This window comes from Flavobacterium sp. 40-81 (assembly GCF_001898245.1).
Taxonomy (GTDB): Bacteria; Bacteroidota; Bacteroidia; order Flavobacteriales; family Flavobacteriaceae; genus Flavobacterium; species Flavobacterium inviolabile.
Map to the genome: position 1 here is coordinate 1 of NZ_MKTM01000010.1, position 57,671 is coordinate 57,671.

39 protein-coding genes (1 of these 39 running past the window's edge) are annotated in these 57,671 nt (G+C 39.6%); 18 read left to right on the plus strand and 21 right to left on the minus strand.

The genetic code is table 11. The annotated features are described in order from the left end of the window. The 5 genes from BGO42_RS02960 to BGO42_RS02980 all read right to left on the minus strand — a co-directional run. Positions 1–9,825: thrombospondin type 3 repeat-containing protein (locus BGO42_RS02960; RefSeq protein ID WP_286748674.1), on the minus strand; the 9,825-nt coding region annotated here is incomplete at its 3' end. A gap of 89 nt (positions 9,826–9,914) precedes the next feature. Continuing rightward, on the minus strand, positions 9,915–10,637 hold the full coding sequence (locus tag BGO42_RS02965) for a LolA3 family protein (RefSeq protein ID WP_273246048.1): 723 nt from the start codon (positions 10,635–10,637) through the stop codon (positions 9,915–9,917). 9 nt (positions 10,638–10,646) lie between these two features. Continuing rightward, on the minus strand, positions 10,647–14,096 hold the full coding sequence (locus tag BGO42_RS02970) for a VWA domain-containing protein (RefSeq protein WP_286748643.1): 3,450 nt from the start codon (positions 14,094–14,096) through the stop codon (positions 10,647–10,649). Between the two features lie 8 nt (positions 14,097–14,104). After that, positions 14,105–19,684, minus strand: a complete 5,580-nt coding sequence (locus BGO42_RS02975) for a hypothetical protein (RefSeq protein WP_273246045.1) — start codon at positions 19,682–19,684, stop codon at positions 14,105–14,107. After that, entirely contained in the window at positions 19,681–20,286 is a 606-nt protein-coding gene (locus tag BGO42_RS02980; protein WP_273246044.1) for a hypothetical protein, read from the minus strand. The genes BGO42_RS02975 and BGO42_RS02980 overlap by 4 nt, the downstream gene beginning before the upstream one ends. A 424-nt stretch (positions 20,287–20,710) precedes the next feature. Between BGO42_RS02980 and bioB the strand changes: the two genes are divergently transcribed. From bioB to BGO42_RS02995, 3 genes are all read left to right on the plus strand, one after another. Further along, entirely contained in the window at positions 20,711–21,793 is a 1,083-nt protein-coding gene (gene bioB / locus BGO42_RS02985) for a biotin synthase BioB (protein ID WP_273246043.1), read from the plus strand. 136 nt (positions 21,794–21,929) lie between these two features. Beyond that, positions 21,930–22,802, plus strand: a complete 873-nt coding sequence (locus tag BGO42_RS02990) for a cupin-like domain-containing protein (RefSeq protein ID WP_177731275.1) — start codon at positions 21,930–21,932, stop codon at positions 22,800–22,802. A 26-nt stretch (positions 22,803–22,828) separates the two neighbouring features. Continuing rightward, complete coding sequence (locus BGO42_RS02995; protein ID WP_273246042.1) at positions 22,829–23,311, plus strand: regulatory protein RecX; 483 nt, start codon at positions 22,829–22,831, stop codon at positions 23,309–23,311. Positions 23,312–23,320: 9 nt separating this feature from the next. Here the strand turns inward: BGO42_RS02995 and BGO42_RS03000 are convergent, their stop codons facing one another. Both BGO42_RS03000 and bioA read right to left on the minus strand, forming a co-directional pair. Then, positions 23,321–24,475 carry a beta-ketoacyl synthase N-terminal-like domain-containing protein gene (locus tag BGO42_RS03000; RefSeq protein WP_273246041.1) on the minus strand — a complete coding sequence of 385 codons (1,155 nt, stop codon included), beginning with the start codon at positions 24,473–24,475 and terminating at the stop codon, positions 23,321–23,323. 23 nt (positions 24,476–24,498) lie between these two features. Beyond that, positions 24,499–25,779 (minus strand): adenosylmethionine--8-amino-7-oxononanoate transaminase, encoded by a 1,281-nt coding sequence (gene bioA / locus BGO42_RS03005; RefSeq protein ID WP_273246040.1) that lies wholly within the window; start codon positions 25,777–25,779, stop codon positions 24,499–24,501. A 140-nt stretch (positions 25,780–25,919) separates the two neighbouring features. On the opposite strand from bioA, the gene BGO42_RS03010 reads away from it, so the two are divergent. Continuing rightward, positions 25,920–26,741 (plus strand): hypothetical protein, encoded by an 822-nt coding sequence (locus tag BGO42_RS03010; RefSeq protein ID WP_177731268.1) that lies wholly within the window; start codon positions 25,920–25,922, stop codon positions 26,739–26,741. A 34-nt stretch (positions 26,742–26,775) separates the two neighbouring features. Here the strand turns inward: BGO42_RS03010 and bioD are convergent, their stop codons facing one another. From bioD to BGO42_RS03025, 3 genes are read right to left on the minus strand one after another with little or no spacing between them, the layout of a single operon-like run. Continuing rightward, the gene (gene bioD, locus BGO42_RS03015; RefSeq protein WP_273246053.1) at positions 26,776–27,396 is read right to left on the minus strand and encodes a dethiobiotin synthase; all 621 of its coding nucleotides are present in this window, start codon (positions 27,394–27,396) and stop codon (positions 26,776–26,778) included. Further along, complete coding sequence (locus BGO42_RS03020) at positions 27,396–27,797, minus strand: putative signal transducing protein (RefSeq protein WP_286748649.1); 402 nt, start codon at positions 27,795–27,797, stop codon at positions 27,396–27,398. The genes bioD and BGO42_RS03020 overlap by 1 nt, the downstream gene beginning before the upstream one ends. A gap of 14 nt (positions 27,798–27,811) precedes the next feature. Next, a complete protein-coding gene (locus tag BGO42_RS03025) occupies positions 27,812–28,954 on the minus strand; it encodes an aminotransferase class I/II-fold pyridoxal phosphate-dependent enzyme (RefSeq protein WP_273246038.1) in 1,143 nt (380 codons plus the stop codon). Positions 28,955–29,131: 177 nt separating this feature from the next. Here BGO42_RS03025 and BGO42_RS03030 point away from each other — a divergent pair, with 177 nt between their 5' ends. Then, positions 29,132–32,437, plus strand: coding sequence for a zinc-dependent metalloprotease (locus BGO42_RS03030; protein ID WP_273246037.1), 3,306 nt, complete (start codon positions 29,132–29,134; stop codon positions 32,435–32,437). Between the two features lie 107 nt (positions 32,438–32,544). On the opposite strand, the gene BGO42_RS03035 is transcribed toward BGO42_RS03030, so the two are convergent. The 5 genes from BGO42_RS03035 to BGO42_RS03055 all read right to left on the minus strand — a co-directional run bounded on the left by BGO42_RS03035 (position 32,545) and on the right by BGO42_RS03055 (position 38,833). Further along, positions 32,545–32,826 (minus strand): F0F1 ATP synthase subunit delta/epsilon, encoded by a 282-nt coding sequence (locus BGO42_RS03035; protein ID WP_177731260.1) that lies wholly within the window; start codon positions 32,824–32,826, stop codon positions 32,545–32,547. 54 nt (positions 32,827–32,880) lie between these two features. Further along, a complete protein-coding gene (atpD, locus tag BGO42_RS03040) occupies positions 32,881–34,392 on the minus strand; it encodes a F0F1 ATP synthase subunit beta (protein WP_177731258.1) in 1,512 nt (503 codons plus the stop codon). 152 nt (positions 34,393–34,544) lie between these two features. Continuing rightward, positions 34,545–36,392 (minus strand): glutamine--fructose-6-phosphate transaminase (isomerizing), encoded by a 1,848-nt coding sequence (gene glmS / locus BGO42_RS03045; protein ID WP_177731256.1) that lies wholly within the window; start codon positions 36,390–36,392, stop codon positions 34,545–34,547. A 3-nt stretch (positions 36,393–36,395) separates the two neighbouring features. Further along, the gene (bamH, locus tag BGO42_RS03050; protein WP_273246036.1) at positions 36,396–38,009 is read right to left on the minus strand and encodes a BamH family beta-barrel-assembly machinery protein; all 1,614 of its coding nucleotides are present in this window, start codon (positions 38,007–38,009) and stop codon (positions 36,396–36,398) included. Positions 38,010–38,026: 17 nt separating this feature from the next. Then, complete coding sequence (locus BGO42_RS03055; RefSeq protein ID WP_177731248.1) at positions 38,027–38,833, minus strand: glycogen/starch synthase; 807 nt, start codon at positions 38,831–38,833, stop codon at positions 38,027–38,029. 106 nt (positions 38,834–38,939) lie between these two features. Here BGO42_RS03055 and panC point away from each other — a divergent pair, with 106 nt between their 5' ends. The 9 genes from panC to BGO42_RS03100 all read left to right on the plus strand — a co-directional run bounded on the left by panC (position 38,940) and on the right by BGO42_RS03100 (position 47,771). Beyond that, a complete protein-coding gene (gene panC, locus BGO42_RS03060; protein WP_273246034.1) occupies positions 38,940–39,788 on the plus strand; it encodes a pantoate--beta-alanine ligase in 849 nt (282 codons plus the stop codon). A 13-nt stretch (positions 39,789–39,801) separates the two neighbouring features. Then, positions 39,802–40,152 (plus strand): aspartate 1-decarboxylase, encoded by a 351-nt coding sequence (panD, locus tag BGO42_RS03065; protein WP_177731244.1) that lies wholly within the window; start codon positions 39,802–39,804, stop codon positions 40,150–40,152. A gap of 5 nt (positions 40,153–40,157) precedes the next feature. Beyond that, entirely contained in the window at positions 40,158–41,120 is a 963-nt protein-coding gene (locus BGO42_RS03070) for a lysylphosphatidylglycerol synthase transmembrane domain-containing protein (RefSeq protein WP_273246033.1), read from the plus strand. Positions 41,121–41,171: 51 nt separating this feature from the next. Beyond that, on the plus strand, positions 41,172–42,314 hold the full coding sequence (locus tag BGO42_RS03075) for an alpha/beta hydrolase (protein WP_177731240.1): 1,143 nt from the start codon (positions 41,172–41,174) through the stop codon (positions 42,312–42,314). A gap of 25 nt (positions 42,315–42,339) precedes the next feature. Continuing rightward, on the plus strand, positions 42,340–43,704 hold the full coding sequence (gene radA, locus BGO42_RS03080) for a DNA repair protein RadA (RefSeq protein WP_273246032.1): 1,365 nt from the start codon (positions 42,340–42,342) through the stop codon (positions 43,702–43,704). A gap of 10 nt (positions 43,705–43,714) precedes the next feature. Then, positions 43,715–44,227 carry a hypothetical protein gene (locus BGO42_RS03085; RefSeq protein WP_273246031.1) on the plus strand — a complete coding sequence of 171 codons (513 nt, stop codon included), beginning with the start codon at positions 43,715–43,717 and terminating at the stop codon, positions 44,225–44,227. A 5-nt stretch (positions 44,228–44,232) separates the two neighbouring features. Next, positions 44,233–45,078, plus strand: coding sequence for a helix-turn-helix domain-containing protein (locus BGO42_RS03090; RefSeq protein WP_273246029.1), 846 nt, complete (start codon positions 44,233–44,235; stop codon positions 45,076–45,078). A 72-nt stretch (positions 45,079–45,150) separates the two neighbouring features. After that, entirely contained in the window at positions 45,151–45,693 is a 543-nt protein-coding gene (locus BGO42_RS03095; RefSeq protein ID WP_177731232.1) for a YbhB/YbcL family Raf kinase inhibitor-like protein, read from the plus strand. Positions 45,694–45,812: 119 nt separating this feature from the next. Beyond that, complete coding sequence (locus tag BGO42_RS03100; RefSeq protein ID WP_273246026.1) at positions 45,813–47,771, plus strand: transglycosylase domain-containing protein; 1,959 nt, start codon at positions 45,813–45,815, stop codon at positions 47,769–47,771. A 2-nt stretch (positions 47,772–47,773) separates the two neighbouring features. Here the strand turns inward: BGO42_RS03100 and BGO42_RS03105 are convergent, their stop codons facing one another. Then, on the minus strand, positions 47,774–48,526 hold the full coding sequence (locus BGO42_RS03105) for a LytR/AlgR family response regulator transcription factor (protein WP_218618746.1): 753 nt from the start codon (positions 48,524–48,526) through the stop codon (positions 47,774–47,776). After that, complete coding sequence (locus BGO42_RS03110) at positions 48,526–50,346, minus strand: tetratricopeptide repeat-containing sensor histidine kinase (protein WP_273246024.1); 1,821 nt, start codon at positions 50,344–50,346, stop codon at positions 48,526–48,528. Before BGO42_RS03110 ends, BGO42_RS03105 begins: the two co-directional genes overlap by 1 nt. A gap of 150 nt (positions 50,347–50,496) precedes the next feature. Between BGO42_RS03110 and BGO42_RS03115 the strand changes: the two genes are divergently transcribed. From BGO42_RS03115 to BGO42_RS03130, 4 genes are all read left to right on the plus strand, one after another. Continuing rightward, positions 50,497–51,462, plus strand: coding sequence for an SIMPL domain-containing protein (locus BGO42_RS03115; protein WP_273246022.1), 966 nt, complete (start codon positions 50,497–50,499; stop codon positions 51,460–51,462). A 105-nt stretch (positions 51,463–51,567) separates the two neighbouring features. Beyond that, positions 51,568–52,872: a prenyltransferase/squalene oxidase repeat-containing protein gene (locus BGO42_RS03120; protein WP_273246020.1), complete on the plus strand. Its 1,305-nt coding sequence runs from the start codon at positions 51,568–51,570 to the stop codon at positions 52,870–52,872. 4 nt (positions 52,873–52,876) lie between these two features. Continuing rightward, the gene (locus BGO42_RS03125; protein ID WP_273246019.1) at positions 52,877–54,022 is read left to right on the plus strand and encodes a VWA domain-containing protein; all 1,146 of its coding nucleotides are present in this window, start codon (positions 52,877–52,879) and stop codon (positions 54,020–54,022) included. A gap of 39 nt (positions 54,023–54,061) precedes the next feature. Next, positions 54,062–55,678, plus strand: a complete 1,617-nt coding sequence (locus BGO42_RS03130) for a DUF4139 domain-containing protein (RefSeq protein ID WP_273246017.1) — start codon at positions 54,062–54,064, stop codon at positions 55,676–55,678. 38 nt (positions 55,679–55,716) lie between these two features. On the opposite strand, the gene BGO42_RS03135 is transcribed toward BGO42_RS03130, so the two are convergent. The 4 genes from BGO42_RS03135 to BGO42_RS03150 form a co-directional block, all read right to left on the minus strand. Then, positions 55,717–56,325, minus strand: coding sequence for a hypothetical protein (locus BGO42_RS03135; protein ID WP_273246015.1), 609 nt, complete (start codon positions 56,323–56,325; stop codon positions 55,717–55,719). A 170-nt stretch (positions 56,326–56,495) separates the two neighbouring features. Further along, positions 56,496–56,903: a hypothetical protein gene (locus BGO42_RS03140; RefSeq protein ID WP_273246013.1), complete on the minus strand. Its 408-nt coding sequence runs from the start codon at positions 56,901–56,903 to the stop codon at positions 56,496–56,498. A gap of 180 nt (positions 56,904–57,083) precedes the next feature. Beyond that, positions 57,084–57,389: a hypothetical protein gene (locus tag BGO42_RS03145; protein WP_273246012.1), complete on the minus strand. Its 306-nt coding sequence runs from the start codon at positions 57,387–57,389 to the stop codon at positions 57,084–57,086. Positions 57,390–57,412: 23 nt separating this feature from the next. Then, positions 57,413–57,671: the 3' portion of a hypothetical protein gene (locus tag BGO42_RS03150; protein WP_273246011.1), read on the minus strand. 185 nt of this gene lie beyond the right edge of the window; only the last 259 of its 444 coding nucleotides appear in the window; its start codon lies off the right edge, out of view — the gene reads right to left on this strand; it ends in the stop codon at positions 57,413–57,415.

The window sequence follows — 57,671 nt, forward strand, 5'->3', positions numbered from 1 at the left end:
TAACTCATCATCTTTTTCCATTCCGTTAAACCCGTAACGATATGATTCTGAGGCTTCATGGCGGTTAGGTACCAGCATCCCAAACGGATAGTAATTATTATATGAAATTACATCTGGTAAAAACAGATAACTCGTATTATAACGTCCTATTAGTTTACGGTCTGTAATTACGGAAAGAACGTTCCCTAAATGGTTCGATAATTCGTAGTTTTTATCTCCTACAAAACGATAGGCTGTAACCGGTGTTCCAATTGCTGCAGATGTACCCTGCCCTTGATCCAATCCTTCACAAACATCTCCAATACCATCTCCATCAGCATCTTCCTGACCTGGATTGTAAATCGTTCTACAGTTGTCACAAGCATCTCCTCTACCATCACCATCCGTGTCAATCTGATTGTAGTTCGGATTGTTAATACAGTTGTCACAAACATCTCCTCTACCATCACCATCGGTATCGGCCTGGTTTGGATTGTACGTATTCACACAGTTATCACAAACATCTCCAACACCATCACCGTCAGAATCTTTCTGATCCGGGTTAAATTTATTCGGACAGTTATCCATCGAATCCGGAATTCCGTCACCATCAGAATCTAATGCTGTAGGCCCACAATACGATTGCGTATACGGAACACCATTTCTTGTCATGGTCAACAAATTATTGGTTGCCGTAGGCTGTCCAACCGGTCCTTCATCAAACGGGAAGACATATACCGGAGTATTATCTGAGCCCTGACCATTATTCACTGTGTACGTAAAATCACACATTTCAACAGGTACTCCCTGGAACGAATTTCCAAAATAGTTCCCGTCAACATTTCCGTATGTTTTTGCGGTTTTACCTAAAGTATTCGAAACAGGATCTGGCTCCGGGAATTCTCTTGTATCTCCAGATTCCGGCCCGTTTAACTCTTGATTTACATTCGTTATAAAATCTCGCGACGTGTAAACATTTCCGTTAATCGTAAACTGAGGGCTAAAACTATCGCCACTTACCGATACCTTCGCATGGAAATTCCATTCTGTTTCCGGTATCGCATTTCTCAACTCATAGGTCCAAACGGTTTTATAGTTTCTATAATTCCAACGTCTGTGGAAAACAAAAAACGGTTTATAACGGTGGAACCTTTTGGTATACTTTTCAACTTCTAATGCCGGCACATAGGCACCATTGGCATTTCTCTTAATCACAATACGCGCAATACTATTATCCCATTGTTTATATTCCGGTCTTCTGGCACCGTCTAAAGTTACTAACGCATGATTTTGATTGACTGTCATCGCTGAGCCTCCAACAATTTTGAAATTCGTTCTGATTTCAAATTCTTGTGTTTTTCCGCCCTGATCGAAGAAATTGATGCTCTTGTCGCCATCGCCCCAAGTAACATTGTTATTTCCGCTAAACGATAATCCCCAAATAGAAGACGGTGTTGTTAATAACGCCTGCGAAACATTGTCTGCAATTTGTGCCGTAGCAACAAGCGCATCCATTCGTAAAGCGATTCCTCTTCCGGTATCCGCATTAAGCTCTTTTCTTCCTTTTTCAACTCCAAGACGACTACTTCCGTAAATCTCCTGCTCAATCAGGTAGTATTTAATCGGTTGTCCCCATCTCTTGATCATCTCATAGGTACTCAATGTATTTCCTTGTGCATCGCGTTGGTAGAACGTAGTGGTCACATCGTTTCCATTGGTAACAATTTTAGCAATTCTTTTTCCTAAACCATCGTATTCAAAATCAATTACAGTTCCGTTTGCTTTGGTTACCGATTTCACTTTTCCATCCACTCTCCAGCTAATACTTAAGCCTTCTTTTTCATCACGGGTCAACTGACCGATCTCATCATACTGATAGTTGTTTTTATCCTGGTTATCAATATCCAAGGAGGTATCATTCGGATTCGAGATGTCGTTGGTAAATGCATCATTTGGAACAGTATCGTTGATCTGTGTCAGCTTGTTTGTTCCATCCTGATAATGATATGTTAACTCATCCATTAAATCGACTGCGCCCAAGCCAACTGATCTTGGTGCCCAACGGTTTAATGTCATTATATTTCCATTTCTATCATACGAATAATTCGAACGATAGGAACTTTCATTATAGAAATCACTAACACTAAAGGAATTCATTTCCTTAAGTCTGTTTAGCTGATCATATCTGTAATAATTATACTGTGATAATAAATTTGCCTGCGTTGGATTCATTAAAGAGGTAACCATCGCTTTAATGTTTCCATTATATAAATTGTTATCACCTCCTAAATTTAAGGTATTGGTATAATACAGAAGTGAATTATCAACGCCATTTACAACATGATGTCTGGAAGCATAATCGCCTCTAAAATAATGAAGTGCAAATGCAAATGCATCTTTACCGGTACCATTCTGAGTACTTCCGTCATGGCCAATATCACTGGTTGAATAATAACTTTTTATTACCGTTCCTAATTTTTCCGAGTTTACCCCTTTAAGCCATCCCTGAAGCGTATAGAAATAATCCAATCCCTGAACTTGCTTATCTCCAATTACAAGTCGCGCTAAAGGACCATGTTCGTAATAGTCGTACTTCGCTTCTTTTTCCCATACAACTTTATCTTTACTGGTATAAACCTGTGTAATACGGTTATCGGCATCATATTCATAACGGTGAATAAACTGATCCGCTTTTTTAGGCTGATACGTAACACTATTCACGTTTCCACTCACCAGGTCATAATCATAAATAACTTTTTTGACATCCTGGTTTAAACTTTTTAAGATCTCTTTATTCGTATGATAAATAAGTTCTTTTACATTTCCATGGATATCATAATCGTACAAAACAGCATTATCATATCGGTCATTCGCGATGATTTCCTGTTCATCAAAGTTTACACCATCTTCCATGATGTTATACGTTAGTATAGCAGTAACTCTTTTGTGGTTATTATTATCGGAATACGATTCAAACCAACTGGTACTATTTACAACCGGAGTATCATAAAGTGTTCGGTTTACCTCATAGCGTTTATAATTATATGTTTCCAGATCGCTTACCGGAGAACCTCCAATTATAACGTTTCCTTCCTCATTAATATAGGCTTGCTGAGGCTCGTATTCTCCAGCTTCCACAATACGTCCCAGACCATCATAACGTGTGTAACTAAATCTTGGTTTTGGCATCGCCGCCTGTTTTGCATTTTGTGAGGCAATAATACGTCCTAACTGATCGTAAGCAAATCGCGTTTCACCACCATCCGGTGTTTTTTGCCATACCAGCTGATTCAGGGAGTTATAACGGTATGCCGTTTTCATCGTGTGATTAGGATCTACCACGATACCGTTTACAACCTGTTGCTCTTCTTCAGGCGTCGCGTTTCGAACAGTATTAATAGTACTGTCGGCTCCGGGTGCTAATCGGGATACCCCTTGCGGTGGAACTGTTTGCACTAAGTTTCCTGCCTGATCATAATAGTATAATGTATACTGGTATTCTTTATCATAAGATACTTTTGTCATCGACTCCTGTAATCCGCTGATAGCAGCCTGAATATATTTTTGTTTAAATTCTTCTCGTTTCGTAGCAAAATATTGCTCCATTAATTCCTGTAAATAAGTCTGTTGTACCGAGTGTACAAAAATCTCACAAGGGGTAGGAATATTATCTACTTCCAAATTAATGGTTGGTACCATAGGTGCCGGAGGACAAATTTTATTTTCCGTCACATATTGATTTACGAATTCACTCCACTCGATAAACGGATGCGACATCAAATACGTTCCATAGGCATTAATAACCATTTGGGTACCATTATAACCATAATTCAAATTGGTTGCTCCGAATTCACTTATCGTTATAAAGCTCGGCATACTAACATCGTAAGCTCCCGTTATATTCAAATAATGGATATAATCTGTAACCAGATATCCTAAGTTGGCTTCACAGAAATATTTCGCATCTTGAGCCAAATGATCCGGCATTTGATACCCTTGTACGATATCCATTATATCGCGGAACTGGAACCATTTATCCACACAAGCCATCGGAGGAACGGTAGACGGTATACAAGATGTACAAGGCACCTGAATTACTGAATTACATTTTCGTGCAGTAATGCATTTACTGGTACCGTTGGCAACAATTTGTGCTCCGGTATTCGTTGTAACCGTAGCTGTAAAATTACCCGATTGTGTATTGGTAAATGACAATCCCGAAATATTCGTAACATTTGCAAATGAAGCACCCGGTACCGTAAACACTACCTCACATTCTGATTCTTTAGCAAACGTAAATCCAATTTGAGAAGTGGCACTATTTTCTACTTTGTAGAAGTTATTGATACTGGCTGACGGAGCCGCTCCAGATAACTGAACATACGTATTTAAAGCCGGTAATCCGTTAGCTGTAGACCCATCGGCTACAGTTTGCTTTTGTATAAGATCCTTTAATACGGATGTCAATGCATTCGTTACCCCAAATTCTTCTTCGCAGAACGCTTGCTGAAGGCAGCTTATCGTACCATAAGCTTCCTGAATTCCAGCCGGAAAAGTCGACCCGAATCGGTCACCATCCGAAAACGGACCATGATGTACAAAAACACTAAAAGCATACGTATTATTGCCTAAATCCTGAAGTATCTTAAAGTTGGAAAAATGCGTAATACTCTGGACGTAAGTGTTAAAAGTCCCCCCTCTCTTTGGATAAGTATAAAGAGGAAGCTCAAATTGACATGCCGATGAACCGGCAAAGAAATTAAACTTAATTCCACTTTGGGTTGATAATCCGTTAGACCAGCTGGTTGTATACTGGTTCACCGTTGGATTGTTACCAATAATGTAAGGTGCTACAGCCTGCATTTCAACCGGATTATATCCATCTGCTATAATACTTGGTAAAAATGGTCCGGAATTGCCTCCTACACTCCAAAGATGATTCGTCAGGTTTAAGAAATTAGCACCAGCAACTTGCATCTGAGAAACTTCTTCCGTACAGATACAACTATAGTTTAATGGTGTGATACGTCCATTTAAGGTAAACACCTGATCTTTTAGATCCAGATAGCTGATTGCAATTTTGTCATCACCACTTGCAACACCATTCACCATATTTTTTTCAATCTTTATTCCCGTTACTCTATAAAAAGAGCCCGGAAGGAAAGATGGGTTTCCGGATTCGTTCACCAGATTATAAATCGTAAATGGAGTTGGACCGTTAACGGTAAAACTGGTATTCACACTACACGACCAGGTCGAATTTAATGCCAAGTCGCTTAATACCTCCGGCATAACACTGCTACCATAGGTATACTTATCATTTGGAGCGCCATTTAAGGCTACACCAGACGTAAACAACTGTCCCGGAATATTTGGATTTGTTCCTTTTAAAGCATTCATAACACGTACCAATGCTTTTTCAAAACGCACGCGTTTGTCGCAATTTTCACCTGTTTCTCCAGCCGAATCACCAAAACTACATTGTCCGATAGCCGCTTTAATAGTTCCTTCAAGTACTATCTCTTCTAGAGCCGGACAACTTGTTCCCGTAAGTCTTTTTAAAACCGCAACAATCTGGAATTTATAGGTATTATTGGCTGGATTAAATGATCCCGGTACATAATAAATGTTCTTGAAATCAACAATCTTAAAGTTTGTATTATAAGCCGTCCATGTAGGAGCTGGTAACGTTTCGTTACAGCCATTCATATAGTAACCTATAGCTAAAGATTGTGTTAGAATTCTAAGTTCGATTGGTTGTGCAATACTACCGCTCGCTGTATTAAAAGTAAGATTCAAACTCGCTCCCCCATTTACAATATTTCCATTAATGGTAACATTTTGCGGGTTTGCCGCATAAGCAGCCGGGTCTAACAATACCGAATTAAATAAATCCGGTGTTAACATCGGCATACTGTACGCATTAAAACCGTAAAGTAACAATCCCTGACTCTGGAAAGAAGGATTGATCAATCCTTTTAATAAACTTTCCGTGTCCACTAATAATGGACATTTTCCGGTTTGCTGATACGTATGTGCATCCGCATCGGCAGTAGCATCAGCAATTGCCTGTGCTCCCGGAACACCGGAGTTAAAGCCGTAATCTGCCGATATAAATCGTTTTTCTTTGTTTTTATAGTAACCCACTGTAGTTGTAGAACAAGCCAGTATCGTACCGGCAGGTGTTGTTGGAACCGGAGTTGCAAAAGCCTGGTTGATTCGCTGTAAAAGGTTAGTATAATTACTTGTCGTATTATATTTTTCAAATAGTGTTACAAAGGTATCAACGTTCTGTACGTCGCCAATACAACCGTTATAACCACTATTTCGTAAAGCAAACATATGGGAATATACCGTTCTCGTTTTTTGTTTAAACGCGATATAGTTATTCATAAAGCTCTTCCAAACACGCTCTTTTTCACTTGGATTCAGCGCATTAAGAATTGGAAGCAACTGGTTAACCGGAGTCGTAACCAAACTCTGATATACAGAAGCCGGCGCAATTCCATTACCAAAGACAGTCGTATAATACGCCATCTGAAGCATATTCAATCGTGCGTTATTAGCCAATTTAATACCCTCATAATTCGTATTCATCGCTTCCTGCAATAAATTCCTTCTCAGGTTAAAATCAGCAGCCGTTTCTACCTCGTACGAAATACCCTGTGCAGGCATTGTTGTAATCTGACTGTTATAGAAAGGGTCATTAGCCGTAATATTGACTAAATTTTGTACTATTCCATTTGTTGTAAAGACATTGGTATAATCCATGCCTTTAAGTTTCTCATCAAAGCTATCTGAATTATCTCCGGCTGAATTTGTTTTAGCACAAATTGCTTTATTGTATTTCAGATACTGGTATTCCGGGTGGTATGGCAATAACGCTTCTGCCCAGCTTGCTTGCCAGTTATTGACAAAATCCGTTACATTTCTTAAATATTGCGGACGTACATATTTATTATTTGAAGTAGGATCCAGTGGATCATCTTCGACACTAGCCGAAGGCATTACTTCCGGTATATAAGTATTATAATTGATTCTTTCGACTTTAACCTTTGCAAAGTCACCATTATCATCCATATATGGTGTTGCCGGTCTTCTCCAGTTGTAGTTCGATACATTTTGTGTAACGGTTAATCCGGTATCCAAATCGACATACGTCTGTGTCGAAGAACCACCATATAACAATTGGTTGTCTTCATTAAACAAACTCAAGGTATCATCTACACTAGTCGCAGGTGTTGTTGTTCCACCCGGTTGTGCCGTTGGAAAATCGATTCCCGAAATTGATCCGTATTGCCCGTGCGGACTAACATCCGACAACAATATGCTGGTATTGATATTACAGGTATCTCCCGGTTGTATACACAATTCTCTACAACCATCTAACATTGCTCTAAGTTCCTTTTTGAAACGAGTCACATATATATTGATTGTATACTGTGAAACAAGTCCATTCTGATCCACAAATAGTGATCCATTATAAGCAAATGAACTTCCTCCGAAATTGGTATTCAGATTGTCGATTACATATTTTCGTTCGGCAAGTAAGACATAATATTCTCTTACATTGATGTCACCCAATACACTTTCGTCTGTACCAGCAGGAAACGTTGTTCTATATGCTGCACATTCCTGTGGTGTCAAATAGGTACAAATCAGCGCTTCTTCACAACTTCTACACGTCACGTGACAGTCTTCTTCGTTAATATCGACCGTAAAGGCTCCCAAATCCGGATAACACACATTGGTCTCTTGTTTTAGTAATGTGATATAATCATCCGCATATTGCTCTAAAGCGGCCTGATTCACCCGGATATCTTTATTCAAAGTATACGAACCGATTTTTAACACACCCGTCCCAGCGACAGTACTAAACGCCATTGGTGGCGCGGGTGTAAACAAATTTAGGTTTACCACTCCTAATCGCATATAGCTAGGAGGCCCGCCGCCTCGTCTGAGTAATAAATCGTTCCCACAATCGTCCATAAGTCTGATGATCCAATCAAAGACAAAAGGATAGTGTTTTCCACCCATACAATAGTCGGTATAACTATTCGTAAGATGCGTGAATCCATAGTTAAAGGTTAGCGCTTCATCCTTAACAACACCTATCTGCTTATTTAAGCGTACTCCATCCAATAGGATTCCGTTTAGTCCGGTAGCATAGGCATCGTTATTCGACAACACATTCGTTGTTGTCTTCTGGTGTAATGCAGTATTGGTTTCATCTTCTAATGACACCATAGGTTCTTCCTGATTGTCTCCGGCCAATGCGGTAGCAATAGTTCTTCCCTGTGGATCCATATAACTGATGCTAATCTGTTTGTTCGGATCGACAACTACATTCTTTTTATAGCGTTTGAAATCCCCAACTTTATATCCAAAAAGTCGGTTTAATTCTTCCTGATCCGGTTGCAGATAAAAATAACTCATCTCATGACCGGTACCCAATTGAAGTTCTTGTCCCACGCTTCCTTTTCTTCGGATTCTCCCGGTATTATCCGGTGTATATTCAATCTGAGAAAAAGGATATTTATTGGCATTCGGCACATAATCCTGGTAGTTTCCTAGTATTGTATTTTCTTCCGAATAATATTTACTGGCTCCCGAGCTTTTTGACATTCCCGGTGGCACAATAGGTTCGCAGATTAATCCATTCAGTCGATCCCAATCGAAATCATGATGGGTAAAAACCTTTCCGTTATCATTTTTATTTAAGTCCCGGTAATAGCGAATACCGGAAGCTTCAATAGGTGTTGGTAATACTTCTATGGCAACACGTCCCTGATTATCATAGACCGATTCTCCTACAATGGTTTTATTATTGGTATTGGTTTTTGTAACCGTTTGACGGCTACGCAACGTACCGTCGAAATAACTTACAACCTCTTTTTTCTTACCATCTTCGGCAAAAGATGCCTGATATTGCCAGTTCTTTTTACCTACTTCATGATCGGCATCAATTTCAAGGAAAGTACCCCAGCTAGCTACATTCTGGAAAGCGCCGGCCAATCCTGAAGACCAGGTTCCAAAATAGCTCTTTTTGGTATCGTCCAGGAAGCGTCCAACCGGTCTTACACGGTATACCAGATATCCTTTGGAAAACACCAACGGAATTCTGTACTTTAATTCTTTGGTTTGTACTCTGGTACTATTCAGTTTAAAATCCTGCTCTGTTAACGCAATCTGGTTAGGCAACAATTTCGTACCGTTTGGCCCAAAGTTATCCACCCAGGTCCATTCCAGTTCATATTCCGTCGCTGGTGCGTCATTATAACGCGTCCAGTTGATTTCCAGTTCTTCGGCACCATCACTTACATTGTTAACCACCATTTCCGACATTCCATTGTACTTAATGAGTCTTCTCGTAACCGGATTAACCGTTGTATTTTTAATATTATAATAGCGATCCGTTTTAAACGATAGCCTCAAATAAGCCGCAGAATTACTAACCAAAGGGATAGCCTGATCCATTGCGTCCATATAACGTATATCCTCTACTGCAACATTGGCTTTATGAATACCTGGTAATTTATACACCACATAATCATTCATTTTTGCCGCTTCGTTTACATTATCACGTTTAATCTTTAGCGTAATATTATAGGCACTCAAAGAACCATTCGAATTATTAAATGGCATAATTTTTAGTCGTACCTCACAAGAGTATATGGCTAAATTTGCCCCCATATTAATTAAATCGTCCTGAAACCCAAAATGGACATATACCGCGGGATCTACAGATGTAAAAACATTCTGCTGACTTAAAAAAGCATATTTTGGATCGGTAACCTGAAGCATGGGTAAACTATGCAACTGGCTACCCGAACTATGGCCCCCCATAGTTTCTTCCTGTTGTCCAAAAACAAACGCTGTAAATAATGTAAATACTAAAATAAATAAACGCTTAGGGATATACATATATCTGATTTTTATTTTATGTTATTAGAAATAATTCGTTCATCAATTATTTCGTACTTTTTAAACCGTTGAGCTAAAACAATACTATTCTTACCGGAGATGGTAAGGTAGTTTTGCGTATTAAAAACCGAAGCTGGAATTGCTTTTCTGCTATAATCGCTATAAACCACTTCCAATCTCGGATAATTAACATCTGTTCCTTTATAATCTTTGGAAAAATTAATTCCCGTGTTATAGTAAAAGATCTGTTTTTGTATAAAATAGGTTTTCGATACATTTAAAACGATCTTGGAATAGGTCAATCCGGAATAGGCTTTCGGTTCCAGAATAATTTCCCAATGGGTTTTAAAATCTTTAAACGAATTCAGTTTACACAATTCGAATACTTTATTAAAATCGGCTTCCCCGAAATAATTGGCAACCGGATTCGAAACCACAATGGCATTTTCGGAATGGCTGACTTTTATATTGGTTTTCTTCGTATTAATAATCTCCGTATCGTTGATTTTAATATACACTTCGTTCTCTGCATTTTTGTAAAAGACGCCTTTATAGTTTTCTTCAACCTTAGTCGACTTATGATCTTTAAACAGTTTATAATCGGTTTTATACTGCAGCGGTTGTGCGATACTGTATCCGGCTGTAATTTTCTTAAAAACCTCTCCTACGGTTTGTGCCTGTACGAGACATCCCATCAAAAGGATGGAAACGGATGTAATGATTTTATGTACCATGACTACCCTTTAGTTTTTAATTACACTTCCGGAACGGGTTTCCTGAATGGTTTTCACACCTCTCTCCGTTTCTTTTTTAACACGCACCAGTCCGCCTTCATTGTCATACTCATAAAAAGTAGCGTAGTTGTTATCGTCTAATTCCGACATCAGCTTAAAGGTTTCCGGATCGTATACAAATGATTTCATACTACCTTTTAAAGGATGCACCCGTATATCATCAAAATAAACCGGAATACTCGGGCTATTATTCGTTAATTCAATTCCAATTGAAATGGTATTATTGATAGCACTTGTTGTCGAATACGGAATCTTAAATTTGGTAAAGATGCGTTGCCATCCGTCGATAATTTCACCGGAAGGTGTTGCCGTTATTCTCGCTATTTCGTGTTGCGGCAATGCCTGTTTGTTGTGATAGAAAATCAGTGTAATCGCAGGATTCACAAATGTTTTAAACTGCTCGTTCGTTTCTTCTTTTGCCCAGGCACTTAAGATATATTCCTTTCCGGGTTCCGGTTGGAACGAATAACAATCCTCACAAAAATCTTTTGTAATGGAGATTCCACAAGAAATCTGACTGTCTACCAATTTCTCCGAAAGGTAACGATCATCTGAACCCAGGATATTAAAGTTATCATGACCATAATAATCGGCTGGCTTAAAATAATCGATACTCGCTACCGGGAATTGATCTGCAGGATAACCCAATAAGAATTTTAATGATTTTCTAAGGCGTGACTCCGCTTGTGTTTGAATCACATCGGTATGTTCAACCGCGGCAATTCGGGCAAAATCGTTAGTCTGCAACGTAGGTGCTACCAAAGCTGGATTTAGATTAGGATCCTGGTTTTGAGCCATTCGCTGACTTACTACCGTTTCTGAATCCACATAGAAACCATTTTCGATTCCCAGTACATATAAATGCGAACCATTTGGTGTTAATGGGGTTGTTGGATTCGCCGGATTTCTATAATTATCAAATAATTTCATCGTGTTAACCAACTGCGAAACATTTGCTGTCTGACAACCATCGGTGATCATAATAACCCCCTTCGGTTTCATCGTAGTGCTTAATGCTTTTTGTAAAGCACCGTTCCAGTAATCGGAACCATGACTGATTCCCGATTGACCGTATCGGGCACCAAAACCGTTAATCCAGTTATTAAACTGATTTAAAGTCGAGCCATTGGTAACCTTAACCTGCATAATCGCATCGGTTCTGTTATAGGTATCACTGTCGGACATACCGATCAGGGAAATATAAATATTCGTTCCTAAATTATCATTCGTATCGGCCTGTTGCTGAACAAATGCTTTTAGTTGTTTTTTGATTTTTCGGATTTCGGTATCATCAAGCGATCCGGATTCGTCCACTACGATTGCCACGTGCGACACACAGTACAGTTCGTCCGGACACAAATTGATATGCTTAACCTTTCCGCCGTTGTTATTTACCGAACCATTACTGAAAGTCGTTTTGAATGTCGCCTGCATATCCGACGTAACATAATTATTGAACTCCACATTTGTGATACTAAAATTACCTAAAAGAGGCACTACCACATCATACTGCGATCCGTGTGGATTAAAGGAGAATGATATCGATCCTCCCGAATTCATAAAGTTGTAAATCTTAGGATTTGCATCCGAAATATACGGCGCCAAAGCTGTTAATTCCGTACAGGTATACCCATTAGGCACACCACCGATAGGGAGTGATCTTAATTTATTGATCAAATTAAGAAACAAGGTTTTAATTATCGGAGCATTTGGATTCGTTGTCGTACAATATACAGGTGTTGCCGGACAAAAATCGATATGTTTTACCGTATGATTCGGCTCCATTGCATTCGTATTTAAGAGCACCGGAATAGTCGAAACTAAATTGGCCGATGAATATCCGGACAAATCGATACCGGTTACAGTGGTATTTGGCGTATATCGAAGCGAAACGTCATAATCACTTCCATGATTGGCAAATGAAAAACGGAAATATTCCCCGTGATTTGCAAAGTGTGCATTATAAATTTTAGGATTCGGATCCGAAATATACGGCGCCAAAGCACTCAATTGTGGTGGAAAATACCCATCTGCTATCATACCATCGGTCACCATTTTGGTTACCAAATGATTTATCAGGTTAATATATAAATGTCTTACAATAATCGAATTTGGGTTATTAGAAGCACAAAAAGTACCACAATTCTGAACCGTAAACTGTTGTTGAACCGAAAATGTACAGCCGCTATCATAATTCATAACATCCATATAAAGCGTATACGTACCCGCTTCAAGCGCATTGATATACACCTCACTTGCACCGCTATATGTACCGGCATACACGGTAACGCCACTTGAATTTTGAACCGTGATATTATAATCGGCACTGGACATAGAAGGATAGAAAGTAGCCTTAATAAATTGCCCGGAACACAAGGTTTCCAATCCGGAAGAACTTGATAATATCATTCTGTTTTTGTCACCACAAACGGGTAATTTATCTGGGCAGAAATCAATGTGCATAAACTCAAATTCCTTTAAATGGATTCTATAGCCAGGATAATTATCTGAATAATCTCCTTGCAAATTCAAATAATGATGAAAATCGGTATAACCACTTAAATCAATGTCAAAATTAACATAGGCGATATCCGAAAAATCACCGTAAAGCCGAACATCATACTCACCATGATCCCCAGTAAAAGAAAAACGCATTTCCCTTAAACGATTATTAGAAGGATCAACATCGGTACCGAAATGTGATATCTTAGGATTCGGATCTGTAATAAATGGTTTTAATGCGTTAAATTCCGGAGGGTTACTTCCTTCAATCTGGTAATCCGGTACACCACTATTTTTAGCATTAACCAGGTATTTTATAAACTTCAGGAATATATTTTTTACTATCGGTGAATTGACATTATTTCTGGTACACGATTCCCAACGCTTTTTATCGGTTGTTACTGTCGTTGCGTTATCCGCTACAACCTTTGTCTCCTTTGATTCCACTACACTCTTAGCCACTGTAGCTTGTGTCGCCATTGGAGCGCTGTCCATATATTTAGGCAACTCTCCCATTGGCTCCAGCAAATCTTCGGCTAATTCGCCGGTTACTCTATTCCCATTAATTAAAAAACGGGTCAACGCCTGAAATGCATCCGGATCTGCTTTTAATTCTCCAACAAGATTATTGTCGTTTAAAACAATATCGGTAACATGTCCGTCTTTAACCGTTACACCATACCATCCCGTTTTCTTTGCAGCATCCCAGGAAGTCACAATTGCCTTAGGATTCGTGACATCCCAGCCTTTATTGTTTTTCCATTGCTTACCATTAGTACTGTTATATATATCAACCAGTGCCTGTCTTTCTTCCGGAGAAACCTGAGCCAAAACAGTCATGCCAGACAATAGTAAAAACACTATTAAAACTAAATTTTTCAATTTTATACTAATCATCACTACAACTATTTTTTAATGTCTTTAGCTAATTTATTTTCAACCGGTTTTATTTTCGTCACTGGACTTGGCACTTCAACGCAGGAAACAACTTGTTTTTTAAGCAGGGCACTTTTTCCAGCCTCCACTTTTAAACTCTTTCTACCGGTATGCGATTGTTTCGACGAAACACTTATCTCATTTGGCTTCAGTTGTCCCTGGAAATTAAAGTGAGCTGATGTTGGACAGGTAGAAAAATCATAATCTTCAAAACCGTCAAAAGCCATTTCTTTATATTTTGCATTGGATGCAACAACAACCGGGAAACGGTTATTATAACCGTAGAACGCCGATGAATAACGGTTTAACGCATCTTTGTTTTCCACTTCCTGACCATATGGGCTGAACTGTGTTACTTCTGACGCAAAAGTCCATTTACCAAAATTGGTATACTGAGGGCTTTTTTCCCATAGTCTGGTGTAAGCATTATAAACATAGAACGAATTGAAATTATTAAAGAAACCTGTTTTTCGTAGTGTAGGGTTCTGATCATTCGTGTTATCCGTAAAATTTCTTCCTGTTAAATACGCATACGATTTGTTGGCTCTCCAGTTTCCTAAGACATTATACAGATACGGATTATACGAGTTTGCGGCGATATCATCCGGGTCACTGGTATTATTGTCTTTTTCATATTCAAAAACAAGGTTTCCATTTTCGTAGGTCATCTTTGGCAAATCACATTCACATTGCGCTGCCCAGATATTATTGTATTCTACTGCCGATGCATTTACGATTCTGTAATCGTTAAATGTTGACGAGAAAAACGGGTTGTATCCGATGTTTGACTTCATCGTTACCATCTGATTGTTTCCGTTATAATTATAAAGCGGGTTCTTAGTCGATGTTATGGCTGCCATGGAATCTTCCAGCATATTTCGATATCCGGATCGGATTATCTTCATTTTACCATAAATGATATTATCCCGGGTTATACGCAAACCATTGCGATCAATCAGCATAAATTCACTTCCACTCGTTTTAACAACCCAGGCGAAAAATGTTTTGTCTTGTTCTGATCGATTGATTCCATCAACCCATACTTCATCACCATCCATTAAATAATCGGAAGCATTATAACCTTCCATTTTATATTTATCGGTGTTATTTATATTGGAAATACTACACTCTAATCCGATATTTTTCGCTACCTGTCCCATTCCTTTATACGACCAGTATGCCGGGAAGTTAAAGCTGTAGTAATTATCGTTATATTCATTGGTCGTTTGTGTCAACAATACTTGTCCGGTATCGGCATCCCATGCATTATTTTTGGCAGATACTTTAGAGCCGACATCATAAGCTATTTTTTCCGACAGGATACCACTACTATGAATCACTTTTGTCGTTACAGCAGTTCTAATCTGATTTTCGTGTTTCGAATAACTTGGCAATGGAACCGGTATAATCACGAAAACCATAAACAACGGAATACCGGCAGTATTAAAGTGAATACCGGCCGTTTGTGTTACCGATTTACTTTCTCTAAAGTCGTTGATCACATCGTAATCCACTCCCACCAGTTTTGAGCTTATATTTCCGGCGCCGTCAATGGTTGTAACCACATTGTTGAGTTTCCCCTGATTTTTAGGTGCGCCTGGATTTTCTCTGTATTTATAATCCACTCCGGAAATAAATGCTACTTGTCCTTCGGCATAAATACGTTCGCTCTTCGTTTTACCGTCCATATCATTGGTATGGATCGAGTATCCCTGTGACAGTGTTAAATGATCTCTGACATTGATCTTTAACAAGCTCGCCAGAATATCCGATTTATCATAACGCGATGACATAGGCGTATAGTTAACCACAGTTGGAAAATCGTAAGTCGTATAGAATTCGGTTACCACATGTCCTGTAGCGTGTCGTTTTACCACACCAGGATTCCGCGGGCCTAATATTTTTCCTCTTTCAAGGTTTTTAACCACTACCCGACTATAGGTAATTTTCGGTGATGGGAAAAACGATTCTCCAAAAGGTTTTTCGATATAGTTTTCCGTTTCAGGTCCTAACAATAAACTTTTGCTGGTTTTATCATAAAACGGTTCTACAAAAGGATTTTCTTTAGAACCAATCGGCTCATAGCTTGCTACTCCCGATGTTTTACCCTGTTCCGTTTTATAGCTATATACCTGACCGTAATGCTGTTTGTATAGCTCATCACTTGGATTATCGGTCATTATCTGCCATTCGTCATGCATTTTAACTTCTTTTACACGACTACCGCCACCGATTTTTTCACGGTTCGGCTGCATTAAACGAATCCATGATTTTCCGGAGATAAATTTGCTGGCGATTCCTTTTTCTTTTAGTTTTCCATTTGGACTTTTGAAAATATCCAATAACGTCGGAAGCCAGCCAATAAGTTCCATCACAACCCCTTCAAGATTGTTGGTATCTTCTTCATTGTTCATACTATAAACCACGCGGTTCAGGTTTTGTCTTCCGAAATACCAACCCGCTTTCGATATCGGGTTCACTTCCGGATTACCACCGTCGCCCTGGTTTACCATTTCAATTTTAATAGACGCATAACTGTCACCGTTACCGTCCTGAATAAAGTTATACGTTTGATTTTTGACCACGTTTAGATAACCCGTCACATAATCGTATTTGGCATTATCATTTGGTGCCATATTCACTAAAAACCTAAAATAAACCGGGTCATTTTGGATTGGTTTGATATAACGCTCGTGGAAGTTTTCAAAATTAGAATCGTCTAATTTGATGTACAAATAACGCGAAGGGTTAAATGATTCATATAGTTTTGTATTGTTTAACTGACTCAGGGATGTTAATGGCGCCTGACCGGCTCCTACCACTTTAAACATTTCCATAACATCGCGATCCTGAACATGAGCATAATCGTCGGCTTCATAATTCAACTCTATTCTACCGCCCGATGGCAAACTAACGTTGTTTAACAACCAGGCAGAAGCATATTGATCTGCAGCAGTTCTGTCTTTTTGATCTACATATCCGAATTCGGCATTAGATAATGCATCGTTTGTTCCGCAACCTACATTCGCCGCAACCGGCTTGTAATTCCCCCATATATCATAGGCTTTCATATCATAAGAAGGATTATACCCATAATTAAAGGTATACGGTGTGTATTTACCCATATTTGATTTCTTATAGGTGAAATACACTTTTTTAAGTGTCAGCTTTCCTTTTTGACCATCGTAAGCGCCTCCCGACATATTTGCGTTTTCGTGGTTTTCGACACCCTGACACAAACTATAGTCGTATTCAAAATGTGCTACTTTAATAGGTGTAGCCCCTGTAGGATTGGCTAAATATTCCGGTTTCGAATACAATGAAATCTTATCCAGTTTATACGATTTGGAATCCATTCCGATTCCTCCGTTTTCACCTTTTACACCATAGGCGTCTTTACGTGCCGAAATCTCAAAAATAGCAACATGTGTTTTTGTTTCAATTTTTTTGATATAAAGCATTTCTTTTTCACCATACTGATAGTTTCCTTTATTATCCTTTTTACTGGAACGCAATCCTTCGTCATAATTGGCTACATTCTCTTTAAACGGAATACGCCATTTATACGGTTGTGTATTATTATAGGTGAACTTGGTATAGGCTCCTAAATCGTCATCAGTAGGACCATCGTTTTTTAAATCCTGATAATCGGATGATAAAACAGACGTCAACAAATAGGTGTGCGCATAAGCCGGTGTCGTAATACGGTTAAAATACTGATCGCCATCTCTACTGTTATTTGACGAGTTATCACTTCCCGGATTATAATTTACCATTCCTTTCGAACAGTTTACACCCGGATTACTTCCTACATCAAACGTAGCTTCTTTTTTTACGGAGTTATACGCGGCGCGTCCGAAGATATAGCGTTCGCCACCTTCTTTTATAATGCGTACCTCAGAGGTATGATGATCGTGTTTTCCAGCTAATGAATACGGGCTAAATTGCGTTTGAAATCCAAATCTCTTCGCTTCTTCACGGGTTAATTTTTGGATAACCTGATTTCTGCCCAGACGTCCTTCTCTTTTTACATAGCTACCCCCCAATATATAACTACCGTTTCTGGAATAGTTCAGAATGGTATTTCTTGAAAACTTAGTACCTCCGATTTCCAATTTAATCGGATCATAACCTCCTAATTGCGTACTGAATAAGTTTAATTCTTTATCGACATGGTTTCCTCCGATATTCTTAAAAAACACTTTTTCATAATCTACTTTATTACCATTAACCTTCTCTCTAAATCGTGCCAAAGCAGGATTACCACTCACCCACAATCCGGTTGCGCTGTTACCTTTAGTAATCGTGGCATCGAAACCAAAGTGAATACCTCCACCGGCTCCAAATTCAAGACCTAAACTACCTCCATTCGTATCGTCCTGTACATAATTATCGTACACAAATCCTACTTGTGATTTATAGGGACGGTACATTCCCGACACTCCTTGTCCCTGAATACTATACAAATCGTAGGTATTGTTCGTAACCGGTAATGATGTTGTATTTTTATTAAAGGTTCTGTCTTTTTCTCTGTTAAAATCTAAAATATCGGTACTTCCGGCACTATAGCTGTTTTCAAAACCATACCCTCTTTCTGTTTTATATTTTTCAGAACTTTTAATTCCCTGACTGGTTCGGTATCCGGAAAACTTCATTCCCGGTTCCACTCCCCAAAACTCCGCTTCGATATTCATCCCAAACATATAGTTGGACGACACCATTCCAACGCGTTTTGTTGGTGTAAAAGACGCATCCCCAAACGACAATGAGCCTGACAATTCATCACGCTTATCTCTTACATTTTTAAGATTGGTATTGTTTTTGGTTGACTTATACGACATCATTGCCGACTCTAGTCCTTTTCGGCTGTTTAAGCTTACCCCGGCACTTCCGGTTAAAGTATAATCCTTTTTATCTTTATCGCTTTTCTTCTTTTCGAACGACACACTTGGTGTTACCGAAACACCTTCGGAAGACGAAGATTCCATATTCATCTTTACAGAAAGGTTATCACTGATCTGATAACTCAAACCACCATTAACCGAAAATCCAAAACCGTCGTAATTGTTATACTTCACCCCAAGACCGACACTTGGAATGGCCATTTCGCCAATACCAAATCCGGCTAAAAAGAAGTTTGCACTGGATCCGATAGTCACATTGTCTTTCATGTTATTTTCATAGATCATCTCATCTCCTTTGAAATCATCCGGCAAACCGCGCATTTGTCGGTTAATCTGCCCAACGTTCAAATCCCAGCCTAAACCAACCCATGAGGCTTCCTGATCCATAGTAATTCCGGAATTGTATGCCAGGTTTAACGGATAACCACCAACATCCATAATTGGAATATTGTAGTTAAAATCACCGCTGGCCAGATCGACCATATCCGATGTTCCGATTGGAGTAAACGACTCAAACTCCGGTTGCGAAGGACCCGCGGTTAAAGCATATGCCGCCATTGGCTGAACCATTTCTAAAAACAACATCATTGCTAAATAAATAGCAACGACTTTTGTAACCTTACTCGTTCTGATTTTTTGAATCATAATAATATTTCTGTAAATGTGTCTTTAAACTTAAACTTCAATGTTCCTTTGCGGAATAACTTGTCTTTATAAACCAATTGAATTTTCTCATTGGGATCGATACCGGAGAAAAACAACACAACTTTCTGGAAAGGTGCTATTTTATAATTGCGCTCGTAGGAAACGCCGTTACACGGTATCGTATCATTTTTGGAAGTAACCACATAAAAATCATTATTGATGGCAAACGCCATATATTTAACCGCATTGGCATAAGGCAATCCGGTAAATTGATCGGACAAAAGATCTTTTTCCTGATCCTGCTGGAACGTAAACTCAACTACCCGTTCCTGTTTGTTAGCTTCATACAGGGAGTCCACTTTAAACAGATCAGTCGTTCCCTGGTCTTTTAAAATGTAATATTGAATTGGCACTTCGGTAGCCGTAAAATTGATATCGTCTACTTTTTGGGAATATTCGCGCGATTTCCAGCCGATTTTCTCTAACTGAAAATAACGGGAGCGGATTTCTGAATCATCCCTGCCCGTTGTTGTCTTTTCTTTTTTACAAGAAAACAGTGAAAAAACAAAAAATATGAAAAGTAGTTTTTTATACACCCGCATATTTTTTATTTAGACAAACTATGTATTTCATTTCGAATCACCATTGATTTCTTATCTAAAATTCTTCTTCCTTAGTGTTAAAGTGCCTAAAAAACACCCCTTTGCCTTTTCACAACTAAGGCATTAGTTACTACACCCATGTTAAAGCACGTAGTATTACTTGTTAAAATTCTCACAAAAATAAAATTTTCTTTCTAAGAAAAAAGCCTCTTGTGTAAAAATTATAATACTAAAATGTTATTTTTTAGAAAAAACACTACAAAAAGTATCCTAAAACCCTTGTGAATCCTACAAAAAGTCAGCATCTCAAAACAAGTAATAAAAAATAAAAAAATTCACCAATCGCATCAAAATTCAGAAACAAACAAAATTTCATACTTATAATCAAATTCCCTACTTTTGAAGCATCAAAAAAATGCTAAGGATGAGCGCAACAAAACACAATTGGACAAAAGAAGAGATTATTGATATTTACAATAAGCCTTTAATGGATTTGCTTTTCGAAGCAGCGACAATACACCGAAAAAATCACGACCCAAATACAGTACAAGTTTCCACATTATTATCGATCAAAACAGGAGGTTGTCCTGAAGACTGTGGTTATTGTCCTCAGGCAGCACGATACCACACTAGTGTTGAAGGAAATGACTTAATGTCTGTTCAGCAGGTAAAAGCACAGGCTTTAAGAGCAAAGTCAAGCGGATCATCCCGTGTTTGCATGGGAGCAGCATGGAGAAACGTTAAAGACGGACCGGAATTTGACCAGGTTCTGGAAATGGTAAGAACCATCAACAAACTGGACATGGAAGTTTGCTGTACGCTGGGAATGCTTACCGAAAATCAGGCACATCGTTTGGCCGAAGCAGGTTTATATGCTTACAACCACAACCTGGATACTTCGGAAGAATACTATAAAGAAGTTATTTCGACCAGAGGCTTTGAAGACCGTTTACAAACCATTGAAAACGTAAGAAAAACCAATGTTACTGTTTGCAGCGGCGGAATCATCGGAATGGGAGAAAGTATCGAAGACAGAGCCGGAATGCTGGTAGCACTGTCCACCTTAAACCCACAACCGGAATCTGTTCCAATCAATGCCTTAGTAGCCGTTGAAGGAACACCAATGGAAGAAGAAAAACCGGTAGAAATCTGGGAAATGATCCGAATGGTTGCCACAACCAGAATCATCATGCCGGAAACACAGGTACGTCTTTCTGCAGGAAGAACACAAATGTCAAGAGAAGGACAGGCTATGTGTTTCTTTGCCGGAGCAAACTCTATCTTTGCCGGAGACAAGCTGTTAACCACGCCAAACCCGGATGTAAACGAAGACATGAAAATGTTTGAAATGCTTGGCTTACAACCACAGAAACCATTTATAAAATTAATGCAGCCGGAAACGGTTGAAGCCGAAGATTCTAAATTCCAGGCCTTAGGAGAAAAACCAAAATGGTCAAGACCAGGACACACTATAGAACGGAATCTGGAAGCCTCAGCAAAAAAATAAACCTGGAAAACTTTTTAAATTTTTAATTTATTTTAATTTAAAATAATTTTACGATAAGATAAAGCTTTCTTAACTTTGCTCCTGTTTAATAGCATAAAATAGGAGCATCTTTTTATAAGTAATATAAACATTTCTTATGGCTTTACATTTAACAGAAATTGAGCGCGTAAAAACTATTTCAAAAGAAGACTTTTACAACAACTACGTAAAAAAACAGAAACCTTTAGTCATTGAACAGCTCACCAAAGATTGGCCGGCTTATGAAAAATGGAAGTTAAATTATATTAAAGACATAGCGGGAGACAAAACGGTGCCACTTTATGATGACAGACCCGTTTCCCACGAAGATGGATTTAATGAGGCTCATGCCAAAATGAAAATGGCAGACTACATTGACTTATTACAATCCAAACCCACAAATTACCGTATTTTCCTATACAACTTAATGAAGGAAGTTCCTTCACTTCGAAATGACTTCAAATGGCCAGATATTGGTTTACGCCTTGTAAAACAATTGCCTATGCTGTTTTTCGGAGGAGAAAACTCCAAAGTTTTCATTCATTACGATATTGATTACTCTAACATTTTGCATTTCCATTTCCATGGAAAAAAACAATGCATTCTGTTTGATCCGGACCAGACACCGTATCTGTACAAAGTACCGCACGCACTGATCTCCAGAGAAGATATCGATTTTGACAATCCTGATTTGGAAAAATGGCCGGCTTTAAAACAGGCTAAAGGACTTATTTGCAACCTTAATCACGGGGAAATGCTGTATATGCCGGAAGGATACTGGCATTACATGAAGTACTTAACTCCCGGATTCTCGATGAGTTTAAGAGCTTTTCCACGCAAAATAACCAATTTATCCAAAGCCGCTTACAATGTTTTTGTAATGCGCCATTTTGATAACTTTATGCGCAAATGGAAAGGACAGGAATGGATTGATTACAAAAACGAACAGGCTGTTATCCAGACACACAAAAAACTCAACATAAACGTTTAAAACTAACCTCAAAGCAGCTAAAATTGATGCAGAACAATCATAAATCCTACACAATTGAAGATGCTACGAAAAAACTGGAATACTATTGCAGTTATCAGGATCGTTGTCATGACGAAGTAGTCAAAAAACTTCGGGAAATGAACATGATCCCGCAGGCTATTGATGTAATAACCGTTCACTTAATTGAACATAAATTCCTGAATGAAGAACGTTTTGCCTGTAGTTTTGCCAGAGGAAAACACCGGATAAAAAAATGGGGAAAAATCAGGATCGTTAACGAATTAAAATTCCGGAATATCTCTAAATACAATATCGATACAGCGCTTAAGGAATTTACACCCGAAGAATATTTCGAAACATTTGAAACATTAGCAGTCGCAACATGGAACACTATAAAAGAAACCAATAGCGCCAAAAAGAAAAAGAAATTTTGTGATTTCCTGCTCCGAAAAGGATACGAATCAAACTTAATATACGAGAAACTCTCAGACTTAGCAAACCAGGATTAAATCCTGGTTTTATTTTGACAGCAAAACACTAACCGCATTCCCGCCAAATCCAACAGCATTGACCAGTACTTTCCGGATTTTAGCCGCTCTTGTATAAGGTTCATGCACATAAGGAACGCCTATAAACTGCTGCTTTTCCATCATCAGTAACGCCAGCTCAACACTCAGTATTCCGGAAGAACCGAAAGTGTGCCCGATCTTCCATTTATTGGTCGTCAGCAAAGGCTTTGCATCACCGAAAACTTTCGCAATCGCGTTCAGTTCCGATGTATCGCCTTTTATAGTTCCCGGTGCGTGCATCACGATAACATCTACCGATTCGGGTGGCGCACCATTCAAAGCCATTTTCATCGACTTCTGAAAACAATCAGCATCCGATGATATCGAAATATTATGTTTTAAAACTTCCGTAGCATAACCGATTCCTTCCACATAAGCCAGGGCATTTGCTCTTTCACCGGTTTCAAGACAGGCAATTGCCGCTCCTTCCCCCAGAACCATGGTATTGCTTTTTTTATCGGGATCCAATGCTTTACAGGGAAACACATCGGTTGTTGTTGCATATATTTTAAGCGCCTTCATCTGTGCCATCGTAAAGGGCGTTAACGGCGCTTCACTCCCTCCCACCAGGAATTTATCGGCCATACCCGATTGCAGCCAGGCCACGCCGTTTAAAAGCGCATGCAATGCCGTAGAACAGGTAATGGAATGGGAAATATCCGGACCAACACTTCTCAAATCATTGGCAACCCAGGAAGAAATATTGCCAAGAGTAGTGGTAGGCGATGTAAGCGTTTGTGTTCTTCCGGTTTCCAAAAACTCTTTATGATGCTTTTCAAACAATTGCGTAGCGCCCCGGGACGATCCGATATTGACTCCGAACACATGGTCTTTCCAACCGGCCATCGCTACCGCATTTCTCGAAGCTAAAAGTGCATACAGTACCGAATTATCCAAAGCTTTATACTTGATATCGGAACTCCGCAGCGCCTCTATTTTTGCTAACAAGACAGCTGATAAAACAGAAACCGGAAACGACTGTTCTCCGATTTTCGTTTCCTGTATTAAACTTTCCGGACGAAGATATTCCTTCCAGACAGATTCCGGCGAATCGCCCAAAGGAGAAACGGAAGCCAAAGCCGTTATTGCAATTTTATTTTTCAACACAATAGTATTACGCAGTAAAATTAAAACTTATCCAAAGCTTCCGCTATAATTTCATAAACTTTTTCCAGTTCTTCCGCTGAAATAACATACGGCGGCAAAATATAAACGATATTTCCTACAGGGCGCATAATAACCCCTTTTTCAATAAAAAAAGCATACAGCTTATTCCTGAAATCACCATAATAACTATCGGCATCATCTCTTATAAATTCCAGGGCAAAAATAACCCCCAGAATACGGGTTGTTTTTACTCTCGGGTGATTTTCAATACGCTTCTGAAAAGACAAATGCTGTTCATTAATTCTTTTAATGCCGCTCTTTACGGCTTCACTTTCCAATAATTCCAATCCGGCAAGGGCCGCAGCACATCCGGTAGGATTAGCTGTAAAAGTATGTCCGTGAAACAATGCTTTATTAACATCTTCATCATAAAAACCATCAAAAAGCGCTGCCGTAAAAGTCGTTAGTGCCATCGGGATCGTTCCTCCGGTAAGGGCTTTCGACAAACACATCATATCCGGCTGCTGTTGCAGGTAATCGCAGGCAAAGTTTTTACCGGTCTTTCCAAAACCGGTCATTACTTCATCAGCAATTGTAAACACGCCGTTTTCCTTACACAGTTTTATAAGCCGGTCCAGTTGTTCCGGTGCATACATCACCATTCCCGCCGCACCCTGAACCAAAGGTTCAAAGATAAATCCGGCAAATTCATTTGTAGCAATTAGTTTCGAGATGACCTCAAAACAACGGTCTTCATTGCCCGCTGTCGGAACCGGAATCCGTTCCACATGAATCATCGCACCCTGGAAAGCCTCGGTAAAAAAGGAAATCCCGCTGGCAGCCATCGCCGCAAAGGTATCGCCGTGAAACGCATTTTCGAAAGCGATGATTTTCGTTCTTTTTTCCCCTTTGTTATAGTAAAACTGCAAGGCTACTTTTATCGCTACTTCAACCGCGGTCGAACCGTTATCGGAGAAAAATATTTTCTGTTGATTATCCGGAAGCAGCTTCATTAACTTCTCCGCAAGCACTATGGCAGGTTCGTGTGTAAATCCGCCAAACAAAACATGTTCTAAGGTTGTAAGCTGTCTGTAAATAGCATCTGCAATATGAGTATTCGAATGCCCGTATGGATTTACCCACCAGGAAGCAATGGCATCAATGTATTCTTTACCATTTTCATCCCATAATAAAGTTCCTTTTCCTTTCGTTATTGCTATATGAGGTTGTGCTGTTTTATGCTGAGTATAAGGATGCCAAAGGTGTTTTTCATCCGCTTTTTGCAAATAATTATTTTCCACTTAATCGTTTTTAAAGTTAGAAATCCGGTAGTACAAAGATAAAAACAGATGCTCTTCTATTTTTCCAAACAAAAAAACTTTAACATTAAACCATTTATCTTTTTATTTGTCTAAAAATAGAACCTAATCAAAACAAAATTATGAAAACGACTATTAAACTATTAGCTATTACTGCTTTTATGGCTATTTCCTGTAATAGCGATTCCGACGTTACCAACAACAACGGAAACAATCAGGATACCTCTATTAGCGCAGATGTAAAAGCGCAGATCATAGAAGAAGATGTAGACGGAATAAAAGAAGAAGTACTTTCCGCGAACGGTTATTATGCTTCCAAAAACGAATTGCAGCTTCCTCCGTCAAACTGCAGAACAATAACACAGGAAACCTTAACAGACGGCGGTAAGAAATTCAAAGTTGATTATGGCACCGGCTGTATTGACACACAAGGAAATAACCGGACAGGCATTATTTATATCGTGGTTCACAACAACACGACTACCGGCATAATCAATGCGGCTATAACTTTTGACAATTACTACATCAACAGCAATAAAGTGGAAGGCACTATTGATGTTACAAGACAAGTCATCGATAACATCCCTACGCATACAAGAAATACCGATATCAGTATTATCCAGCCTGCAAACGGAGGAACCATTCACAGAACCGGTGACTTCACGATTGAAAAAATTGCCGGGGCATCAACACCTTTGGTTTTCACAGACGATGTTTTCAGTATTGACGGAACGGCTACTACTACAATGGCTAACGGAACACTACTGCAAATGGAAATTACAGAACCGCTAATCAGAGACTTAAGCTGTGGCAATATTACAAAAGGGAAAAAGACCCTGGTAAGAAACTTGCAGACCTACATTCTTAACTATGGCAGCGGTGCCTGCGACAACGTTGCTATTCTTACATTACCGGACGGAACACAGTTAACAATCAATATCTAATAAAAAAGGCTCCTTAAAAAGAGCCTTTTTTTTATTATTTCAATTCCAGTAAAGCATCCCGGAATGCCTCTGCATATTCCTTAACCACATTTTTATCAAAATACGGTTCTTCATCAATACGACCGATACAGTTAATTCCGGTGCGGTTTAAAATAAGCGATTCCGTATCGGTATTTTCAGCCCCGTTAAAAATAATTCCGGCTACTTTCAGTCCTTTAGCTTTTAAAGCTTCTATCGTCAGCAAAGTATGATTGATACTTCCCAGATAATGACGCGACACCACGATTACTTTATAGTCCGGCCGGATCAAATCGATAATACTATCGTTATCATTCAGCGGAACAAAAATACCGCCGGCACCTTCAATAACCAGATGATTCTTGGTTTTAGGCTCTTTTATCGTTGCCATATCAATCGTTAGCCCGTCAATTTTCGCTGCAAGATGCGGACTCGCCGGAGTATTCAAAGCATACGCATTGTCAAAAATATGCGTTTTGGAATTGGATATTTTATCCTTAATCTTATGACTGTCGGAGTTATCCAGATCACCGGCCTGTACCGGTTTCCAGTAATCCGCTTCCAACGCTTCGGTTAGTATGGCTGAAGCAATTGTTTTCCCTACATCAGTCCCGATACCTGTTACAAATAGTTTCATCATTTTTTAAATTCAAAATTACAATTATCGCATTTATATTTATACTTCGCATAAAAAGGCAAAATCAAAAAGAGCAGACTCAAAACAAACGAGAAAATCGATCTGGCATCGTCCACTACCGTTAACAGCTGCACTTTTTCTGCCCCGCAATTCGGGCATTTAATCAGCGCTCCTTCATTCGTCATCGAATATTTACTAATCTCCGACAGGATTTCTTCGGCTGCCGCAAAGTCCTCTTCTCTGACAAACAGTTTTACACCGCCTACAGCATTACTAACGAGCGGATCGGTATCAATCGTAAAATTATCCCGCATAAAAACTGCAATTCCTTCCGATTCCAGCCTGCCTTTATAGATGATTGCTTCCGATGAATACTGAAAGCTTGCTATTTTTCTAAACAACGGTTTTTCACCCATTATACTAAATCCTTTAAAATTCTTAAAACATCCGAAATTTCTTCTTTCGAATTATAACTGTGAATGCAAAAGCGCAAACGCTCCTGCCCTTCCGGAACGGTTGGCGACAAAATGGCCTTAACATCAAATCCTCTTTGTTCAAATTGCTTTGCTATCGATTTAACCCGTTCATTCCCAGGAATAACCGCCGACTGAATCGCCGATTTACTCCGGATAAACAAGGGTTTTAAGCTCTGTAAATTCTTTTCCTGATTGAAATGAATAATATTCTCTTTCAGCTTTTCAGGCAAAGCCGTTTCTTCATTCAGCTTGCCATAAGCAATCCCGATTGTCGCCACGGCATGCGGAGACAAGGCTGTCGTGTAAATAAAGCTTCGGGAAAAATTCACCAGGTATTCCTGCAGCTTTTTACAGCCCAGCACAACGGCTCCATGGCAGCCCAGTCCTTTCCCGAAAGTCATGATCCGGGCAAAAACCCTTTCGTGCAAATCCAGAAACTGGACCAACCCTGCCCCATTGGCTCCAAAAACGCCTAAGGCATGAGCTTCATCGATTACTAAATAACAATTATATTGTTCCGCAAGCAGTACCATTTGTTCCAATTCCGGCGAATCGCCATCCATCGAAAAAACACTTTCCGTTACGATATAAATAGTCGGTTGGTTTTCCTGAAACCGAATGATCAGCCGTTCCAGGTCTTCCAGGTCGTTATGCCTGAATTTATAAGCCCTGGCATTCGAAAGCTGTATCCCGTCCCGGATGGAAGCATGACTCAGTTCATCAAATAAAATGATGTCTCCTCTTTGCGGCACACTACTCAAAAAACCAACATTGGCATCATAGCCGGAATTAAACAGCAAAGCACTTTCCGCTTTATGGAATGCGGCAATTTGCTGTTCCACTTCTTCACAAAGGATATGGTTTCCGGAAAGCAATCGCGATCCGGTTGCTCCGTTTGCCATGATGTTCCTGCCCGTTAAAAACTGATGTACTTCCTGAAAAAGCACCGCTGATTTCGAAAATCCTAAATAATCATTCGATGAAAAATCAACCGGACAATGTTGCCCGGGCAGCTTTCGCAGTGAATTCGCTTCGGTTCTTAACTGCAGCCTGGCAGATAATGATGAGGGAAATGCTTTCATAAAGCAAAAGTAGGCATCTTTTTTTCTCCTTTTACAACTGCCGGCATTATAGACACACTTCCAGTAATCAGGTATACCGCAATATTTTATAAATCAGGACTAAAACAGTAAAATGCATTTTTTAATATAAAATTTACTTAATTTTGAAAACTATTTAACATTAAACCAAAAATAATAATGAAAAAACAACTACAACTAGCATTACTATTGCTTTTTTCATTTTCCGCAGGTTTTTCCCAGTCGAAAAATTTATGGAAAGCGGTAGACGGGAATCAGCTCGCCTCCAGCAAAAAAGTCAATCGTAGTTCTTTTCCAAGATCTTATGCTTTATACCAGCTGGATCTTACCACTTTAAAAAACAATTTAGCCGGAGCCCCGGTTAGGGGAGTCTTTCAGGGCAAATCCAATCTGATTATTGAATTGCCAAATGCGGACGGAATTCTGGAACATTACCGTGTGATGGAAACCCCGATCATGGAGCCGGCACTTGCCGCCAAATATCCGATGATAAAATCGTATGCTGCTCAGGGAATTGAAGATCCTACTGCGGTTGCCCGATTTTCGGTAACACAATTCGGACTGCACAGCATGACCATGTCCGGAGAAAAAAGTACGGTTTACATTGATCCGTACACAGAGGACAGACAACATTATATCGTGTACAGCCGACAATCCTTAAACAAGGAAAACGAAGACTTTACCTGTTTAACAGATGCGGGAATTAAACTGCCTTCTTTAACCAATGACAAAATTGTATCTCCGGAAAGCGCCCTTAATACAGACGACAAAAAGCTAAGAACTTACCGTTTAGCACAATCGTGTACTGCCGAATACGGAAACATATTTGCCGGAACCGGAACCGATGCTCAGAAGAAAGCAAATATCCAGGCACAGATGGCCATTACCATGACCCGTGTGAACGGTGTTTATGAAAAAGATTTAGCGATTACTTTGGTATTCATTGCCAATAATGATTTACTGATCTATTTCGGAAGCACTACCAGCGACCCGTGGAACGGAGAATACAACGTTCAGACAGGGGTAACCATTGATGCCAATGTTGGCTTCGGAAGCTACGATATTGGCCACAACTTCAACACTTCCGGTGGTGGAAATGCGGGTTGTATCGGGTGTGTATGCAGCACCAATTCCAATCCAAACAGCGGAAACCACAAAGGAACCGGAATGACCGGAAGATCAAATCCAACAGGCGATGCTTTTGATATTGATTATGTTGCACATGAAATGGGACACCAGTTTGGAGGCTATCACGTGCAAAGTAGTTCAGGCTGCCGTTCCGGAAGCGGTTTAACGGAAGTAGAGCCGGGATCCGGTTCTTCGATCATGGGTTATGCCGGGATTTGCGCTGCCAATGTACAGGCGAACAGTGATGATTATTTTGCTTATGTGAACATCCGTGATATCTTAAACAATGTAAAATCCGGTGTGAGCTCCAGCTGTGCCCAAATAACGAATATCACCAACAATCCACCAACAGCAGATGCCGGAAGGGATTATGTAATTCCAAAATCTACCGCTTTTATGCTTACGGGTTCTGGAACAGATGCCGATGGCGATGCCCTGACCTATACCTGGGAGCAAAACGATCCTCAGAATCCAAATACTACGGCTGCCCCGACACCTACAAGAGCTAACGGACCAATGTTCCGTTCTGTTAAAGGAACCGGCTCACCGGTGCGTTACATGCCGAGCTTAAATACTGTTTTAGCCGGTAATACGGCAAATACATGGGAAGTATGCCCTTCTATAGGCAGAACCTTAAATTTCTCTTTAACGGTAAGAGACAATAAAGCAGGCGGCGGACAAACGGCTTCCGACCTGATGAAAGTTACCGTAAACGGAACAGCCGGACCATTCCTGGTTAGCGTCCCAAACACGAATGTTTCCTGGCAGGCCGGAACGAACCAGACAGTAACCTGGGATGTAGCCGGTACCACCGCCAACGGGGTAAATACGGCTTATGTTGACATTTATTTATCTACAAATGGCGGAACTTCTTTTCCTACATTATTAGCCAGCAAAGTTCCTAATGACGGTTCGGAAATAATAACCGTTCCGAATACTCCGGGAACACAAAACAGAATAATGGTTAAAGGATATGACAATATTTTCTACGATCTATCCAACACCAATTTCACGATTACCGCACCTGGCAGCACACATACAGCTGCTTTCAACGGGGTATCAGGAGAACAGAACAAAACGATCTGTACCGGCTCTAATATTGCCTACAGCATTGCATATACTGCTTTGGGTGGTTTCAGCGGAAGTACAACGTTTAGCGTAGCCGGAAATCCACCGGGAACAACGGTTGCCTTTTCACCGGCTTCAATAAATGCCAACGGAACCGTTACAATGACTGTGAGCAATACTACAGCAGCCACTCCGGGCTTCTATACCTTAGCTGTGACGGCTACTTCCGGAGCTACTACTAAGAATGTTAACTACTATCTGAATCTTTTAAATTCTAATTTTGGTACGATGACTCTGACCGCACCGGCTAATTTAGCTGTCGGACAAAACACGTCCCTGAATTTAACCTGGACAGCAAACAGCAATGCCACATCCTATGATGTACAGGTAGCTACCGATAATGCGTTCACGAACATTGTTAACACCGGAAACACAACTACTGCCAGCTATACCGTATCGGGATTAGCAGAAGCGACTAATTATTTCTGGAGAGTACAGCCTAAAAACGATGCCTGCATTGGTACTTACAGCAGTCCGTTCAGGTTTACAACCGGACAGATAACCTGTACTACAAACGCATCAGCAAACGTTCCTTTAACGATCTCTACTACCGGCGCACCAACTATCAACTCCACCTTAAATATCCCTTCCGGGGGCGTTATTTCGGACGTAAACATTACGATGAATGTGACCCATACCTGGATTAATGATTTAACGGCAACTCTGATCAGTCCGACCGGAACACAGGTACAGTTATACAGCCGTCCGTGCAGCAATGCCGATATTCAAAACATCGTTGCTACTTTTGACGATGCCGGCACTACGGTTGTTTGCGGCACAAATCCGGGAATTTCCGGAACGGTTATGCCAACGCAGACACTATCTTCCTTTAATGGTCAGAATTCAACCGGTACATGGACCTTGCGGATTTCCGATGCCTTTAATGAAGACGGAGGTGTATTGAACAACTGGAGTTTAAACATTTGTACGATCAGCCCTCTTGGCACTACAGAAAGCAAATTAAACAACTTTGTGATCTATCCGAACCCGAACAATGGTTCTTTCCAGGTTCAGTTTAATCCGGATGCATCCAATACTATTGAAGTGCATGTTTTTGATATCAGCGGCCGCCAGATTTTCAAAAAAGACTTCCAGGGAACGAATCTTTTTAACGAGTCTATCAATTTACAAAATACACAATCGGGTATTTATCTGGTAACGGTTAAAAATGGTGATCGCCAGGAAACGCAAAAAATAATAATCAGATAATACAACTGCAAAAGGCTTTCTGTTACGAAAGCCTTTTGTTTTTTATTACACATAGCAACAAAAAAGCCCGGCAATTGCCGGGCTTTTCTATTCAGTATATCATTGTATTAGTCAGCTAAAACAATAACTTTATTATCATTCATTTCTACTGTTCCTGAATTAATCGGTAACCAATAGGTCTGCTCATTAATCTTGTTGAATTTACCTGCAAATTCTTTTGCAATTTTCAAACCAGAGCCAACGATTTTGATATTACCTTTTCCTAATAACGACACAATTGGCGCGTGGTTATTTAACATTTGGAACTCACCATTTACTCCCGGAACAGCTACAGAAGTAACTTCTCCTTTAAATAAAGTGGCTTCGGGTGAAACTATTTCTACAATCATAATCTTTTTAATTGGTAATTGATAATTCTCAATTGATAATCTTCAATTGAATGACTACGCTTCAGCTAACATTTTTTGTCCAGCTTCGATAGCATCTTCGATGGTACCTTTTAAGTTGAAAGCTGCTTCCGGTAAGTGATCTAACTCACCGTCAATAATCATGTTAAATCCTTTGATAGTATCTTTAATATCAACCAATACCCCCGGGATACCTGTAAACTGCTCCGCTACGTGGAAAGGTTGAGACAAGAAACGTTGTACACGACGTGCTCTTGATACAGCAAGTTTATCTTCTTCAGACAACTCTTCCATACCTAAGATCGCGATGATATCTTGTAATTGTTTGTATTTCTGTAAAATCTCTTTAACTCTTTGTGCACAGTTATAGTGATCGTTACCTAAAATTTGCGGTGTAAGGATACGGGAAGTAGAATCCAATGGATCTACTGCAGGATAAATACCTAACTCAGCAATTTTACGAGACAATACTGTTGTAGCATCTAAGTGGGCAAATGTTGTAGCAGGTGCCGGATCCGTTAAGTCATCCGCAGGAACGTAAACCGCCTGTACAGATGTAATAGATCCTTTTTTAGTTGAGGTAATACGCTCTTGCATCGCACCCATTTCTGTTGCTAATGTTGGCTGATACCCTACCGCTGATGGCATACGTCCTAATAACGCAGATACCTCAGAACCGGCTTGTGTAAAACGGAAGATATTATCAACGAAGAATAATACGTCTTTCCCCTGGCCTTCACCAGCTCCGTCACGGAAATATTCCGCAATGGATAATCCTGATAATGCCACACGTGCACGAGCTCCTGGCGGCTCATTCATCTGACCGAAAACGAAAGTAGCTTTAGACTCTCTCATTCCGGCTTTATCTACTTTAGATAAATCCCATCCTCCATTTTCCATAGAGTGCATGAAATCATCACCGTATTTAATAATTCCTGACTCTAACATCTCACGAAGTAAGTCATTTCCTTCACGTGTTCTTTCTCCTACTCCAGCGAATACAGAAAGACCTCCGTGACCTTTTGCAATATTGTTAATTAACTCCTGAATCAATACTGTTTTACCTACTCCGGCACCACCAAACAATCCAATTTTACCTCCTTTTGCATAAGGCTCGATCAAATCGATTACTTTGATACCTGTAAATAAAACTTCTGACGAAGTTGATAGATCTTCAAATTTTGGAGCCTGACGGTGAATTGGCAAACCATTCTCACCTTCTTTTGGCAAATCTCCAAGACCGTCAATAGCGTCTCCGATTACATTAAATAAACGTCCATAAATATCTTTCCCAATTGGCATTTGGATTGGAGCTCCAGAAGCCACAACTTCTTGACCTCTACTTAATCCATCTGTTGAATCCATTGAGATAGTACGAACTGTATCTTCACCAATGTGAGACTGTACTTCAAGTACTAATTTTGAACCATCTTTTTTAGTGATTTCTAATGAATCATAAATCTTTGGAAGTTCGGCATTTTGTGTGTTGAATACTACGTCAACCACTGGTCCGATAATCTGTGCAACTTTTCCTATTCCTTTAGACATTGCTTATGTATTTATTAAACAGCTATTTACGTTTCTTGAAAAAACCTCTTTTTTCAGAGCGCAAAGATAGTTTTTTATATGGTAATTTTGCAATATAATTTTTGAATTTTTATAATAAAAAAGCGGATTTCAAAAAAACCCGCCTTATTTATTTACTCTACAGTAACCGATTTCGCCAGATTCCTCGGCTGATCCACGTTACAATTACGCATTACTGCAATATGGTAAGACAATAACTGTAAAGGGATTGTCGCCAATATAGGCGTTAACGCTTCGGCAGTATCCGGAATCTCAATAATATGATCAGCCAGTTCCTTAACCTGAACGTCACCCTTGGTCACTACTGCTATAATTTTTCCGCTTCTTGCTTTAATCTCCTGGATATTACTCACTACTTTATCATAGTGATTTTGTTTCGGCGCAATAACCACAACCGGCATTTGCTCATCAATAAGCGCAATCGGTCCGTGTTTCATTTCTGCCGCCGGATAACCCTCAGCATGAATATAAGAAATTTCTTTTAATTTCAATGCACCTTCCAAAGCTACAGGGAAATTATACCCTCTACCCAAATAAAGACAATTTGGTGCATCTTTATAGATTCCCGCAATTGTTTTTGCGATTTCATTACTTCCTAATGCCTCTTCAACTTTTTCCGGAATCAATTCCAATTCCAGCAAATAACGCTGATAATCAGAATTATTCATTGTTCCTTTTGCTTTAGCCAGACGCAATGCGATTAAGGTTAAAATCGTGATTTGCGTGGTAAATGCTTTCGTAGAAGCCACCCCGATTTCCGGTCCGGCATGCGTATATGCTCCGGCATGTGTTTCACGGGAAATAGAAGACCCGACAACATTACACACTCCGAAAACAAAAGCTCCTTTTTCTTTTGCTAATTTAATAGCTGCCAAAGTATCTGCTGTTTCTCCGGATTGCGAAATAGCAATCACGACATCATTCGGATAGATAATCGGGTTTCTGTATCGGAATTCTGAAGCATATTCCACTTCAACAGGAATTCGTGCAAATTCTTCCAAAACATACTCGGCTACCAAACCGGCATGCCAAGAAGTACCACAGGCAATAATCAAAATTCGGTTAGCGTTCAGGAATTTCTCCAGATTATCCTCAACACCTGCCATTTGAATAATACCTTTATTAGCCAGTAAACGACCTCTGTAAGTATCTTTTATAACACTTGGCTGCTCATAAATTTCTTTTAACATAAAGTGATCGTAACCGCCTTTTTCAATCTGCTCCAAATTCATTTGAAGTTCCTGAATATAAGGATCCACTAAAGAGTCATCTTTAATTTTACGCACTTTCATCGGCTTGTTCAAACGAACAATAGCCATTTCTTCATCTTCCAAATAAATCGCATTCGTAGTATACTCAATAAACGGAGAAGCATCGGAAGCAATAAAGTATTCGTCTTCACCAATACCAATTGCCAACGGGCTACCCAAACGGGCTACTACAATTTCATTTGGCTTTTTCTTATCAAAAACAGCAATGGCATACGCCCCTACTACCTGATTCAAAGCTTTTTGTACGGCTTTACCCAGTTTCAGATTTTCCTGTTTCTGAACATCTTCAATAAGATTAATTAAAACCTCCGTATCCGTATCCGATTTAAAAACATAACCTCTCTTGATCAATTCTTTTTTAAGAGGCTCATAGTTCTCAATAATACCGTTGTGAATAATCACCAAATCACCTGAATTTGAAAGGTGAGGATGCGAATTCACATCGTTTGGAACACCATGGGTAGCCCAACGGGTGTGCCCCATACCAACAGTTCCGTTAGTTGTTATTTCTGTAGCCACTCTCGCCTCTAAATCGGAAACTTTTCCTTTTGTTTTAGAAAGCTTCAAATCTTCTCCATCCCACAAAACAACACCGGCACTATCGTAACCTCTGTATTCAAGTCTTTTAAGACCTTTAACGATCACAGGATAAGCTTCTCTGTGACCTATATAACCTACAATACCACACATAGTCTATTCTGGTTTAGTATAATAAATTTCTAATTTTAATCTTTTATCAGCATCAGTACTGCTTGTACCGTGCAACACTGTTCCCAACGGATTTACCACTGATGAAACCGGAAGGAATTTCACATTATAACTGTTGGAATGCAACGGATCAGTCATCACAAAAGGATTTCTGAAATAGGCACTCTTAACATTATTAATATCTTCCATAACAACCAATCCTACCCTAACATTCGTAGAATCCTTATTAATAAGATTGTTCACATACTGTGTTAATCGTATTTTATAACGGATGGCTTTCTTATCACCGGTCGTTTCTCTTTCAACCAATCCACCAAAAACAACTTTACTTCTTTTCGGAAGTGTTGTATTGGTAGTACCGTCATAATTATAATCCAACAGTACTTTATTGTTTTTCATATCATACAGATAAATACGCTCCGGTTCGTTTTTCACATTATGCATCGCTGTTTTATCCACATAGAAAGTCAGATTTGCTTCGTTAAGCAATATTTTTTTGCTTCTCAAATCATTCAACTCCGTATCATTAAACAAATCGATATAGGAAACCGAACCCTGCCCGCCTTTCAGATAAAGACGGTTACTACCCGACTCTGTTGGAAGACTATACGTATTATCCATAAAGTTAACCGTAGTTCCGGTTAAATTCAGAACCAGCGTTTTTCTTGTTCTGGCCGAAGAAGTAGTCGCAGAAGGATCTACTTTATAACGAATATTAATTTTGGCTTTCGAAAAATCAAGCATTGCCATAGCAGCTTCACCCGGAATTCCTTCAGCCTGGAAATACAATCCTCTGAAATACTCTTTAAAAACATTGTTATTCAACAACTTATCTGCCGGTGCATTTAAGATTTTTGTCTGGAAAAAGTTTTTATCCAGATCCAGCCACATACCCGGAGCAAATCGCTCTAAAATAACCCTGTTTGCAATATCGTCATTCGCTATTACCTGACCGGCTGAATTCAGATATTCACCCGCCGCATTCAGTTTATAAAGAATTGTTTCCTCTTTACTAAAATAGAACGCATCATTCTGATTCGCAGGACCATTATTCAAAACCTGTGTCCCTCTGTTACTTTCTACTAAATTTTTCTCATCCGAATAATACTTCTGAACATCATCGCCCCCACCGTTCGGATCGAACGTTCGCAACATATATTTCGATTCGTAAACCTTCAATTTAAACTTAGAATCCTCACCATAAACCGAATCCAATTCATAAAGACGCACGCCGTTTCCATCGGTTCCCGTTTGTTTGCTAAAATAAGGCACATAAACCCAAACAGAATCAATAACCGGATTATCTCCAATTGTAGGTGCTCCGGCAACTAACTGAACCTGCGACACAAAGTGGGCTTTTGTTTCCCCAAAAGCATCACTATTCATGACACCTAAAAGGTTTACAGGTAAATTATTGGTCTGAACCGGACCGGTTGCTTTATTGTAAGCTGTTAACGTCTGTCCGATATATTTGTCTATTGCAAAATTCTCTTCCCCTACCAGATCAGATCCTATAGTATTAAAATCTTTATCGCAGGAAAACAACAAAACTGCCGTTAACGATAAAAGCAACTTTTTCAACAATGAAATTCTATTCATATTTTATCAATCAATGATTATATAACTTGATTCTTATAGAAATTAGTATATGCCTCTGCAAATCCATCTTTCGGCACGAAAGGTAAAAAAGGTTTACCCGATGTTTCTATAAATTTTGTTAAACTTGGAGACAGGTCTTCCGACGCAACAATTACCGCATCCGAATGCATTATACTAACCTTCATAATATTCTCATAATCCGGCGTTTCCAATGTTGCAATAGCATCATTCGGAACCTGGTCAAAAGCCACTTTACTCATCATTTCCGGATCCAGCGTTCCGTCAAATGACTGCGAGTAAACAGATGTTACAATCTTAGTATCTGCAAAAAGCGCCTCGTCTTTATAATAGTGTTTCATATAAACCGGCAGCATTCCTGCCAACCAACCGTGAACATGGATGATATCCGGAACCCAGTTTAATTTCTTCACTGTTTCCACAACCCCTTTTGCAAAAAAGATCGAACGTTCGTCATTATCAGGATACAAAACACCGTCTTCATCCGAAAAGGTAGCTTTGCGTTTAAAATACTCGTCATTGTCAATGAAATAAACCTGGATACGCTCTTTTGGAATAGACGCCACTTTGATAATCAACGGCATGTCCATGTCATTCACGACTAAATTCATCCCCGACAAGCGGATAACTTCATGCAATTGGTGCCTACGTTCATTAATATTTCCGTAACGAGGCATAAAAATTCTAATCTGCCCGCCCTGATCATTAATCATTTTCGGCACGTCATACGACATTAAAGAAACCTCATTTTCAGCCAAATATGGCACCACCTCAGATGATACATACAATATCCTCTTATCATTCATTGCATTAAATTTTATTTATTGGATATAAAAAACATGCAAAATTACAAAATTTTATGCAGTTGTTTGACAAAATAGTAATTTTGCACCCAATTTAAATCTGAAGCAAATGTTTGTTTTTGCCAAAAAAGCTGATTTAGCGCATCATTTAGCACAAATCGGCAACACTAAAAAAACGGTAGGATTAGTTCCTACTATGGGTGCATTACATCAAGGTCACCTTTCCCTGTTAAGTAAATCCTGTTCCGAAAACGATATAACCGTCATCAGTATTTTTGTCAACCCAACACAGTTCAACAATCAGGAAGATCTGGAAAAATATCCGAGAACCATGGAACGGGACATCGAAAAAGTACGCTCTGTTTCAGAAAACATCCTGATTTTCTCCCCAACTGTAGAAGACATTTATGAAGGCAACACCCAATCTGTTGCGTTTAATTATGACGGTCTGGAATTTCAGATGGAAGGGGCACATCGTCCCGGGCATTTTGACGGAGTGGGAACAATTGTAAAAAAACTGTTTGAAATTGTAAAACCAACCAATGCTTATTTTGGAGAAAAAGACTTTCAGCAATTACAGATTGTCCGGAAACTGGTCAAAAAACACAAAATACCGGTAAACATAATCGGCTGTCCGATTCACCGTGAAGCAAGCGGCCTGGCGATGAGTTCCCGAAACGAACGCCTTAGTGAAGAAGCAAAAGAAGAAGCTTCCCTAATTTACAAAGTACTGTTAGACGCAAAGCAAAAATTCAGCACCAAATCGGCAAAAGAGGTAACTGATTTTGTCATACAAACCTTTGCAAAACACCCGGCTTTCACGCTGGAATACTTTGAAATAGCCGACGAAACAACACTGTTGACCTGTAAAAGAAAAAGCGTTGGCAAGAAATACCGCGGCTTTATTGCGGTTTTCATAAACAATATCAGATTGATTGATAATATTGCACTAAATTAATTAACTTTGCCCCATGCAAATTCAAGTTGTTAAATCCAAGATTCACCGTGTTAAGGTGACTGGAGCCGATTTAAATTACATCGGAAGTATTACGATTGACGAAGCTTTAATGGAAGCTTCAAATATTTTTGAAGGAGAGAAAGTCTCTATTGTGAACATCAATAACGGTGAACGTTTGGAAACGTATGCTATTCCGGGCCCGAGAAACAGCGGTGAAATCACGCTGAACGGACCGGCTGCCAGAAAAGTTCACAAAGGCGACATTATCATTATTATCTCTTACGGAATTATAAGTACAGACGAGGCTAAAACCTTTAAACCTTCCATTATTTTCCCTAACGAGAATGATAACTCCCTAACGTAATTCTTTTGAAAGAAAAATTTAAAAAGATAATCAGTATTGTACTCCCACTTTTGTTGGGAGTTTTTTTAGTGTATTACGCATACAACAAATTCACCCCGGAACAGCTGGAAGAAATGAAAGGCTATTTTAAAAATGCCAATTATAACTACATCCTGATCTCTACTTTTTTCTCACTGGTGAGTTTGATCGCAAGAGGATACCGCTGGCGATACAGCCTGGAACACATGGGCTATTTTTCGGCATTCAAAACCAACCTGTCTGCCGTTTGTATCGGTTACCTGATGAATTTAACCATACCCCGTTCCGGTGAAGTTTCCCGTGCACTGATTGTCAAAAAATACAATGCCGTTCCGTTCGATAAGGCATTTGGTTCCATCATAGCCGAAAGGGTGATCGATCTGGTCATCTTACTATCGTTGATGCTAACCGCATTACTGTTACAGTTTGACAACCTGAAAACCTTTTTAATCCAAAAAATCCCCATTCAGAAACTAACCGTTATCGGGATAAGCGGTGTTACCATTCTTATTGTAATCACGTTATTATTCCTGTATTCGAAATGGAAGCCTATCCTGATCATTAAAGAAAAAGTATCCGGACTGATTGAAGGTGTGCTGAGTGTTTTTCAAATGCCAAACAAATGGGCTTTTCTGTTTTACACGGCTGTTATCTGGATTGGTTATGTACTTACCTTCTATTTTGCCATTTTTGCTATTAAGGAAACCAGCGCCATCAGCTTTGGTGTGGTGGTAACCGCTTTTGTAGTGGGAAGCCTTGCTATTAGCTTTACAAATGGTGGTTTCGGCGCATTTCCGCTGTTGATTTCCGAAATATTATTATTGTATTCCGTGCCCGAAACAGCCGGAACCACATTCGGATGGATCCTGTGGGCATCACAAACCGGCCTGATCATTATCATGGGATTACTTGCCTTTTTGTTATTACCCCTTTTACACCGAAATAAATAATTTTTGTTATCTTGCTTCTCTATTCCAAACTACGAGAAACTACTAACAAACATGAAACAAAAACTTGCAATCTTAGTAACTTTTTTACTAACAAATTCTCTATTCTCACAAAAAACGGTCGAAGCTTTTCCATCGGAAAAACTTAACGAAACAAGAGAAATAACCATAATCACGCCCGATTCTTACGAGGGTAATAAGGATAAAAAATACCCGCTATTGGTTGTCCTGGACGGTGAATTTTTATTAAACCCTTTCTACGGTGTTTTTTCCTATGGAGCCTACTGGGATGATTTACCGGAAGTAATTATCGTTGCCATCAACCAGAATAAAAACAACGAACGGGAATACGACACTTCTTATGACGACGGCGGACTTCCCAATGAAAAAGGAGCCAAATTCTTCGAATTTATCGGTGCCGAATTAGTGCCCTATATCGAAAAAAAATACCGTGTAGCCCCTTTCCGCATGATTGCCGGATTAGACACGACTGCCGGGTTTTTAAACTTTTACCTGTACAAAGACAATCCGTTGTTTAATGCCTATATCTCGCTGAGCCCGGAACTTGCTCCCGAAATGGAAACCAGAATACCGGAGCGGTTAGGCGTTATTCAAAAACCGATTTTCTATTACCAGGCCACTTCCGATGCGGATTTAAAGAAGATCCAGACCAACATGAAAGCGCTGGATGAAAAAGCAAAAGCCCTGAACAATCCGAATTTAAAATACCGTTTTGACGAATTCAAAGGACTTTCCCACTATTCACTGGTAACCTTTGCTATTCCGAATGCTGCCTACCATATTTTCGACGGTTACCAGCCTATTTCCACCACGGAATTTCAGGAAAAAATTGCAAAAATGCCAACAGGCCACACGCAGTATTTAATTGACAAATACACCAATCTTGAAAAGAAACTGGGTTACAAACCTACTGTTCGTTTAAATGATTTTAAAGCCATTGAGGCCGCTATCTTAAAAAACAAAAACTACGAAGAGCTGCTAACGCTGGCCGAATTATCTAAAAAGAACTACCCGAAAAGCATGATCAGCGACTATGAAAAAGGCTTATACTACGAAAATACGGGCGATATGAAAAAAGCGCACAAAGCTTATATGAGTGCCTTTAACATGGAACCGATTGGTGATTTAACCAAAGACGGCATGCTGGAAAGAGCCGATGCTGTAAAAACAAGATAAACTACTAAAACAAGAGAATACCGGAATGGCTATCAAATTAAAAACGTCTTTCTTCTGCCAAAGTTGCGGCACCCAATACTCCAAATGGCAAGGCCAGTGCAATGCCTGTAAAGAGTGGAACACCATAGTGGAGGAAATCATACAAAAGGAAGAAAAAACAGCCTGGAAAGCCAGTTCCACGGAAGTAAAAAGAGCCTCCAAACCGCTAAAAATAAAAGAGATCGATTCGGCCGAAGAAATACGGATGGACACCACAGACGGCGAGCTGAACCGCGTTTTAGGCGGCGGTCTGGTTCCCGGCTCCCTGACCCTTTTGGGCGGAGAACCCGGAATCGGAAAAAGTACATTACTACTGCAGATCTCTTTAAAATTACCGTATAAAACATTATACGTTTCCGGCGAGGAAAGTCAGAAGCAGATCAAAATGCGCGCAGAACGTATCACCACGAACAGCGACAACTGCTATATCCTTACCGAAACCAAAACGCAGAATATCTTTAAACAAATTGAAGCCATTGAACCGGAAATCGTAATTATCGATTCCATTCAAACGCTGCACACCGATTATATAGAATCATCGGCGGGAAGTATTTCACAGATCAGGGAATGCACCGCCGAACTGATCAAATATGCCAAAGAAACCAATGTACCGGTTATCCTTATCGGGCATATTACCAAAGACGGAAACATTGCCGGGCCAAAGATACTGGAACACATGGTAGACACCGTTTTACAATTTGAAGGCGACAGAAACCATATTTACCGTATCCTGCGTTCGCTCAAAAACCGTTTCGGTTCCACAGCCGAACTGGGAATTTATGAAATGCAGGGAAGCGGATTACGGGAAGTCGCCAATCCGTCTGAAATTCTGATCTCCCACAAGGAAGAAGAACTTTCCGGAACGGCAATTGCCACCACACTGGAAGGCATGCGACCGTTAATGATCGAAATACAGGCTTTGGTTAGCACAGCTGTTTACGGAACGCCGCAGCGAAGTACTACCGGCTATAATGCCAAACGTTTAAACATGATCCTGGCGGTACTGGAAAAACGCGCCGGATTCCGTTTGGGCGCCAAAGACGTCTTCCTGAACGTTACCGGCGGAATTTCTGTAGACGATCCGGCTATTGACCTTGCTGTTGTGGCAGCAATCTTATCGTCTAACGAAGACATTCCGGTGGGCAAAGACTTTTGTTTTGCCGGCGAGGTAGGGCTATCCGGCGAAATACGTCCGGTGAACCGTGTCGATCAGCGTATTCAGGAAGCTGAAAAATTAGGATTTGCGACCATTTTTGTTTCCAAATACAACAAGGTAACGCTTAAGAATACTATTATCAACGTCAAATTGGTGTCTAAAATTGAAGATGTTGTCAGCGAGTTATTTGGTTAAGGATTAACACATGAACTCTTTAGCAGCCATACAACTCCGCATTGATGCACTTCATAAAGAAGGAGCCACAATTGCCGCTGCTCATTTTCTTTTGCGCGAATACGGCCTGGAAAACCCAAATTTCAAAGGCTTTGAACTGCGTGAAAAAGCCAGACCCGATTTTATACTGATGACAACCGAAGGTTCGTTTGGCGAACCGCAGCTCATACGGATTCCCGAAAACACTTTTGAATTTCCATTAGTCCTGATGCTCAATTTACTGGCACACGAAATGGTTCACGTACAGCAAAAGACCAAAGAAAACACGGTTACCGATAAAAACGAGCGCGAATGGCAGGCCTATTATGAAATGCTGTTCCACATCCTTTTCCCTCAGATTCCGGAATTATCGCCGTTTCACAAAAAATTCTTTGCCCGTAAAGCCCTGGAATATTATAACAGAATGGGCGAAAACTCCGCATTACAACTAAAGTACAGCAAACAGAAAAATGAAGTCGAACAGCTATTAGCTGCGTTAACCTGAAAAACATGGAACAATACCTGCTACCCGATGATTTTTTTAAAAACCCTGTCGCAAATGACGGTATTTTTCTGCATCATTACCACACCACAAGTGAATGCGAAAAAAGCAGGATTATTTTAAAAGACAATACGTTCAGCTTTTTATTTAAGGGGCAAAAACAGCTTTATAACGAAAACTATAAAGAGCATATTGAATCCATGCAGTATGTGTTTATGAAGTCCGGAAACTATTTGATGTCCGAAAAAACAACTTTAGAAAACGAATACAGCAGTCAGCTTTTATTTTTCGACAATAATTTCCTGGCAGAATTTATCTTCAAATACCCGCAACTAGCCGCTCCAAAAACGCAGCAGCAACCGGCTGTACTAAAAGGCGACATCGACGAATATATACTGCACTTTCTCAAATCCATTTCATACATAGACCCGGCAGATGTGTTGGCAAAAAAAGTAAAAATGGAAGAGATTCTGCTCTATTTTATTCAGAATAAAGGATTGTCAGTTGCTGATTTACTGGAAAATCAAAACAAAAGCCAGCAGCTAAAAATTCAGGAAATCGTCCACAATAACTTAGACAACAACCTTGAAGTCAGCGAGCTTGCTTTTTTGTGCAACATGAGTGTTTCAACTTTCAAACGCCATTTCAAAACCATCTACCACAATTCCCCGATCAAGTGGATGCAGGAAAAACGACTGGAAACAGCCGCCCAAAAGCTCCTACAGGCAGAATACAGGGCAAATGACCTATATCTTGAAACCGGTTACCAGAGCTTATCCAGCTTTATCCAGGCCTTCAAACAAAAATTCGGACAGACCCCGAAACAGTATCAGTATAAAAAATTGGACGTTTAGCAACACTTTTACGTCTTTTGGAAATAGCGCTAACAGAGCTGTCCGTACTACTTTTGACATAAAATAATTCTTATGAAAACACTTTATGTCATCGCAGCAAGCCTTTTGCTATCGCTTTCGGCAAGCGCACAAACCTTTACTTTAAAAAGTACCGATTTACAGGGACAGGCAACCCAAAAACAGGTTTTTAACGGTTTTGGCTGTACCGGAGAAAATCGTTCCCCCGAACTTCATTGGGAAAATGCACCGGAAGGAACCAAAAGTTTTGCCGTAATCATGTATGATCCGGATGCTCCCACCGGCAGAGGCTGGACGCACTGGGTGCTGTTTGATCTTCCTGCTACCACAAAAGAAATCAAAACCGGAGCGGGCGATATTACAAAGCTGCTGCTTCCCAAAGAAGCCATACAAAGCACCAACGATTACGGAAGTTATGGCTACGGAGGCCCGTGTCCGCCGGTTGGTGACAAACCGCATAAATATGAGATCACTGTTTTTGCCCTTAAAACAGCTTCATTGGGTCTGGATAAAAATACCAATCCGTCAATTGCTGGTTTTTACATCAACAGCAATACCCTTGCCAAAACAACGATAACTGCTTATTACAACCGTTAGCAAATAAACAGCAGAGGAGTAACTTCCTCTGCTAAACTATACGATATTAACATTTTCTTCTATAGTATTATAAAACGGGTTTTCTAAAAAAGTCTATTTTTGTACAAACAAGAAGAAGCATGAGCACAAGAAGACAAAAAATCATACGCTTTTCTATAGGCTTTATTTTATTTTTTGCCCTCGTATTTACCGGTCTTTTTATCTTTCGTAATACCCTTTTACAGAAAGCAATTACCAAAGCAGAAGCCAAACTGGACACGGAATACAATTGCGTCCTGACGATAAAAGAAGCTTCTTTTGACGGCCTTACCGGCGTGTCCCTTCAAAACATTGTTTTAGTTCCCAAAAAAGCGGACACCCTGCTCGCTGTTGAAAAAATAAAAACCAAAGTCAGCCTTTTCCAATTATTAACCGGTGATATTCAATTGCAACAACTGGAAATGAATAACGGTTTTATCCAACTGGTTAAAAACAAAAACGGCCGCAATTTTGATGCCTTCCTCAAAAAAGAAAAAGAGGACAAAAACGATAACGAAAAAAGAAATTACGCGAAACTCGCCTACCGATTGCTCACAAAAGCCCTCAATCTGGTTCCTACAAATATGCGCTTGCAAAATCTTTCGTTACGCATGGACGATATGGGCAGAAAGGTAACCATGCACATGAACGAATTGGATCTGAAAGAAAAACAGCTGCAAACTTCCATTGCCGTACAGACCAATACTTTCTCACAGAACTGGAAGATAAAAGGTCTTGCCGATCCGAGAAACAAAACGGCCGACCTGCGTTTCTTTAACAGCGACACGTCCAAAATAAAAGTTCCCTATATAGACGAGCGCTTCCATTTGCTGTCAAGTTTCGACAGCATCCACGTGAATGTACAGAAAATAAAAATGGAAGGAAACGAGCTGCACGTAGACGGTTTTACTTCCATTACCAATTTCACGATCAATCATCCGAGAATTGCTAAAAAAGATGTCGTCATCGAAAAAGCGAGGCTGGATTACCGCTTTCTTTTCGGAAGTGATTTCGTAGCTATCGACAGTAGTTCCCGGGCGCAGCTAAACGCTATAAAAGTGCAGCCGTTTATGGAGTATAACACCGAAAAAGACACGGTATATACTTTGCGTGTCGCTATTCCAAAAATGAAAGCCCAGGATTTTATCACTTCTCTGCCAAAAGGGCTGTTTACCCATTTTGAAGGAATGGAAGCCGAAGGCAGTTTTGATTACAACCTGAATTTCCAGTTCAACAAAAACAATCCGAATGCCCTTGTTTTCGACAGCAGGCTGAACAAAGAGAACCTGAAAATAACCAAATACGGAGAAGCCGATTTAGCCAAACTAAATGGTGTTTTCACCTATCGGGCTATGGAAAACGGCGTACCGCAGCGCCCGATAGTCGTTGGCCCTTCCAATCCGAATTTTACACCTTTAGACCAGATATCCCCTTACCTGCAAAAAAGTGTTCTGACATCGGAAGATCCTTCGTTTATGTCCCATCGCGGCTTTATAAATGAAGCCTTCAAACAGTCGATCGTTAAAAATATCCGTACGAAAAAATTTGCCCGCGGTGCCAGCACCATCAGTATGCAGCTAGTTAAAAATGTATTCCTGACCCGTGAAAAAACATTGTCGCGAAAACTGGAGGAAATCCTTTTGGTTTATATCCTGGAGAACAACCGCATTGCCAGCAAACAGCGTATGCTCGAAGTCTATTTCAATGTGATCGAATGGGGACCGAATGTATACGGAATTGGTGAAGCCGCACAATTTTACTTCCAGAAAAGACCGGCCGATCTGACTCTTAAAGAATGTTTGTTCCTGGCGAGTATTGTTCCCAAACCGAAAAAGTTTATGTGGCAGTTTGACAACGAAGGTCATTTGAAAGGTTTTGCAAACCAGCACCAGAATTTCCTGACGAACCTGATGCTGCGCAGAGGTGTTTTGCAATCTGAAGACACCATTGGCTACAAAATACCTTTTACGATAACCGGACGTTCCCGTTCTTTCCTGAAATTGAAAGTACAGGACAGCATTCCTGTCGATTCTCTTTTTATAAAGGAAATCGTTTACTAAATCTATTTGAAGTTTTTAAGGAATTCCTCTTTGTAAGTAGGCGAGATTTCCACTTCCGAACCGTCAAACAAGGTAACATAACCGCCTGTTCCTTTGTGGTATGATTTCACAAAGTTCACATTGATAATATGGGATTTGTGTACCCGTAAAAACGGGAAAGGAAGAATCTCTGAAAAGTGTTTTAAAAAACGGCACACCATTTTTTTACTGCCATCCTGTAAATACAGATCGGTAAAATTACCGTTCCCGCGCAGCCGGACAATGTCTTCCATTTTAGCCACTTCAAAGCCTTCCAGCGTGGGCAAAATAACCTGCTGCCGTTCCGGATTGGGTTCCCTGAAGTTTTCCACAATAATTTTGTTGCGGTTAAAGATCTCCTGATTGAGCAATTGCAGCTGTACTTTGTTAACCGCTACGATCAGTTCTTCAATACTGATGGGTTTCAGCAAATAATACGCCGCGCTCTGATTGAGTGCTTTTAACGAATACTCGGAAAAAGCAGTGACAAAAATGGTTTCAAACTGCAGTTCTTTACACGCTTCCAATACATCAAAAGCATTTCCAAAAGGCATTTCCACATCCAGGAAAACCAATTGCGGCCGTATTTCATGAAGCAGCGGAACGGCTTCTCTGATATTCTGGGCTTCCCCGACAACTTCAATCTGCGGACAGTATTTACTCAGGTAATTTTTAAGCACTTCCCTTGCCGCCGACTCGTCTTCAACGATAACACTTTTTATTTTTTGCAAAGTCATCATATTCTTTCAATCAATGGAAAATTAATTACTACTATCGTTCCGGTTTCCGGTTCCGGTTTTTCCTGCAGCGATAGCGTGATCTCTTTTTTATACAGTTCATTCAGCAAACTGATCCGCTCTTTGGTATTTGTCAGCCCTCTGGACTGGTGTACTTTCTGGTTTTTGGTTTTGAGTTCCTGACTTTTAGTTAACCCGATACCGTTGTCGTCAATTACCACGCTTACAGTACCGTTTTTCAGGTAAAACCCCAGCTTTAGCAATCCTTTTCCTTCTTTATAGCGCAGTCCGTGCCAGATTGCATTTTCAAGATGCGGCTGGATGATCATGTTCGGTATCAAAATCGTTTCGGCATCCAGATTGTCATCCACCGTGATCTGGTAGTCAAACTGATCTTCAAAACGCATGTGTTCCAGATCCAGGTATTTCCGAAGCTGTTCGACTTCACTGCCCAAAGCAATAAAATCCTTATTGGAATTTTCCATCATGTTCCGCATCAGGTTCGAATAGGACGTCAGGTATTTATTGGCTTCCAGCTCCCTGTTTTGCGAAATAAACTGGTTCACACTGTTCAGACTGTTAAAAATAAAATGCGGGTTCATTTCCCGGCGCAGCGACTGCAGCGCAATTTCCTTATTCTTGGTTTTAATAGCATACAGCGCTTTTATGATCAATCCGAAAAACACTAACAACAGTACAATCGAACCGATCAGGAAATAGTTAAAGGTGTTTTTCTTTGCGATCAGTTCATCCTTTAAAACTTTTTCCTTTTCAAGCTGCCGGATTTTTTCTTCTGTCACCTGGAAGTTTTTGGTATCCGCCAGTGAGCTGTCGGCATGAATAAGTTTTTCAAAATTCCGGAAGAACTGTTCGTACAGCAGAATGCTTTCTTTGTCTTTTCCTGTTTTTTTATAGTAATCCAGTAGTTGGGAAAGGCTTTTTTTAACCTCATCCGTTTTACCTTGCCGTGTGGCCAGTTCATAAGCTGCTTTTAGTTGCGCTACCGCTTTTTCCGGCTCTTTCTTTTTAAAATAGATCGTTGCGATCGATTGCAATTGGGTTATTTCGGTATCAAAATCTTTTTTAGACCGGGCTTCTTTCAGCAGTTTTTCCGATATTCCGAGTGCTGCGTCAAACTGGTTGTCGGCCGTGTACACTTTGGCTATTTCATTTTTTAACTTGATTACCGTTTCCGGTTTGTCTTTCGCAAAGGAAATTGCCTGGTTGTAACTTTCAATCGCTTCCGCCTTATCTTTTTGCTGCAAATTCATTTCCGCTTTCTGTACATACGCATCCGCGACTTCTTCTTTGCGGCTTTCTTTTTCAAGCAACTGGATCTTGGCATTAACATAATTGTATTGTGCCGCAGGATTCGCAACACTTTTTAGTCGTTTGGCATCACTCTGATTAACCAGTTCCTGATTTTTTTCCGTGGCGATTTCACCGGCAATCTGGTAGTTCTGGATCGCATCCTTATATTTACTCTGATTTTCCTGAACCCGCGCCAGGCTTCGGGTCACTCTTGCCAGATCCGGTTTCCGGTTAAGCCTGGTATAGCTTTCCAATGCTTTTTTGAGGTATTCCTCTCCTTTGGTATAATCGGCTATATCAATAAATTCCTGCGCCAGTTTTTCATAACTGCCGGCAATTTTTACCTCATCGTTTTCATTCAGTGAATTGGATAGTTCTTCGGCTGCTTTGCTGATTTTGGCATTGGCACTTTTTTTAGCATTTACAGTAGAAACCTGCTGCGCCGTTATTCCCTGCGGAAACAGCAACACCAAAAGAAGAAGTCCGAAACCAATTGATAAAATACGCATTACAAATAAGTTATTTTCAGAGTGTAAAGTAACTTCATTTCAAATTGCTTTCCTATACTTTTCACCAAGTCAAAAGACCGGTTCACCCTTTCTACCAAAAGTACGTTTTTTCGATCAATAGATTTGTCCCGTACAATTAAAACCGCAATCATGAAAAAATCTTTTACTCTTTTTGTCATGCTAATCCTATGCCAATTAGCTGCCGGACAGGTTTCCGGGAATATCAATTATCAGAACCAGGTGCGTTTTACCGACAATGCGATCAACATCAGCTTTCCTTCCAATGCCGATGTTATGGTGAGTGTTAAAGGCCTTGCCAATGTAAAAGCGGATGCCTATGTGGCTATTTTCAGCACCTCTCAAACGGGCAAAACCACTCAGGAGGTAAACGAGTTAATCGACAAACGGATTGCACAGTCCCTCGCGGAGATCAGGCTTAAAAAAGGTGTCGAAACCTTTGTAGACATGATTTCTTTTGTTCCCGTTTATGAATATGAAGTCGAGAAAAAAATCTTTAGCCGGAAAACCTACAATGAAATACCGGCAGGTTTTGAACTGAAAAAGAACATTCATATCAAATATTCCGATCCGAATCAGCTGAATGATTTTATCAGCATATTGTCCAACCATGAGGTTTATGACCTGGTTAGAGTGGATTATTTTTCCAGCACTCTGGAAACCATTAAAAAAGAAATGATGAACAGGGCAAAGCTGCTGGTTCAGGAAAAGGTTAAAAACTATGAGCTGCTGCTGGGAGAGACTTTCGGCAATGTGGAGAAAAAGATTGCCGACGGATACAGTGTGACATTACCCGTGGAAATGTATAAATCCTATGAAGCCTATAACAGTTCTTCCCTTAACTTAAAGAGAGCCGCCAATATCAACCAGGCCAGTAAATCCACTACGCTATTCTACCAGCCGGTTTTCAACAAGGAATTTGATTTTGTCATTAATGCTACGGTACTCGAACCGGTAATTCAGGTGCAATATGAAATCAAAATGGCCATTAACCGGGAAAAGAAACCGGCTTCAAAAACAGACAAGGAGTTTATACTGATCACGCCTAACGGTGATTTGAAAACCCTGAATCTGAATACCTCAAAACAAACCCATTAATCCCAAACGGGCCTTTCACCAAGTTAAAATACCGTTTCACCCATTCTGAAAAAAACGCATGATTACTCTTGATACTTTTGAACTGTAATCTTAAAATCAAAAAACATGAAAGCTGAAAACATTGTAATAGCATTGACCGCTTCTGTTCTGCTAACGGGAGTTGCCTTAAAAGTTGAAAACACTCCCGATACGGGATTGATTACACCGATCATCAAAACCGCAACACCGGAAAAACCCTGCGTTTTCATGTCGGTTATGGGTGAGCAGCCGGTAGACCGGTATTCGGTTTACAAAAATGCTTCCGGACTAAAGGCCAGTCTTGACAAAGGGGAAAAATGGTTAGCGGAAGCACAAAACAAGGACGGCGGCTGGGGTGCCGGTTCCCACAGCAACCAAGGCGAAATGAATCCGCATGCCGTTAGTTCCGACCCGGCAACAACAGCCATGGCTGCGATGAGTCTGTACCGGATGGGATTTAGTATTGAGAAAGGAAGGTACAAACAACAGCTAACGGCGGCTTTGAATTATTTACTGCATCAGGTTGAAGAAAATAAAAATAAAGAATTCATAACTCCGGTTCGCGGCACTCAGATCCAGCAAAAATTAGGAGCAAACATTGATGCCGTTTTAACCTTACAGTTCCTGAACCAGCTGGTTCCTACAGTATCCGATAAAGCGCTGACCAAACGGGTAGAAAATGCCATTCAGATTTGTGTTGGCAAAATCGAGAAATCATACGATGCAAACGGAAAAGTTTCCGGTGCCGGCTGGGCAGGTGTTTTACAGTCTTCTTTTGCCAATGCTGCTTTGGAGCAGGCTTCCAAAAACAAGAATATAAAAGTAGACCCGGATAAAATGGCTGCTGCCCGGAATTACCAGAAAGGTAATTATGATGCCGAAAACAATACCGCTAAAACAGAAGACGGTGCCGGAATCGTGCTATATGCCGTGAGCAGTTCGGTGAGAGGCAGTGCTTCGGAAGCCAAAGAAGCCGAAGAATTATTTGAAAAGGCCAAAGCCGAAGGTAAAATCAGCAAAAAGGCGGAACTAAACACCCAGAATCTTGAAAAAATAGGGGTTAATAAGGATAAAGCACTTTCTTATGCCGCAGCAGCTAAGGTTTATAAAGCTGCAAAAGTACAGGCAATGGACAACCAGGTGATGAACGGTTTTGGCAACAATGGCGGCGAAGAATTTATGAGCTTTTTACAAACCGGGGAATCCATGCTGGTAAAAAAAGACAGCGACTGGAAAAACTGGTATGATAATGTGGGCGGAAAAATTCTAAAAATCCAAAACCAAAACGGAAGCTGGAACGGGCACCACTGCATTACCAGTCCGGTTTTCTGTACTGCAACCTGTCTTTTGATCCTGACAATAGAAAACGATATTAAATTATTACAGCAATAATATCATGAAAACGACATTCCTAACCGCAGCACTTCTGGCAACCGTTTTTTCGTTTGCCCATACCGCAACGACCGTTAATCCGCAAACGGCGGCAATTCATAAAGCAGAAAACACCAAAATTCAGGTGGCGCTTTTGCTGGATACTTCCAATAGCATGGATGGTTTGATCGACCAGGCTAAATCCCGCCTCTGGAATATCGTTAACACACTGACTACTTTAAAATACAATGGCAAAACACCCGATATTGAAATTGCGCTGTACGAATACGGCAACAACGGGTTGTCCCAGACCGCTAATTATATCCGCCAGGTGACACCGCTTTCGACAGATCTGGACCTGATTTCGGAAAAACTGTTTTCCTTACGTACAAACGGCGGTGCTGAATATTGCGGCGCCGTTATTCAGGACGCGACCAGACAATTGCAATGGAAGACCGACACTAACAGCATGAAGCTTATTTATATTGCCGGAAATGAGGCTTTTGATCAGGGCAGTATTTCTTATAAGGAAGCGATTAGTGATGCGTTGAAAAAGGACATTTATGTGAACACTATTTTCTGTGGTGATTATGACGAAGGTATCAGCTCCTTATGGAAAAACGGTGCCGAGACAGGAAAAGGGAAATATTTCAATATCAACTCCAACCTGGCAGTGCAGTACATTCTAACTCCTTATGATGCCAAAATAGCCGATTGCAGCAGTCGTATCAATGCTACTTATATTGGTTATGGCGCCAGCGGGCGGGCAAAAAAGATGAATCAGGAAGTACAGGATAAAAATGCCGAAAGCGTATCGGCTGCCAACTATGCCGAACGTGCCGTTAGCAAATCGAAAGCCATTTATAAAAACGAAAGCTGGGATCTGGTTGACAAGGTAAAAGAAGACAAAGATGCCATCACCAAAATCAGGAAAGAAGAACTGCCCAAAGAATTGCAAAACAAAAGCAAGGCAGAACTAAAAACCCTTATTGAGGCAAAAACGAAGGAACGTGAGAGCATCCAGCAGGAAATCGCACAGCTTGCTAAAAAACGCCAGGAGTATATTGATACCGAAAATAAAAAAACAAAATCGCAGGACGATCTGGGAAATGCCATTAATAGTTCCATTACGGCCTATGCCAAAGCAAAAGGATATACTGTCGAGAAATAAAAGTAAAATCCTATATTTATCATCATAAAAACATTGACAATGAAAAAGTTCATCATCACCTTATTATTTGCCATTCCCGGTATTGCGCTGGCGCAAAAACCGGTATTTACCACCGCCAAAGTAAAAGACGTAACAGTATATTTTAACGCAGCCGAAATTGCACAATCGGCGACCGTGAATATTCCTGCCGGAACCCATGAGATTGTCATTAAAAACATCGCCAATTACCTGAATGAAAATTCCGTACAGATAGGTGCTCCTTCAACCGTAACCGTTTTGTCTACGCAATTTACCAATGATTATATCTCCGAATACGATCTGGACGAAAGTTCACCTGCTATTAAAAAAGTAAGGGACAGTATCAAACTGGTTCAGAAAGATCTGGAGAGGCTTGCCAACATTAAAATTTCAGAAATCAAGACCATAGAGATACTGGATAAAAACCAGCAGATTTACGGCCAGAATTCCGGGTTAAACGTGTCTGAATTAATGAAAATGGTAGAGTATTACAAATCAAAGCGAACAGAGATCAGCAATTCTGTAAATGCGATTACCGAAAAAGAGAAAAACCTCAATGCGCTGCTAACGAAACTCAACAGTAAGCTGGAAATTAACACCAATAAGGAAGAGAAAAATGCAAGCGGGAAACTGGTTTTACAGGTCATGAATCAGACAGCAGGAAACATTCCGCTTGAAATTTCCTATCTTACCAATAATGCACGCTGGGTTCCTTTTTATGACCTGAGAGCCGATAATGTAACCTCGCCTATAAACATGATGTACAAGGCACAGATTGTTCAAAATACAGGAGTAGACTGGAAAAAAGTAAAATTAACGCTTTCCAGCGGTATGCCAAACCAGAACAACCAGGCTCCAACAATCAGACCGTGGTTTTTAGCGTACCAGCAACCGCTATACAACAATGCTGACTATGCCCGTAAGGAATTACAGGAAGTTGTGGTAACCAGTGCTCCCAGTCTAAGAGGTAAAGTTTCCGGGATTGCAGTAGCCAGCTCTGTTTCCGATTACACCTTGATCAACGAGAACCAGCTGAATATTTCTTTTGATATTGATATTCCGTATGACATTTTATCGAACGGCAAAGTACACAGCGTGGCCTTAAAAGAGATCCAATTGCCGGCTACTTACAAATATTATGCAGCACCGAAATTTGACAAAGAATCATTCCTGCTGGCAGAGATTACCGATTATGGCAAATACAACCTGTTAAAAGGAGAAGCAAATATTATTTTTGAAGGCATGTATGTGGGCAAAACCATTATCAACCCGGGACAAACGGCCGACACGTTAAACCTGAGTATGGGACGTGATAAAAAAGTGTCTATTACCAGAGAAAAAATAACCGATAAATCCGGCACCAAATTCCTGTCTTCTAAAAAAGAGCAGACATTTACGTACGACATTACGATCCGCAACAATAAAAAAGAAGCGATTGTCATGAAACTGGAAGACCAGTATCCGTTAAGTACCGATAAGGAAATTGAGATTGAACTCAAACAAAAAGACGGTGCTAAAGTTAATACCGAAAGTGGTTTGCTAACATGGGAACTCAATTTAAAACCGAATGAGACCAAAAAAATCCGCATCAGTTATGTGGTAAAATATCCGAAAGATAAAGTAATGAGCAATCTTTAATCAAAATCCCCTCAATTGAGGGGATTTGTTTTTTTAAGCTATTTTATTTGTTTAAGAAGCTGTTTATAATCCGGTTCGTCGAACGTAAATTCTTTTACTTTTTCAAACTTACATTCGTTAACAATAATTGGAAAATCCTTAAGATTTTTTTCATTTATCATAAGACTATACCTGTTTTCAAACTTAAATATTGCTATCCCTTTTTGCTTGTCAAAAATAGTATATTCTAAATATGCCTTGTTCCCTCCATAGTCTTCATATAAAAAGATGAAGACCTCTTTTGAAGCACTATTAATTTTTCTAATTTCATAAGTGGAACTTTCAAAATCTTCAACCGTAAGTTTTTTTTCTGTCAATTCTATCCTTTTATTATAACCGGAATCACAGGGAACATAGAGATAGTATGCTCCATTATAACTATAAATCGGAATCCATTTTTCGTTTTTACTACTCTTTTTATTTGTCTTTATTTCAGATTCAAAGGTTTTAAAAAAAGTATAGTGTTCTGAATTCTTATTGGGTTCAATATATACTTTTTGTGATTTTTCATTTAGTAAAAAAATGGTATCCTTGTTAATAATCTGGGCTGCCATCTTAAAAGCACTCAAGCTCGTTAGCAGAAATATAAAACACAATATTTTTTTCATTCTTTTTTATTTTAATATCCTTTCCTGTATAGCCAAAGTCAATATTCCTTATCAACGATTGTTGTATCAAATCAAAAGAAAGACTTTTTTCTCATGGTATTGCTTTGGTTTCAATATTATTAAAAACTAATACTGTAACTAACTCAATGTGTTTAACAATTACAAAGCCGTTATTCATCACGCTGATCATTCCTTTTTTTATAATAAAGAATCGCCAATGAATCTATTTTTTTACTATTGTAAACCTTTAAACATTGTTGAAAAACTCTTTTCCCTTCTGCTCCTTCCGCAACTTTTCCTATTGTATTTATAGAATCCTTACGAATCTTTTGATATGTTAACTTTGCCAATTCTTCAATAACCCCGTGTTTTTTATCAAATGGTTCGTCAAAAACCAGACTTTTATCCTCTTTTAATAATTTCTTTATTTCTTTCGATTCATTAAAACCATATTTTAAACATTCGCAAAGAAGTTCCGTTTTAAAACGTTCCTTATACTCTTTCTTTTCATGCTGTTTTAAAGTAGAACACCCATAAAACATTAATATAATCAGGAAAAATATTCCGGTTTTTTTCATCTTATTCTTAGTTTAATACTCTTTCCTTTATAACCAAAGTAATATTCCTTATCAACGTTTGTTGTATCAAATCAAAAGAAAGACTTTCTTTTTCCTTTTGTTCATTGTGCTTATTGCTACTATTTCACCATGTTCATTTAGTAATACAGGAACGATGAGATCTTTATTAAAATATAATATCTAAACATTATCTCCATTTTCATTTATAAATGTATAATCCATTAACTTTTTATTATAAGCGTCATGATAACTATAAACAGTGCATTTTTTTGAAGTCATCCTTTTCTTAACATCATCTAATTGCAACGAAAAAAATTCAAATCGTTCACGTTGTTTAAGCGTGTCTTTTCTAATGAAAATAGTATATATTTTTTCATTTTCAACATTATTGATAATGCTGTTAGAAAACTTGATGGCAATATTTTTGTTTTGTGAACATACTATATTACAAACGATAATAACGAACATTATAAAATGTTTTTTCATAATAATAACTTTTAGTTACAATTTCATTTACAAAACATATACTTACATATCTCCTCCGGTTTGTATAAAAAATGTATGTTTTTTCTATCTGTAGTCTTTATCTCCTCTATATAAGGATTTTCTCTTTTTTTTCTGGCTACGTTAATATTGTTAACCAAAACAGAAATAGCCGATTGAGTTAAAGAAGATTTGTCTTTCAAATTATAAACTCCTAAAACATAATATTCTGTACATTCCTGCTTTCTTTCAGAATAAATCTTTGGAATCATTTTTTTTACTTTC

Coding starts and splice junctions, on each gene's coding strand:
- bioB (WP_273246043.1), top strand. CDS start 20,711: ATGAGCGCAACAAAACACAATTGGACAAAAGAAGAGATTATTGATATT.
- glmS (WP_177731256.1), bottom strand. CDS start 36,392: ATGTGTGGTATTGTAGGTTATATAGGTCACAGAGAAGCTTATCCTGTG.
- BGO42_RS03055 (WP_177731248.1), bottom strand. CDS start 38,833: ATGAATGATAAGAGGATATTGTATGTATCATCTGAGGTGGTGCCATAT.
- BGO42_RS03090 (WP_273246029.1), top strand. CDS start 44,233: ATGGAACAATACCTGCTACCCGATGATTTTTTTAAAAACCCTGTCGCA.
- BGO42_RS02980 (WP_273246044.1), bottom strand. CDS start 20,286: ATGCGGGTGTATAAAAAACTACTTTTCATATTTTTTGTTTTTTCACTG.
- BGO42_RS03095 (WP_177731232.1), top strand. CDS start 45,151: ATGAAAACACTTTATGTCATCGCAGCAAGCCTTTTGCTATCGCTTTCG.
- panC (WP_273246034.1), top strand. CDS start 38,940: ATGTTTGTTTTTGCCAAAAAAGCTGATTTAGCGCATCATTTAGCACAA.
- BGO42_RS03075 (WP_177731240.1), top strand. CDS start 41,172: ATGAAACAAAAACTTGCAATCTTAGTAACTTTTTTACTAACAAATTCT.
- BGO42_RS03145 (WP_273246012.1), bottom strand. CDS start 57,389: ATGAAAAAACATTTTATAATGTTCGTTATTATCGTTTGTAATATAGTA.
- BGO42_RS03130 (WP_273246017.1), top strand. CDS start 54,062: ATGAAAAAGTTCATCATCACCTTATTATTTGCCATTCCCGGTATTGCG.
- panD (WP_177731244.1), top strand. CDS start 39,802: ATGCAAATTCAAGTTGTTAAATCCAAGATTCACCGTGTTAAGGTGACT.
- radA (WP_273246032.1), top strand. CDS start 42,340: ATGGCTATCAAATTAAAAACGTCTTTCTTCTGCCAAAGTTGCGGCACC.
- BGO42_RS03085 (WP_273246031.1), top strand. CDS start 43,715: ATGAACTCTTTAGCAGCCATACAACTCCGCATTGATGCACTTCATAAA.
- bioD (WP_273246053.1), bottom strand. CDS start 27,396: ATGAAACTATTTGTAACAGGTATCGGGACTGATGTAGGGAAAACAATT.
- BGO42_RS03125 (WP_273246019.1), top strand. CDS start 52,877: ATGAAAACGACATTCCTAACCGCAGCACTTCTGGCAACCGTTTTTTCG.
- BGO42_RS03135 (WP_273246015.1), bottom strand. CDS start 56,325: ATGAAAAAAATATTGTGTTTTATATTTCTGCTAACGAGCTTGAGTGCT.
- atpD (WP_177731258.1), bottom strand. CDS start 34,392: ATGTCTAAAGGAATAGGAAAAGTTGCACAGATTATCGGACCAGTGGTT.
- BGO42_RS03120 (WP_273246020.1), top strand. CDS start 51,568: ATGAAAGCTGAAAACATTGTAATAGCATTGACCGCTTCTGTTCTGCTA.
- BGO42_RS02995 (WP_273246042.1), top strand. CDS start 22,829: ATGCAGAACAATCATAAATCCTACACAATTGAAGATGCTACGAAAAAA.
- BGO42_RS03100 (WP_273246026.1), top strand. CDS start 45,813: ATGAGCACAAGAAGACAAAAAATCATACGCTTTTCTATAGGCTTTATT.
- BGO42_RS02975 (WP_273246045.1), bottom strand. CDS start 19,684: ATGATTCAAAAAATCAGAACGAGTAAGGTTACAAAAGTCGTTGCTATT.
- BGO42_RS03140 (WP_273246013.1), bottom strand. CDS start 56,903: ATGAAAAAAACCGGAATATTTTTCCTGATTATATTAATGTTTTATGGG.
- BGO42_RS02965 (WP_273246048.1), bottom strand. CDS start 10,637: ATGGTACATAAAATCATTACATCCGTTTCCATCCTTTTGATGGGATGT.
- BGO42_RS03110 (WP_273246024.1), bottom strand. CDS start 50,346: ATGCGTATTTTATCAATTGGTTTCGGACTTCTTCTTTTGGTGTTGCTG.
- BGO42_RS02990 (WP_177731275.1), top strand. CDS start 21,930: ATGGCTTTACATTTAACAGAAATTGAGCGCGTAAAAACTATTTCAAAA.
- BGO42_RS02970 (WP_286748643.1), bottom strand. CDS start 14,096: ATGATTAGTATAAAATTGAAAAATTTAGTTTTAATAGTGTTTTTACTA.
- BGO42_RS03035 (WP_177731260.1), bottom strand. CDS start 32,826: ATGATTGTAGAAATAGTTTCACCCGAAGCCACTTTATTTAAAGGAGAA.
- BGO42_RS03030 (WP_273246037.1), top strand. CDS start 29,132: ATGAAAAAACAACTACAACTAGCATTACTATTGCTTTTTTCATTTTCC.
- BGO42_RS03115 (WP_273246022.1), top strand. CDS start 50,497: ATGAAAAAATCTTTTACTCTTTTTGTCATGCTAATCCTATGCCAATTA.
- BGO42_RS03025 (WP_273246038.1), bottom strand. CDS start 28,954: ATGAAAGCATTTCCCTCATCATTATCTGCCAGGCTGCAGTTAAGAACC.
- bamH (WP_273246036.1), bottom strand. CDS start 38,009: ATGAATAGAATTTCATTGTTGAAAAAGTTGCTTTTATCGTTAACGGCA.
- BGO42_RS03105 (WP_218618746.1), bottom strand. CDS start 48,526: ATGACTTTGCAAAAAATAAAAAGTGTTATCGTTGAAGACGAGTCGGCG.
- BGO42_RS03010 (WP_177731268.1), top strand. CDS start 25,920: ATGAAAACGACTATTAAACTATTAGCTATTACTGCTTTTATGGCTATT.